This window comes from Sphingobium sp. B7D2B (assembly GCF_025961895.1).
Taxonomy (GTDB): Bacteria; Pseudomonadota; Alphaproteobacteria; order Sphingomonadales; family Sphingomonadaceae; genus Sphingobium.
Map to the genome: position 1 here is coordinate 804,941 of NZ_JAOQOM010000001.1, position 55,099 is coordinate 860,039.

The 55,099-nt window shown below is 65.2% G+C and carries 56 protein-coding genes and 1 riboswitch (1 of these 57 only partly in view); of the genes, 30 read left to right on the forward strand and 26 right to left on the reverse strand.

Translation table 11 applies throughout. The annotated features are described in order from the left end of the window. Window positions 1-156, reverse strand: partial view of a glutathione S-transferase family protein gene (locus tag M2341_RS03525; protein ID WP_264584246.1) — the beginning only. Its footprint begins 462 nt before the window's first position; only the first 156 of its 618 coding nucleotides appear in the window; the start codon lies at window positions 154-156; its stop codon lies off the left edge, out of view. 95 nt (window positions 157-251) lie between these two features. After that, the gene (gene purD, locus M2341_RS03530; protein WP_264584247.1) at window positions 252-1,535 is read right to left on the reverse strand and encodes a phosphoribosylamine--glycine ligase; all 1,284 of its coding nucleotides are present in this window, start codon (window positions 1,533-1,535) and stop codon (window positions 252-254) included. On the opposite strand from purD, the gene xseA reads away from it, so the two are divergent. The 3 genes from xseA to M2341_RS03545 all read left to right on the forward strand — a co-directional run bounded on the left by xseA (window position 1,534) and on the right by M2341_RS03545 (window position 7,569). Beyond that, window positions 1,534-3,045 (forward strand): exodeoxyribonuclease VII large subunit, encoded by a 1,512-nt coding sequence (gene xseA / locus M2341_RS03535; protein ID WP_264584248.1) that lies wholly within the window; start codon window positions 1,534-1,536, stop codon window positions 3,043-3,045. The genes purD and xseA overlap by 2 nt on opposite strands. A gap of 45 nt (window positions 3,046-3,090) precedes the next feature. Further along, complete coding sequence (locus M2341_RS03540; RefSeq protein WP_264584249.1) at window positions 3,091-4,002, forward strand: M23 family metallopeptidase; 912 nt, start codon at window positions 3,091-3,093, stop codon at window positions 4,000-4,002. Window positions 4,003-4,536: 534 nt separating this feature from the next. Beyond that, a complete protein-coding gene (locus tag M2341_RS03545) occupies window positions 4,537-7,569 on the forward strand; it encodes a TonB-dependent receptor plug domain-containing protein (RefSeq protein WP_264584250.1) in 3,033 nt (1,010 codons plus the stop codon). An 81-nt stretch (window positions 7,570-7,650) separates the two neighbouring features. Here the strand turns inward: M2341_RS03545 and clpB are convergent, their stop codons facing one another. Continuing rightward, window positions 7,651-10,230 (reverse strand): ATP-dependent chaperone ClpB, encoded by a 2,580-nt coding sequence (gene clpB / locus M2341_RS03550; RefSeq protein ID WP_264584251.1) that lies wholly within the window; start codon window positions 10,228-10,230, stop codon window positions 7,651-7,653. 276 nt (window positions 10,231-10,506) lie between these two features. Here clpB and M2341_RS03555 point away from each other — a divergent pair, with 276 nt between their 5' ends. Further along, window positions 10,507-13,380 (forward strand): M16 family metallopeptidase, encoded by a 2,874-nt coding sequence (locus tag M2341_RS03555; protein ID WP_264584252.1) that lies wholly within the window; start codon window positions 10,507-10,509, stop codon window positions 13,378-13,380. Between the two features lie 29 nt (window positions 13,381-13,409). Next, a complete protein-coding gene (locus M2341_RS03560; RefSeq protein ID WP_264584253.1) occupies window positions 13,410-13,712 on the forward strand; it encodes a hypothetical protein in 303 nt (100 codons plus the stop codon). Window positions 13,713-13,811: 99 nt separating this feature from the next. On the opposite strand, the gene pal is transcribed toward M2341_RS03560, so the two are convergent. The 8 genes from pal to ruvA all read right to left on the reverse strand — a co-directional run bounded on the left by pal (window position 13,812) and on the right by ruvA (window position 20,099). Next, complete coding sequence (gene pal / locus M2341_RS03565) at window positions 13,812-14,327, reverse strand: peptidoglycan-associated lipoprotein Pal (RefSeq protein ID WP_264584254.1); 516 nt, start codon at window positions 14,325-14,327, stop codon at window positions 13,812-13,814. 111 nt (window positions 14,328-14,438) lie between these two features. Then, entirely contained in the window at window positions 14,439-15,782 is a 1,344-nt protein-coding gene (tolB, locus tag M2341_RS03570) for a Tol-Pal system beta propeller repeat protein TolB (RefSeq protein WP_264585980.1), read from the reverse strand. A gap of 5 nt (window positions 15,783-15,787) precedes the next feature. After that, window positions 15,788-16,648 carry a TonB C-terminal domain-containing protein gene (locus M2341_RS03575; protein WP_264584255.1) on the reverse strand — a complete coding sequence of 287 codons (861 nt, stop codon included), beginning with the start codon at window positions 16,646-16,648 and terminating at the stop codon, window positions 15,788-15,790. 9 nt (window positions 16,649-16,657) lie between these two features. Continuing rightward, a complete protein-coding gene (locus M2341_RS03580; RefSeq protein ID WP_181558685.1) occupies window positions 16,658-17,128 on the reverse strand; it encodes an ExbD/TolR family protein in 471 nt (156 codons plus the stop codon). Continuing rightward, window positions 17,128-17,832, reverse strand: a complete 705-nt coding sequence (gene tolQ, locus M2341_RS03585) for a protein TolQ (RefSeq protein ID WP_264584256.1) — start codon at window positions 17,830-17,832, stop codon at window positions 17,128-17,130. Before tolQ ends, M2341_RS03580 begins: the two co-directional genes overlap by 1 nt. 20 nt (window positions 17,833-17,852) lie before the next feature. Continuing rightward, a complete protein-coding gene (gene ybgC / locus M2341_RS03590; protein WP_264578146.1) occupies window positions 17,853-18,311 on the reverse strand; it encodes a tol-pal system-associated acyl-CoA thioesterase in 459 nt (152 codons plus the stop codon). A 116-nt stretch (window positions 18,312-18,427) separates the two neighbouring features. Beyond that, on the reverse strand, window positions 18,428-19,447 hold the full coding sequence (gene ruvB / locus M2341_RS03595) for a Holliday junction branch migration DNA helicase RuvB (protein WP_264572002.1): 1,020 nt from the start codon (window positions 19,445-19,447) through the stop codon (window positions 18,428-18,430). A gap of 34 nt (window positions 19,448-19,481) precedes the next feature. Then, a complete protein-coding gene (gene ruvA / locus M2341_RS03600) occupies window positions 19,482-20,099 on the reverse strand; it encodes a Holliday junction branch migration protein RuvA (RefSeq protein WP_264579981.1) in 618 nt (205 codons plus the stop codon). A gap of 263 nt (window positions 20,100-20,362) precedes the next feature. Here ruvA and rpmH point away from each other — a divergent pair, with 263 nt between their 5' ends. From rpmH to yihA, 6 genes are all read left to right on the forward strand, one after another. Beyond that, window positions 20,363-20,497, forward strand: coding sequence for a 50S ribosomal protein L34 (rpmH, locus tag M2341_RS03605; protein ID WP_014074358.1), 135 nt, complete (start codon window positions 20,363-20,365; stop codon window positions 20,495-20,497). A 44-nt stretch (window positions 20,498-20,541) separates the two neighbouring features. Next, window positions 20,542-20,982, forward strand: coding sequence for a ribonuclease P protein component (gene rnpA, locus M2341_RS03610; protein ID WP_264577541.1), 441 nt, complete (start codon window positions 20,542-20,544; stop codon window positions 20,980-20,982). 169 nt (window positions 20,983-21,151) lie between these two features. After that, on the forward strand, window positions 21,152-21,364 hold the full coding sequence (gene yidD / locus M2341_RS03615) for a membrane protein insertion efficiency factor YidD (RefSeq protein ID WP_181558690.1): 213 nt from the start codon (window positions 21,152-21,154) through the stop codon (window positions 21,362-21,364). 49 nt (window positions 21,365-21,413) lie between these two features. Then, window positions 21,414-23,135, forward strand: a complete 1,722-nt coding sequence (gene yidC, locus M2341_RS03620; protein ID WP_264584257.1) for a membrane protein insertase YidC — start codon at window positions 21,414-21,416, stop codon at window positions 23,133-23,135. Window positions 23,136-23,189: 54 nt separating this feature from the next. Then, complete coding sequence (locus M2341_RS03625) at window positions 23,190-23,843, forward strand: TrmH family RNA methyltransferase (protein WP_264578151.1); 654 nt, start codon at window positions 23,190-23,192, stop codon at window positions 23,841-23,843. 67 nt (window positions 23,844-23,910) lie between these two features. Next, window positions 23,911-24,573 (forward strand): ribosome biogenesis GTP-binding protein YihA/YsxC, encoded by a 663-nt coding sequence (gene yihA / locus M2341_RS03630; RefSeq protein WP_264584258.1) that lies wholly within the window; start codon window positions 23,911-23,913, stop codon window positions 24,571-24,573. Window positions 24,574-24,878: 305 nt separating this feature from the next. Here the strand turns inward: yihA and M2341_RS03635 are convergent, their stop codons facing one another. From M2341_RS03635 to M2341_RS03645, 3 genes are all read right to left on the reverse strand, one after another. Beyond that, complete coding sequence (locus M2341_RS03635; protein ID WP_264572005.1) at window positions 24,879-25,535, reverse strand: flavin reductase family protein; 657 nt, start codon at window positions 25,533-25,535, stop codon at window positions 24,879-24,881. A 194-nt stretch (window positions 25,536-25,729) separates the two neighbouring features. Then, window positions 25,730-26,170 (reverse strand): group II truncated hemoglobin, encoded by a 441-nt coding sequence (locus M2341_RS03640; protein WP_264584259.1) that lies wholly within the window; start codon window positions 26,168-26,170, stop codon window positions 25,730-25,732. A gap of 78 nt (window positions 26,171-26,248) precedes the next feature. Then, window positions 26,249-26,707: a cupin domain-containing protein gene (locus tag M2341_RS03645; protein WP_264584260.1), complete on the reverse strand. Its 459-nt coding sequence runs from the start codon at window positions 26,705-26,707 to the stop codon at window positions 26,249-26,251. 81 nt (window positions 26,708-26,788) lie between these two features. Between M2341_RS03645 and M2341_RS03650 the strand changes: the two genes are divergently transcribed. The 4 genes from M2341_RS03650 to M2341_RS03665 all read left to right on the forward strand — a co-directional run bounded on the left by M2341_RS03650 (window position 26,789) and on the right by M2341_RS03665 (window position 32,657). After that, a complete protein-coding gene (locus M2341_RS03650) occupies window positions 26,789-27,394 on the forward strand; it encodes an SOS response-associated peptidase (protein ID WP_264584261.1) in 606 nt (201 codons plus the stop codon). A 176-nt stretch (window positions 27,395-27,570) separates the two neighbouring features. After that, entirely contained in the window at window positions 27,571-28,827 is a 1,257-nt protein-coding gene (locus M2341_RS03655) for a gallate dioxygenase (RefSeq protein WP_264584262.1), read from the forward strand. A gap of 199 nt (window positions 28,828-29,026) precedes the next feature. Further along, window positions 29,027-31,945: a TonB-dependent receptor domain-containing protein gene (locus tag M2341_RS03660; protein WP_264584263.1), complete on the forward strand. Its 2,919-nt coding sequence runs from the start codon at window positions 29,027-29,029 to the stop codon at window positions 31,943-31,945. Between the two features lie 130 nt (window positions 31,946-32,075). Continuing rightward, window positions 32,076-32,657: a MarR family winged helix-turn-helix transcriptional regulator gene (locus tag M2341_RS03665; RefSeq protein WP_264576568.1), complete on the forward strand. Its 582-nt coding sequence runs from the start codon at window positions 32,076-32,078 to the stop codon at window positions 32,655-32,657. A 19-nt stretch (window positions 32,658-32,676) separates the two neighbouring features. On the opposite strand, the gene M2341_RS03670 is transcribed toward M2341_RS03665, so the two are convergent. Next, entirely contained in the window at window positions 32,677-33,807 is a 1,131-nt protein-coding gene (locus tag M2341_RS03670) for a DUF1176 domain-containing protein (RefSeq protein WP_264584264.1), read from the reverse strand. Window positions 33,808-33,914: 107 nt separating this feature from the next. On the opposite strand from M2341_RS03670, the gene M2341_RS03675 reads away from it, so the two are divergent. Next, complete coding sequence (locus tag M2341_RS03675; protein WP_264584265.1) at window positions 33,915-34,784, forward strand: 3-hydroxybutyryl-CoA dehydrogenase; 870 nt, start codon at window positions 33,915-33,917, stop codon at window positions 34,782-34,784. A 90-nt stretch (window positions 34,785-34,874) separates the two neighbouring features. Here the strand turns inward: M2341_RS03675 and M2341_RS03680 are convergent, their stop codons facing one another. Continuing rightward, window positions 34,875-35,570, reverse strand: coding sequence for a PEPxxWA-CTERM sorting domain-containing protein (locus M2341_RS03680; RefSeq protein ID WP_264584266.1), 696 nt, complete (start codon window positions 35,568-35,570; stop codon window positions 34,875-34,877). Window positions 35,571-35,994: 424 nt separating this feature from the next. Then, a complete protein-coding gene (locus M2341_RS03685; protein WP_264584267.1) occupies window positions 35,995-37,572 on the reverse strand; it encodes a hypothetical protein in 1,578 nt (525 codons plus the stop codon). Between the two features lie 139 nt (window positions 37,573-37,711). On the opposite strand from M2341_RS03685, the gene M2341_RS03690 reads away from it, so the two are divergent. Beyond that, entirely contained in the window at window positions 37,712-38,494 is a 783-nt protein-coding gene (locus M2341_RS03690) for a transglutaminase-like domain-containing protein (RefSeq protein ID WP_264576563.1), read from the forward strand. 14 nt (window positions 38,495-38,508) lie between these two features. Here the strand turns inward: M2341_RS03690 and M2341_RS03695 are convergent, their stop codons facing one another. Then, window positions 38,509-38,964 (reverse strand): COG3650 family protein, encoded by a 456-nt coding sequence (locus M2341_RS03695; RefSeq protein WP_264584268.1) that lies wholly within the window; start codon window positions 38,962-38,964, stop codon window positions 38,509-38,511. Between the two features lie 160 nt (window positions 38,965-39,124). On the opposite strand from M2341_RS03695, the gene M2341_RS03700 reads away from it, so the two are divergent. The 4 genes from M2341_RS03700 to M2341_RS03715 all read left to right on the forward strand — a co-directional run bounded on the left by M2341_RS03700 (window position 39,125) and on the right by M2341_RS03715 (window position 40,933). Further along, complete coding sequence (locus M2341_RS03700) at window positions 39,125-39,913, forward strand: DUF2726 domain-containing protein (RefSeq protein ID WP_264584269.1); 789 nt, start codon at window positions 39,125-39,127, stop codon at window positions 39,911-39,913. A gap of 95 nt (window positions 39,914-40,008) precedes the next feature. Continuing rightward, window positions 40,009-40,263: a DUF2061 domain-containing protein gene (locus tag M2341_RS03705; protein ID WP_264584270.1), complete on the forward strand. Its 255-nt coding sequence runs from the start codon at window positions 40,009-40,011 to the stop codon at window positions 40,261-40,263. A 105-nt stretch (window positions 40,264-40,368) separates the two neighbouring features. After that, window positions 40,369-40,503 carry a hypothetical protein gene (locus tag M2341_RS03710; RefSeq protein ID WP_264572020.1) on the forward strand — a complete coding sequence of 45 codons (135 nt, stop codon included), beginning with the start codon at window positions 40,369-40,371 and terminating at the stop codon, window positions 40,501-40,503. A 13-nt stretch (window positions 40,504-40,516) separates the two neighbouring features. Further along, window positions 40,517-40,933, forward strand: coding sequence for a DoxX family protein (locus M2341_RS03715; RefSeq protein ID WP_181558707.1), 417 nt, complete (start codon window positions 40,517-40,519; stop codon window positions 40,931-40,933). On the opposite strand, the gene M2341_RS03720 is transcribed toward M2341_RS03715, so the two are convergent. Further along, a complete protein-coding gene (locus M2341_RS03720; protein WP_264584271.1) occupies window positions 40,930-41,157 on the reverse strand; it encodes a hypothetical protein in 228 nt (75 codons plus the stop codon). The two genes, M2341_RS03715 and M2341_RS03720, sit on opposite strands and share 4 nt — an antisense overlap. Window positions 41,158-41,257: 100 nt before the next feature. Next, entirely contained in the window at window positions 41,258-41,647 is a 390-nt protein-coding gene (locus M2341_RS03725; RefSeq protein WP_264585981.1) for a nuclear transport factor 2 family protein, read from the reverse strand. A 63-nt stretch (window positions 41,648-41,710) separates the two neighbouring features. Between M2341_RS03725 and M2341_RS03730 the strand changes: the two genes are divergently transcribed. Next, entirely contained in the window at window positions 41,711-41,971 is a 261-nt protein-coding gene (locus tag M2341_RS03730) for a type II toxin-antitoxin system Phd/YefM family antitoxin (RefSeq protein WP_264576557.1), read from the forward strand. After that, the gene (locus M2341_RS03735) at window positions 41,968-42,234 is read left to right on the forward strand and encodes a Txe/YoeB family addiction module toxin (protein WP_264574446.1); all 267 of its coding nucleotides are present in this window, start codon (window positions 41,968-41,970) and stop codon (window positions 42,232-42,234) included. The genes M2341_RS03730 and M2341_RS03735 overlap by 4 nt, the downstream gene beginning before the upstream one ends. Before the next feature lie 397 nt (window positions 42,235-42,631). On the opposite strand, the gene M2341_RS03740 is transcribed toward M2341_RS03735, so the two are convergent. From M2341_RS03740 to M2341_RS03765, 6 genes are all read right to left on the reverse strand, one after another. After that, window positions 42,632-43,150: a hypothetical protein gene (locus M2341_RS03740; protein ID WP_264584272.1), complete on the reverse strand. Its 519-nt coding sequence runs from the start codon at window positions 43,148-43,150 to the stop codon at window positions 42,632-42,634. A gap of 124 nt (window positions 43,151-43,274) precedes the next feature. Continuing rightward, window positions 43,275-45,170, reverse strand: a complete 1,896-nt coding sequence (gene thiC, locus M2341_RS03745; RefSeq protein WP_264584273.1) for a phosphomethylpyrimidine synthase ThiC — start codon at window positions 45,168-45,170, stop codon at window positions 43,275-43,277. Window positions 45,171-45,199: 29 nt separating this feature from the next. After that, on the reverse strand, window positions 45,200-45,610 hold the full coding sequence (locus tag M2341_RS03750) for a DUF2065 domain-containing protein (RefSeq protein WP_264584274.1): 411 nt from the start codon (window positions 45,608-45,610) through the stop codon (window positions 45,200-45,202). Window positions 45,611-45,668: 58 nt separating this feature from the next. After that, a riboswitch (TPP riboswitch) is annotated at window positions 45,669-45,779 on the reverse strand. Window positions 45,780-45,783: 4 nt separating this feature from the next. Further along, window positions 45,784-46,323, reverse strand: coding sequence for a hypothetical protein (locus tag M2341_RS03755; protein ID WP_264584275.1), 540 nt, complete (start codon window positions 46,321-46,323; stop codon window positions 45,784-45,786). Between the two features lie 33 nt (window positions 46,324-46,356). After that, on the reverse strand, window positions 46,357-47,187 hold the full coding sequence (locus M2341_RS03760; protein ID WP_264584276.1) for a MipA/OmpV family protein: 831 nt from the start codon (window positions 47,185-47,187) through the stop codon (window positions 46,357-46,359). Between the two features lie 199 nt (window positions 47,188-47,386). Next, the gene (locus M2341_RS03765; RefSeq protein ID WP_264572030.1) at window positions 47,387-47,779 is read right to left on the reverse strand and encodes a hypothetical protein; all 393 of its coding nucleotides are present in this window, start codon (window positions 47,777-47,779) and stop codon (window positions 47,387-47,389) included. A gap of 457 nt (window positions 47,780-48,236) precedes the next feature. Here M2341_RS03765 and tgt point away from each other — a divergent pair, with 457 nt between their 5' ends. From tgt to bcp, 7 genes are all read left to right on the forward strand, one after another. Beyond that, window positions 48,237-49,424: a tRNA guanosine(34) transglycosylase Tgt gene (gene tgt, locus M2341_RS03770; protein ID WP_264584277.1), complete on the forward strand. Its 1,188-nt coding sequence runs from the start codon at window positions 48,237-48,239 to the stop codon at window positions 49,422-49,424. Between the two features lie 8 nt (window positions 49,425-49,432). Then, entirely contained in the window at window positions 49,433-50,575 is a 1,143-nt protein-coding gene (locus tag M2341_RS03775) for a cupin domain-containing protein (RefSeq protein ID WP_264585982.1), read from the forward strand. A gap of 7 nt (window positions 50,576-50,582) precedes the next feature. Beyond that, window positions 50,583-51,131 (forward strand): pseudouridine synthase, encoded by a 549-nt coding sequence (locus M2341_RS03780; protein ID WP_264584278.1) that lies wholly within the window; start codon window positions 50,583-50,585, stop codon window positions 51,129-51,131. A gap of 80 nt (window positions 51,132-51,211) precedes the next feature. Continuing rightward, the gene (locus M2341_RS03785) at window positions 51,212-51,481 is read left to right on the forward strand and encodes a type II toxin-antitoxin system ParD family antitoxin (protein ID WP_264584279.1); all 270 of its coding nucleotides are present in this window, start codon (window positions 51,212-51,214) and stop codon (window positions 51,479-51,481) included. A 4-nt stretch (window positions 51,482-51,485) separates the two neighbouring features. Beyond that, the gene (locus tag M2341_RS03790) at window positions 51,486-51,794 is read left to right on the forward strand and encodes a type II toxin-antitoxin system RelE/ParE family toxin (protein ID WP_264584280.1); all 309 of its coding nucleotides are present in this window, start codon (window positions 51,486-51,488) and stop codon (window positions 51,792-51,794) included. A gap of 63 nt (window positions 51,795-51,857) precedes the next feature. Continuing rightward, window positions 51,858-54,575 carry a bifunctional [glutamine synthetase] adenylyltransferase/[glutamine synthetase]-adenylyl-L-tyrosine phosphorylase gene (locus tag M2341_RS03795; RefSeq protein ID WP_264584281.1) on the forward strand — a complete coding sequence of 906 codons (2,718 nt, stop codon included), beginning with the start codon at window positions 51,858-51,860 and terminating at the stop codon, window positions 54,573-54,575. Continuing rightward, on the forward strand, window positions 54,575-55,039 hold the full coding sequence (gene bcp, locus M2341_RS03800; protein WP_264585983.1) for a thioredoxin-dependent thiol peroxidase: 465 nt from the start codon (window positions 54,575-54,577) through the stop codon (window positions 55,037-55,039). Before M2341_RS03795 ends, bcp begins: the two co-directional genes overlap by 1 nt. Window positions 55,040-55,099: the final 60 nt, after the last annotated feature.

Genomic DNA, 55,099 nt, shown 5'->3' on the forward strand with positions numbered 1-55,099 from the left:
CGACTTGCCGAGCGGGTGCACCGCTTTGAGCGCAGCGGGCGCGAACATCGTTTCGGGATCGCGCTCATAGCGGCGCAATTCATAGGGCAGGCCCAACTCCTCCAGCATCCACAGGATGCGCTGCGAGCGGGAATTGTTGAGATGGTGGACGATCATGGGCGTGCCCTTGCAATGATTGATCCCCCGCGCCCTTGTCCCTGATGGCAAGGGGCGGAGTCAAGGCAAGGGGCCGTGCTCTATGGGGCAGGCGATCAGTCCGCCGCGCTGCCGGCTTCCCGCGCGATTTCCCGCCAGCCGAGGTCGCGCCGGCAGAAGCCGCCAGGGAAATCGACCTGATCGACCAGCGCATAAGCGGCGTCGCGCGCCTGTGTGACCGTGGCCCCCCGCGCGGTGACGTTCAGCACCCGGCCACCACTGGCCACGAGCTGCCCATGTTTGAGCATCGTGCCGGCGTGGAAGATCTTGGCACCATCCGGCGCCACCGGAAGCGCGATGGGCGCGCCTTTCTCGGGCGTGCCGGGATAGCCCTTCGCGGCCAGCACCACGGTGAGTGCCGGGTCGGGCGCGAAGCTGGGGCCGCTGGCTTCGTCGAGCGTCCCTTGCGCGACGGAGAGCAGCAGTGCGACGAGATCGCTGGTCAGCCGCATCATCAGCACCTGGCATTCCGGGTCGCCAAAACGGCAATTATATTCGATGAGCTTGGGGCCGTCCGTGGTGAGCATCAGCCCCGCGAACAGCACACCGGAATAAGGCGTGCCGCGCGCGGCGAGCGTCGTTACCGTCGGACGGATGATCTGGTCCATCACGGCATCCTGCAGGGCAGGCGTGAGCACCGAGGCCGGGCTATAGGCGCCCATGCCGCCGGTATTGGGGCCAGTGTCGCCTTCCCCCACGCGCTTGTGATCCTGCGCCGAGCCGAAGGCGACGACGTTGGTGCCATCGGTGAGGGCGAAGAAGCTGGCTTCCTCGCCTTCCATAAATTCTTCCAGCACCACTTCCGCGCCCGATGCGCCGAAGCTGCCGCCGAACATGTCGCGGATCGCCTCTTCGGCCTCTTCGCGCGTCTGCGCGATGATGACGCCCTTGCCGGCGGCGAGCCCATCGGCCTTCACCACCACCGGCAGGCTGAAATCGCTCAGCGCCGCCAGCGCCACCTCAGCACTGGTGCAGCGGACATAGCCGGCCGTGGGAATGGCGGCATCGCGGCAGAGATCCTTGGTGAAGCCCTTGGAGCCTTCAAGCTGGGCGGCAGCGGCGCTCGGCCCGAACACCGGGATGTCCACGGCGCGCAGGCTGTCGGCAATCCCGTCCACCAGCGGCGCTTCCGGGCCGACGACCACCAGACCGACGTTGTTAGCGCGGCAAAAATCGATCACGGCGGCATGATCGGCAAGGTCGATATCGACCAGGCGCGCCGCCTCGGCTATGCCGGGATTGCCCGGTGCGGCGAACAGGCCGGTGCAGAGCGGCGATTGCGCCAGCTTCCAGGCGAGGGCATGTTCGCGCCCGCCACCGCCGAGCAAAAGGATATTCATGAGCGATTTTTCCGTCAGTGAGGATGCGTCCGGCCGCCTGTTAGCGCAGGAGCGCGCGGGGGACAATCTGACCGCGCTCAGCATTTCCGAACTGTCCGCCCAGCTCAAGCGCACGGTGGAGGACCGCTTCGGCTTCGTGCGCCTGCGCGGCGAAATTTCGGGCTTCAAGCGGGCCGCCTCCGGCCATGTCTATTGCTGCCTCAAGGACGATGCGGCGGTGATCGACGGGGTGATGTGGAAAGGTACGGCGGGCCGGCTCGCTTTCCGGCCCGAAGATGGACTGGACGTTATCGTCACCGGCAAGATCACGACCTACCCCGGGCGCTCCAAATATCAGATCGTCATCGAGAGCATGGAGCTGGCCGGCGAGGGCGCGCTGATGCAGCTCTTCGAGAAGCTCAAGGCGCGCTTGTCCGCCGAAGGGCTGTTCGATCCCGTCAAGCGCCGGCCGATCCCGATGCTGCCCGATGTGATCGGCGTGGTGACCTCGCCCACCGGCGCAGTGATTCGCGACATTCTCCACCGGCTTGCCGATCGCTTTCCGAGCCGCGTGCTGCTCTGGCCCGTGCTGGTGCAGGGTGAGGGCGCAGCGGCCCAGGTTGCGGCGGCGGTGCGCGGCTTCGGCGCGTTGCCGGCCGATGGCCCGATCCCGCGCCCCGACGTGCTGATCGTGGCGCGCGGTGGCGGCTCCATCGAGGATTTGTGGTCGTTCAATGAGGAAGTCGTGGTGCGGGCGGTGGCGGAGTCACCGATCCCCGTCATTTCCGCCGTGGGGCATGAGACGGACACGACCTTGTGCGATCTCGCTGCCGATCTCCGCGCGCCGACGCCCACGGCTGCTGCGGAAATGGCCGTGCCGGTGCGCGCCGACCTCGCGGTGCAGGTCGCTGAGCTGCGCGCACGGATGCAGCGCTGCGTGGCGCGCGGCTTGGACCGCAGCCGCGAGCGATTGGAAGCACAGCGGCGGCTCCTCCCGCGCCCGGACGTGCTGCTGGCGCAGGCCCGCCAGCGCGCGGATGACCTCGGCGACCGACTGCGGCGCGCCCTTTCCCACCGGGTGAGCCGGGCGCGGCACGAGCTGGCGGACGCATCCGGCGCATTGCGACCCGCATTGCTGCAGAGCCACCTCGCGCGGGAACGGCAGAAGCTTGCCAACATCCGGCTCTCCCCGCTGGTGCTCGAGCGCCGGCTGGGCGACGCGCGGCGGCAGCTGGATGGGCTGTGGCGGCTGGCGCAGTCGCTCAATCCCGATGCGCCGCTCAAGCGTGGCTTCGCCCGCGTGATGGCGCAAGGCCGGCTGGTGCGCTCTGCCGAGGAAGCGCGCGCGGCCGGGCGGGTAACGCTCAAGTTCGAGCATGATGAGGTGGCCGCACTGACGCAGCCCGATGCGGCGGGTGGCGACTCTCCGGCGGCCTTCACGTCCTCCGCGCCGCCACCGCCCGCGCCCCGGCCGGCGCGCAAGGCCGCCCCTTCCGCGACGCCAGCGCGGCAGACCGACCTGTTCGACTGACGGCGCGCCCTTGCATCGCGCCAGCCGCGCGGCCATGAGTGCGGCATGACAGGTTTCCGCTTCCGCTCTCGTTCTGTTCTGGCGGGAGGTCTGCTCGCCGCATTGGCCGGCTGTGCGACGGTCCCGGCACCGCCGCCGGAAGCCAGCGCGCTGCCAATCGAGGACGTGCCCGATCTCGCACTGCCCCAAGGGCCGGCGACGTTGCAGGTTCGCGGTACCCCCCGGCAAGGCGCGCTGCTGCGCGGTCTCGTCCCCGTCGGCACGCTGGGTCTTACGCTCGATGGCGTGCCGGTGGCCGTGGACGCCGAGGGCAACTTCATCATCGGGCTGGACCGCGATGCCCCGGCCACCATGACGCTGGAAGCGACCGGGCGTGATGGGCGCAAGCAGCGGCGCGTGCTGACCATCGCGCGGGGGGACTGGAAGATCCAGAACGTCAATGCCTCGATCACGGGCAGCGCTACCAGCGAGGAATTCCAGCAACGGCGGGCGGGCGAACTGGCGCGCATCGTTGCCGCGCGGGGAGATCCGCAACTGAGCAATGGCTGGCGGCAGACATTCATCTGGCCGGTGAAGGCGCGCATTTCCGGCGTGTTCGGCTCGCAGCGCATCTATCGGGGCACGCCGGGCAGCTACCATAGCGGGCTCGATCTCGCCGGGGGGCAGGGCACGGTCTATGTCGCGCCGGCGGACGGCGTTGTCGTGCTGGCCAGCGAAGACCCGTTCACGCTGGAAGGCAAGCTGCTCATCATCGATCATGGCATGGGCATCAACAGCGCCTTCCTGCACAGCGATCGGCTGCTGGTGAAGGAAGGCGATGTGGTGCGCCAGGGCCAGCCGCTTGGCGAGATCGGCGCGACGGGCCGCGTGACAGGTCCGCATCTGCACTGGAGCATGAAGTGGAACGATGCGCGGATTGATCCGTTACCGCTGGTTCAGGGCCAAGCGGCTCGCTGATCGACAATCAGGCTGGATGCCGTAGCGTCCGGCTGTCGGTCTCATTTGCTGCATTGCAGCACGATGTGCCAAGGCCACAGTGGCGGGTGCGGCGGTCTTAAAATGCCCCCTTTGAGCATCGGACGCTACGGAAAGCTACCCCGTGGGTCTCTCCGATTTCGCCACGATTTCCATGTTCATTCGAACTGCGGTGTGAGAAGATTAACAAATAGTTTCTAGGAAAACTGCGGTTCGGGACGATTTGTGTCGTGCTGTGTAGATCGCCGCTAATATTGTTACAGCGGACCGCAGGGCGCGGAGGCACCCGGATCGGCGATTTTGTTGCATGAATGTGACATGTACGGGAAAATAGCCCCTTCATGCTGCACCTGCGCTTTACACCTTTAACCAATCCGCACAGTTTCACGGCCATATAGCGCAGGGGCCACGCGTGTTGTCGTCGGGACACCGAGAGGGCGACGCACGATCCCCGCGTTTCGTGCGACCGGATATTCCCGGCCGCAGTTCGCAAATTCCAGAGCAAGGGACTGGATCGTGAAGAAAACAACATCGCAAACATTGCTGAAGCTGGCAGCTGCACCTGCCGTCCTCGGCCTCGCCATGCTGAGCTCCGCCGCACATGCGCAGGAGCCGCAGAACGCGGACGGCGCCGAGGATGGTGAGGTGATCATCGTTACCGGTTCGCGCATTGCGCGGCCTGAGTTCTCGTTTCCGAATCCGGTGCAGGCCGTAACGGCGGCTCAAATCGAACAGCGCGGTAACGTTAATCTGACGGACTTTCTTGTCACCTCCCCGGCATTGCTGGGTTCGCGGTCGAACATCGACGTCGCGGGTTCCAACCTGCCCAACGCAGGCTTGGTGGGCGTCAACAACCTCGATCTGCGCAATCTTGGCCCTAATCGTACCCTGGTCCTCGTGGACGGCCGCCGCCATGTCGCGGGGTATCCGGGCACGGCTGCTGTCGATATCAACACCATTCCCACCGATCTCGTTGAGTCGGTCGACGTGCTGACCGGCGGCGCCTCGGCAATTTATGGTGCCGACGGCGTTTCCGGTGTGGTCAACTTCATCATGAAGAAGGACTTCGACGGTCTTCGGCTTCGCGCGCAGTCGGGTATTTCTCAGCGCGGCGATGCGGGTGACCGGTTTGTTGCTGCCACATTCGGCAAGAACTTTGCTGATAGCCGCGGCAACATCACGCTGTCCTACGAGTTCAACGAGACGGACCGCTTCAGCCAGCGTCAGCGCCTCAACTATGGTAAGACCGGCCCGAGCTGGGCGTTGGTTCGTAACCCTGCCGATGGGACACCGGGCACCTCCGCCGACGATCCCAACGTGCCTGATCGTATTCTGCTGACCGACCTGCGCTGGGCGGACAGCTCGATCGGCGGTGCGGTCGACGTGAACGGTGACTTTACTCCGGACTTCACGGGTGAAGGCGGTGTGTATGATCTGGGTAGCTATGTACCGGGCACCAGCTTCACCGTCGGCGGATCGAGCACGCCGCGCGAGAGCTATTATGGCGACTTTACGCCTTATAACCGTCGTCACATCGCCAATGCGATGGCGCGTTTTGAGGTGAGCCCGGCCTTCGAGGTCTATCTGGAAGGCAAATATGTACGCTCCAAGGCGTACACGCTTTCGCAGCCGTCGTACGACTTCTACACAAAGCTTTACGAAGACAATCCGTACCTGCCAGCGGCGTGGGTGTCCGCGATCCAAGCTGCTAATGCGGCCGGCGATTGCGATGATGACGAAACGCCCGGTTTTGAAGAATGCAGCATCCGCATCAGCCGCGACAATTTCGACTTCGGTATTCGTCGTTACGAACTGGAGCGAGAGTTGTTCCGGACAGTGATTGGTGCCCGTGGCGATCTCGGGTCCAACCTGCGCTATGACATATCCTATGTGTTCGGTCAGTCGACCCAGACGGCGACAAACCGCAATGACCGCATTTCCGATCGCTATTACGCCGCGCTTGATGCGGTCTCGGACGGAAACGGCGGGGTCACCTGCCGTATCAACCTGCCGGGCCAGACCGAAATACAGTCCGACAGCTATAATAACACGGTTTATGCGGGTGTTCCGCTGACGTTCCAGCCCGGACAGTGCGTTCCGATTAATCTGCTGGGCTATGGAACGCCGTCGCAGCAAGCTCTGGACTTCGTGACTGTCGACCATTCCACATGGTCACGTCTCCGTCAGCACGTAGTCACTGCAGCGCTCTCGGGCGATACAGGGGGCTTCTTCGAGCTGCCGGGCGGCCCGGTTGGGTTCGCAGTAGGCGCCGAGTACCGCAAGGAATCGAGCGTATTCATCCCTTCCGATTATCAGCTTAACGGTTATTTGATCGATTCCGGGTTTGCGCGGATCGACCGGGGCAGCTTCGACGTCAAGGAAGTGTTTGGCGAGATCAACCTTCCGCTGCTGTCGCGAGTGCCGGGCGCCTATGAATTGTCGCTGGGCGGCGCCATTCGTTATTCGGATTACTCGACCATCGGCGGCACGACGACCTGGAACGTCAACGGCTCTTATTCGCCGGTTCGCGACGTCACCTTCCGTGGTACGTACTCGCAGGCTGTCCGCGCGCCTAACATCACCGAGCTGTTTGCTGGCGGAAGCGGTACGTACGAGTTCATCACGGACCCGTGCGGCATCGACCGGGTCGCCGAGGGCACTCAGTACCGCGCAGCGAACTGCGCCACCGCGCTTGCTGCGGTAGGGATCAATCCCTCCACGTTCAATCCCGCAGACGATGCAACCTCTCCTCAGAACAGCAGCATTCTGGGCTTCCAGGGTGGCAATCCGACCCTTCAGGAAGAAACGGCAAAGACCTGGACCGCAGGCGTCGTATTCCGCCCGACCTTCGTGCCGGGCCTGACGATCACCGCCGACTGGTATAGCATCCGTCTGAAGCAGGCGATCAACTATGCTACCGCTCAGGACGTAGTTGACCTGTGCTACGATCAGCCGGATCTGGACAACATCTATTGCGACGTCATCGCCCGCAAGGCGTCCGGCGCCGGGCAAGGCTATATCAGCACCTTCACGGTTATCCCTGAGAACGTCGCGTCGTATGAGACGTCCGGTCTGGACTTCGTTGTCGACTACCGGTTCGTTCCTGAAGGCGATGTTGGCACATTCAACTTCCGCGTTACCGGCAATGTTCTGAACAAGCTTCAGTTCGTGCCCAGCGCGGGCGCGGACCTGGAGAACGAGCTGCATAATTGGGAATATCCTGCTCCCAAGTATACCGCGAACTTCGATCTGACCTGGAACAAGGGCCCGTTCACGCTGAACTATGGTCTTGAGTGGTGGTCCAAGACGCGACGGGTGACGCTCAAGCAAGAGCAGGCCAATCCCGATTACGCACCTGCCGAGTACATCTGGTACAACCGCAAGTGGGAGCACAACATCTATGCCAGCTATAATGTCGACGATCGGTTCGACATTTATGGTGGCATCAACAATCTTGGCGATCGCAAGCCGGATGATGGTGGTGTTGCGTACCCGATCAGCGCCGTTGGCCGGTCGTTCTATGTCGGCGTGAAGGCGAAGCTTTTCTAAGCGACGCCGGAACCCAGAGAAAAAGGCCGGGAGGAGTGATCCTCCCGGCCTTTTCTTTTGCCTTTCAAGCTCGGCCTTGCCTCACCCCACCGTCAACACCAGTGCCCCATCGCCCTCATTGACGCGCACTGTCGCGCCGTCGGGCACTTCGCCGCGCAGGATGAGGTCGGCGAGCGGGTCTTGCAGATATTTCTGCACCGCGCGCTTCAAGGGGCGGGCGCCGTAGACCGGATCGTAGCCCACCCGGCCGAGCCAGGCGCGGGCGCCGTCGGTGAGGTCGAGCGTCACCTTGCGGTCTTTGAGCAGCTTGCCGACGCGGGCGACCTGAATGTCGACGATCGGCCCCATATGCTCCGCGCCCAGGCGGTGGAACAGGATGATCTCATCCAGCCGATTGAGGAATTCGGGGCGGAAGTGCGCACGCACCACGTCCATCACCTGGTCCTCCACCTTCTCCACCGGCTCATCGTCACCAAGGCTGGTGAGGAACTGGCTGCCGAGGTTGCTGGTCAGCACGATGATCGTGTTGGTGAAGTCCACGGTGCGGCCCTGCCCATCGGTCAGGCGGCCATCGTCGAGCACCTGGAGGAGCACGTTGAACACGTCGCCATGCGCCTTCTCCACCTCATCGAACAACACGACCTGATAGGGCCGGCGGCGGACGGCTTCGGTCAGCACGCCGCCTTCTTCATAGCCGACATAGCCCGGCGGTGCGCCGATCAGTCGCGCGACGCTGTGCTTCTCCATGAACTCGCTCATGTCGATGCGCACCATCGCATTGCTGTCGTCGAACAGAAATTCGGCAAGCGCCTTGGTCAGCTCCGTCTTGCCGACGCCCGTCGGGCCGAGGAACAGGAAGCTGCCGAGCGGCCGGTTGGGGTCCTGCAGACCGGCGCGTGAGCGGCGCACGGCGGTGGAGACGGCCTTCACCGCATCGGCCTGGCCGATCACCCGGCGACCCAGCTCCTCCTCCATGGCCAGCAGCTTCTCGCGCTCGCCTTCCAGCATCTTGTCGACCGGAATGCCGGTCCAGCGCGAGACGACGCTGGCGATGTCCTCACTGGTCACTTCCTCCCGCAGCATCGCGCCCTTGGAGGCGGACTGCGCCTCTTCGAGCTGCTTCTCCAGCGTGGGGATGGTGCCATATTGCAGCTCGCCCGCCTTGGCATATTCGCCGGTGCGCTGCGCCTGCTCCAGCTGGATGCGCGCGGCATCGAGCTGTTCCTTGAGCTTGGCCTCGCCTGCGATCTTGTCCTTCTCGGCCTGCCAGCGGCCGGTGAGTTCGGCCGATTGCTGTTCCAGATTGGCGAGGTCGCCTTCCAGCGCCGCCAGCCGGTCCTTGCTCGCCTGATCTGTCTCCTTCTTCAGCGCCTCGCGCTCGATCTGGAGCTGCATGATCCGCCGGTCGAGATTCTCGATCTCCTCGGGCTTGGATTCCACTTCCATGCGGATGCGGCTCGCGGCCTCGTCCATCAGGTCGATGGCTTTGTCCGGCAGGAAGCGGTCCGTGATGTAGCGGTTGGAGAGCGTCGCGGCGGAGACAATGGCGCCGTCCGCAATCCGCACGCCATGATGCGTCTCGTACTTGTCCTTGATGCCGCGCAGGATGGAGATGGTGTCCTCCACCGTCGGCTCGCCAACGAACACCGGCTGGAACCGCCGCTGGAGGGCGGGGTCCTTCTCGACATATTTGCGATACTCATCGAGCGTGGTCGCGCCGATGCAGTGCAACTCGCCGCGCGCCAAGGCCGGCTTCAAGAGGTTGGAGGCATCCATCGCGCCTTCGGATTTGCCCGCGCCGATCAGCGTGTGCATTTCATCGACGAAGAGGATGATCTGGCCGTCCGCGCCCTTCACCTCATCGAGCACGCCCTTGAGACGCTCCTCGAATTCGCCGCGATATTTCGCGCCGGCGATGAGGCTGCCCATGTCGAGCGCCATCAGCGTGCGGTCCTTGAGCGTGTCGGGCACGTCGCCATTGGCGATGCGCAGGGCGAGGCCCTCGGCGATCGCGGTCTTGCCGACGCCGGGTTCGCCGATCAGCACCGGATTGTTCTTGGTGCGCCGGGCGAGGATCTGGATGGTGCGGCGGATTTCCTCGTCGCGGCCGATGACCGGATCGAGCTTGCCCTCCCGCGCGGCCTCGGTGAGGTCGCGGGCGAACTTCTTGAGCGCGTCATAGCGGTCTTCGGCGGACGCGGTGTCCGCGGTCCGGCCACCCCGCAGGCTGTTGATCGCGCCATTGAGCGCCTCCGCCTTCACGCCCGCGGCGGCCAGCGCCTTGCCGGCGGCGGTCGTCGTGGCCAGTGCCAGGGCAAGCAGCAGCCGCTCGACGGTGACGTAGCTGTCGCCGGCTTTCTGCGCGACCTGCTCGGCGGAATCGAGCACGCGCACCGCGTCATTGTCGAGGCCCGGGGTCTGCTGCGCGCCCGATCCGCTGACGGCGGGCACCTTGGCAAGCGCCGCGTCGGTCTCGCGCAGCGCGGTCGCGGCATCGCCCCCCGCCGCCTTGATGAGGCCGCTGGCCATGCCCTGCTCATCCTCGAGCAGCGCCTTGAGCAGATGCTCCGGGCTGATGCGCTGATGGTTCATGCGGATCGCGACGGTCTGCGCGCTCTGCAGGAAACCCTTGGCCCGGTCTGTGAACTTTTCGAGATTCATACTATCTCCCTTCGCCCGCCACAGATGGTGTTGCCATTTCGCAACACAAGGGGCCGGTGCGTTTTTCTCCGGCGCGATCCGGGCAGCATGATCGACCGCTGCCAATATGCCATGCCAGCTTCCATGGGATCAACGCTCAAGCTCGCTGGCAGGTTCTCAATCCGGGGCCGGTTCGATCCGGCGCTAGGCTTGGCCGCCGCCTGCCGCTATGGTCCGGCCATGGTTCAGGCCGTCGCTGCTACGGGTGGCGACCTGTTGATATTCGTCGGAGATTCTATGCGTCTGACTGTTCGTCGTTCGACTGCCCTCATGTATCTGGGCGTTTGCAGCCTTGCCCTTACGGCATCCGTGCCGGCCTGGTCGCAAGCGCAGCCCGCCCCCAGTCCAGCAGCCACCGCGACGGCCAGCGCAGCCGTCAAGCCCGCGCCGCTCGCCGATCTCATCAAGCGAGTCGACATTCCCTACGAGACGTTCACGCTGCCCAATCGCCTGCGCGTGATCGTGCATACCGATCGCAAGGCGCCGGTCGTCGGCGTCACCGTCTACTACCGTATCGGCTCCAAGCATGAGCCGGAAGGCAAGACCGGCTTTGCGCATCTCTTCGAACATCTGATGTTCGGCGGGTCGGAGAATGTGCCCAATTTCGACGAGCCTTTGGTCTCGGCCGGCTCCACCCCGACCAATGGATCGACGTGGTTCGACCGCACCAATTATGTCGAGACGGTGCCGACGGGCACGCTCGATCGCGCGCTGTTCATGGAGGCGGATCGCATGGGCCGCCTGCTCGGCGCGGTGACGCAAGGCAAGCTCGACGCCCAGCGCGCCGTGGTGCAGAACGAGAAGCGGCAGGGTGACAATCAGCCCTATGGCCTGGTGGAATATGTGCAGCTTGAGACGCTGCTGCCCAAGGACCATCCCTATGGCCACTCGACCATCGGCTCGATGGCGGATTTGGACTCCGCCTCGCTGGAGGATGTGAAGGGCTGGTTCCGCGATCATTACGGGCCGAACAACGCGATCCTGGTGCTCGCCGGCGATATCGACGCCGCCACGGCCAAGGCGAAGGTCGAGAAATATTTCGGCGGCATCGCGGCGGGGCCGGCGGTCAAGCCGGTTGCCGCGCCCATCCCGACGCTGCCTGCACGCGTTGACAAGGTGATGAAGGACCGCGTGGCGACCACGCGCATCTATCGCATGTGGGTAACGCCGGGCCGCAATGACAAGGATGCGCCGTTGCTCTCCGTGGGCGGCGCGGTGCTCGGCGGCCTCGCCAGCTCGCGGCTGGACAATATCCTCGTCCGCGACGAACAGATCGCGGTGAGCGTGACGGCGGGCGTGCAGCAGTTCGAGCAGCTCGGTTTCTTCATGGCGACAGCCGATGTGAAGCCCGGCACCGATCCGGCGCTGGTCTCCCGCCGGCTCGATGAGATCATGGGCGATTTCATCAAGACTGGCCCGACCGCCGATGAAGTGACCCGCGTGGCAACGCGGCAGGTGGCCGGCGAGATTGCCGCGCTTGAAGTGGTCGGCGGATTCAGCGGCAAGGCGTCGACCTTGGCTGAGGGGCTGCTGTATTCGGACGATCCTGCCCAGTACAAGAAGGACCTGGCGGCCATCGCCGCCGCAACGCCCACGGCCGTGACGGCGGCGATGCAGCGCTGGCTCACCCGCCCCGTGTTTGCACTGACGGTCGAGCCCGGTGAGCGGGAAGCCTATGAGGATGCGAGCGTCGCAGCGCCGGGCGAGAATGCGCCGGCGGACGTCGCTGCGCCCAAGCCGACGCTGGCGATCCCGGACGTAACGCAGAACCCGGACCTCGATTTCCCCACGGTGGAGACGGCGACGCTCGGCAATGGCATCAAGCTGCATGTCGCGACCCGCTCGACCGTGCCGACGGTCAGCATCGCGGTCAATTTCGACGCTGGGCTTGCCAGTGACCGGCGGGACCGGATGGGGCTGGGCACGCTGATGCTCGACCTGCTGGAGGCCGGCACCACCAGCCGCTCGACCATCCAGATCGCCGAGGAGCAGGAGCGCCTCGGCGCCAGCATCTCGACCGGGCAGAGCATGGACCGCACGTCCATCTCCCTGTTCGCGCTCAAGCCCAATCTGGGGCCTTCGCTCGACCTGCTGCAGGATGTGATCCGCAATCCCGCCTTCGCCCCGAGCGAGATCGAGCGGCTGCGGACCATCCAGCTTGCCGGCATCGCGGCGGAAAAGACGCAGCCCAGCGGCCTTGCCAACCGGGCAATCTCGCCGCTGCTCTACGGCCCGCAGCATCCTTATGGCGTGGTCAGCGCGCGGGGCGAGGAGGCCACCGTGAAGGCGATCACGCGCGACGACCTCGTGCATTACCACGGCGGCTGGATCGTCCCGAGCAAGGCGGAGATCTTCGTCGCCGGCGACATCACCATGGCCGAGATCAAGCCCCTGCTGGAGGCCCGCTTTGGCAATTGGCCGCAGAACCGCATGGCCTCTCCGGTCAAGGATTTCTCGGTGGCGGTGCCGACGCCTAAGCCGGGCATTTACCTGATCGACCGGCCGCAGTCGCCGCAGTCCGTCATTCTGGGCGGGGTGGTCACCAAGGCGACCGGGCGCGATGACCTGGTCGCGTTCAACATGGCGAACACCGTGCTGGGCGATGATTTCCTCTCACGGCTGAACGCGGACATTCGTGAGGCCAAGGGCTGGTCCTATGGCGTGCGCGGTGCGCTCAGCCGGCGGCTGGAGCGCAGCCCCTATCTGGTCAGCGCGCCGGTGCAGGCGGACAAGACCGGCCCGGCCATCGCGGCGATGCGGGATCAGATCGTCAGCTTCCTTGGGCCAAAGGGCGTGACGCCGCAGGAATTCGGGCGCGTCGTCAATGGCGAAATCGCCGGCTTGCCGGGCAAGTTTGAGACCACCGGCGCCGTGCTCGGTCAGATGCAGGCGGATGCGCTGTTCGGCCGGCCGTTCGATTATGTCGAGACGCTGCGGACGCGCTATCAGGCGCTCACCCCGGCCCAGCTCGACGCGGCGGCGAAGCAGCTGATCGATCCCGCACAGCTGAGCTGGGTAGTGGTTGGCGACAAGAGCCAGATTGCGGATCAGCTCAAGCCGCTGGGGCTGCCCGTGACGGAGATCACCCCCGATGCGGCCCCCGCTCGCTGAATAACGTTCATTCCGGAAGGAGAGATGAAATGGCCAAAGTTGACGGCGCTTATGATTGCACCACCAAAACCCCGATGGGGGATCAGGCGAGCGTGTTCACCGTCGTGACGGACGGAGACACGTTCAACGGCACCAACGCGGGGCCGCTCGGCTCGCTCGATGTGAAGAACGGCAAGGTGGATGGCAACCGGCTGACCTGGATCATGGAGATGACCATGCCCATGCCGATGACGCTCACCTGCGAGGCAATCGTGACCGACGGCAAGATCAGCGGCACCATCGATGCCGGCGCTTTCGGCACCATGGCGATGACGGGCACGCGCCGGGGCTGAGCGCGGCGCTGCAGAGACGTTCGCCGGCAGCGGCGAACATAGAAAAGGGCAGCCTCCCGGTTGGAAGGCTGCCCTTTCTGTTTGGCGTTCTGGCGCGTGTCAGTCGACCGTAACGGTGACTGCGCGACGGTTCTGGGCCCAGCTGGCTTCATCCGAGCCGAGCGCGACCGGGCGCTCCTTGCCGTAGCTGATCGTGTTGATGCGGCCGGCATCGATGCCGAGCGAGGCCAGATAGTTCTTGGCGGCATTGGCGCGACGCTCACCGAGCGCGAGGTTGTATTCGCGGGTGCCGCGTTCGTCGGCATGGCCTTCGACGGTCACGCGCTTCTGCGGGTAGCGCATCAGCCATTCGGCTTGGCTGCGCAGCACGTTGCGATCCTCATCGTCGATGTCGCTCTCATCCGTATTGAAGAAGATACGGTCCGAGGTCACGCTTGCGACGAAGTCGGCCTGGCTGCCCGGGGTCGGGCCGCTCGGCGTGGGCGTGGGTGTCGCGGCCGGCGGCGGTGCCGTGTCAGCCGGTGCGGGGGGAAGAGTCTCCGGCGCCTTCTTGGCACAGGCCGAAAGGGCGAGCGCGGCACTGGAAACCAGCAGCAACAGGGGTGTGGTACGCATGGGGGCTTCTCCTACTGTCCTGAACACAAACCGGTTCGTCGTATGGTTGGGGCGTTTTGCCGACAAGTCAACCTGAAGATATGAAAACAAAGATGAATTATTGGTTCCCCGTCACTGAAGCAGCGGCCCCCAGGCGGGGTCCGAGCCGTCCACCGGCGTTACGATCTTGCGCTCGTTCACGCCGGTCAGATCGACCTGCCAGATGGAGGAATTACCGGAGCGACCGGCTGCGGTGCGGAAGAATTGCAGCACACGGCCATTGGGCGACCAGGTCGGCGCTTCATCCTGCCAGCCATTGGTCAGCAGACGCTCGTTGCTGCCGTTCACATCCATCACACCGACCCGGAAGTTGCCGGCGATTTTGGTGAAGGCGATGAGGTCGCCGCGCGGGCTCCACTCGGGCGTGGCGTAACGACCACCGCCGAAGCTGATGCGGCGCTGGCCCGAGCCATCCGCATTCATCACATAAATCTGCTGCCCGCCCGAGCGATCGCTCTCGAACACGACGCGCGTGCCGTCCGGCGAGAAGGAGCCGCCGACATTGATGCCCGGCGTGTTGGTCAGCCGTGTCGGGCGACCACCGGCGACGGGAATCTTGTAGATGTCCGTGTTGGCGCCGCTCGCCATCGAATAGAGCAAAGTGCGGCCATCGGGTGACCAGCGCGGGGCGAAGATGGCGCCGCTGCCTTCCAGCAGCACGCGTTGGCGGCCCTGATCGACATCATAGATGTAGATGCGCACGTTGCGGCCGACATAGCTCACATAGGCGATGGAGCGATAATCGGGCGACCAGCGGGGCGTGAGCGCCAGGCTCTGGCCATTGGTGATGAAGCGATGGTTGGCGCCGTCGCTATCCATGATGGCGAGACGCTTGACGCGATTGTCCTTGGGGCCGGTCTCGGCGATGTAGGCGATGCGGCTATCGAAGAACGGGCTCTCGCCAGTCAGGCGCGAATAGACAAGGTCGGCGCAGCGGTGCGCAGCCCGGCGCCAGTCGCGTGGTGCGACGACATAGCCCTGCCGGGCCAGCTCTGTGCCGAGCGACACGTCATAGAGATAGCAGCCGACCGTGATCTGCGAATCGCCGCCCGCCGAGCGGACGAAGCCCTGCACCAGCGCCTCGGCATTCATCGCGGACCAGCGCGCGAAGACGGGGCTGGTGACTTCCGCCATGGAGGGCGGCTGCACGCCATTGGGGCCGAGCGGGGTGAACAGCCCGGAGCCGCGCAGATCGTTGGCGATTACCTCGGCGATGCGCTGGCCGAGGGACTGGGTGGAGCCCGCCGGCGTTTCGACATTTTGCTGGGTCGGCATAGCCGGAACGGCGATCCGCAGATCGCTCTCGACCGGATTGGTGACGTCCACGCTGAGCTGCGCCGTGGCGGGCATCGCGATGAGCAGGGCCAGCAGGGCGCTGGCACCGCGCAGGGTTTTGCGTCGAAGGCTGAGCATCATCATGGTCACAGACTCGCATAAATGCGGAGCGGCCGGAGCCACTTCCACTGTTCATAAAATTCGGCGGGCAGGTTCTTGAACGGCGCGGCGCGCATCACGGCCTGCACGGCCCGCTCGGCATGGAGATCGGCCTGGGCGCGATTGCTGGCCGTCACGCCCTCCTGCCCGACGACCTCGACCCGGCCATCGATGCGCCCATCCGGTGTCAGGTGGACACTGAGCAGCGTCACCAGCTTTTCGGCATCGGCGCCGGAGGGCGGGCGCCAGTGCGGCTTGATCTGGCGCGTGATCTCGGCGTTCAGTGCGCGGGCCGCGACCGGGCTGAGCTTGGCGTTGGAGCCGCTGGTGTTGGGCGTCGCGCGGCTGGAGGCCGTTTCGGCATTGATGCCCTTGAGGAAATCGTCACCCAGTCGCGAGGCGCGCTGACGCGGCGCTTCCTCACGCGCTGGGCGGGAGGGCGCTGGCTTGGCGGCCGGCGTCTCGCGCGTGCTGGCCCGCTGTTCGCGCGGCTTGGGCGCGGGCGGCGGTGGGGGAGCCGGTTTGGGCGTCGGTGCCTGCGCGCGGGGCGGGGGTGGCGGGGCAACCGGATCGGGCTGCGCTGGCGTGGGCGCTGCGGCGGCGGGCGGCGGCGGCGCAGCATCGGGCTCGACCTCGCCAATTTCCGGCGCGGTGGCGGTCTGCGGCACGTCCGGCGCATGCTCGCGGGTCAGGCTTTCGAGCGCGACAGCATCCGCAAAGGTCACGTCGATCGTCGACGGCGGTTTTAAATCGGCGCTCTTCTGAAACAGGCCAAGCGACAGCGCGCCGAGCAGAAGCACATGGCCCGCCGTGGAAATTCCCAGTCCTAGACGCTCGCGCTGGTCCATTCCCCGCCCTTATTCGCCCGTCACTGAACGCACGGTGGACGGATCCGATCCGCCCATGCCAATGCCGGTCGTTACCAGCGCCACCCGGTCCAGCCCGGCGCGATTGAGCTCGCCCATCACGCGCATGACGCGGCCATAATCGAGCGCGGCGTCGGCGCGCAGGAACACCTGCTCGTCCGGGCCAAGGCCGGCGCGCAAGGCATTGAGCCGGTCGGGCAGGGCATCGTCGCTCACCGGATCGTCGTTGATGAAGACCGCGCCCTCCGGATCGACCGAGACGATGGCGGGCTTCTTGTCCTGGTCCAGCGCGCTGGCCCGGCTTTCCGGCAGGCGCACGGGCACACCGGTCACCAGCAAGGGGGCGGTCACCATGAAGATGATGAGCAGCACCAGCATCACGTCGACCAGCGGCGTAACGTTGATGTCCGCCATCGGCGCGCGTCGCCCGCCCCGCCGGTTGGAAGGCAGGTTCATACCCATCAGGATTCAAGCTCGCGGCTGAAGGTGGTGTAGAGCCCGTCCGAGAAGCGCTGGACCCGCGCTTCCAGCCGGTTCACGCCATGGCTCAGGCGATTGTAGCCGATCACCGCCGGAATAGCCGCGAATAGGCCGATGGCGGTCGCGAACAAAGCCTCGGCAATGCCGGGCGCCACGACCGCGAGGCTGGTGTTCTGCTCGCCGGCAATGGCGATGAAGGCGCGCATGATGCCCCACACCGTGCCGAACAGGCCGACGAACGGCGCCACCGATCCCACGGTCGCGAGGATGTTCAGCCGGTCGGAAATCTTGTCGATGGTGCCAGCCAGAGCAGAGCCCATGGCCGTGGCGAGCCGGTCGCGCGTGCCATCCGGATTCATGCCGCGCTGGGCGGTGGAGCGGCGCCATTCGGCGATGCCGGCATTGAGCACCTGCGCGCTCGGCAGGTCTTCGCGGCCGCGCTCCTTGGCGAAGGCGTCCATGTCCTTGGCCTGCCAGAAGGCGCGCTCGAACTCGTCGCATCCCTTGCGCATCCGCCGGAGCCGGCCGGCGAAGCTGAAGATGATGCCCCAGGTCCAGACGCTGGCCAGCAGCAGGCCGACCATCACCGCCTTCACGACGAGATCCGCCTGTAGGAACATGTCCACCGGCGACAAAGTGAGCGCATTGTCCGGCGCTGCGGCAGCAAGCATGAGGGTGAAAGTCATGGGCGGGGGTGTTTCTCCGGTCAGGAAGGAAGCGGCGCGAGCCGGCTGAAGCGATCGATCCAGTCAGCCGGCTGGCGGCGCGGGCGACCGGTGCTGTCGAGGAAGGCCACGGTGACGCTGCCCCGGGTCAGTTCCGTGTCCTCGCGCCAGACCGACTGGGCTATAACGCAGCGCGCCGCGCCGAGTTGCGTCAGCTGGCTGCGCACGGTGAGATCATCGTCCAGACGGGCCGGCGCGCGGTAGCGCAGCGCAATGTCCGTCACAGCATACACGCCCTCGCCGGATTCCTGCGCCGCGCGCTGATCGATACCGAGCTGGCGCAGCATGTCCGAGCGGGCGCGCTCCATATAGCGCAGATAATTGGCGTGATAGACGACGCCGGAAAGGTCTGTGTCCTCGAAATAGACGCGCACGGGGAAGCGATGTTCTCCGTTCTCAAACTGTCCCGAAGCGGGATGAAGGGCACTTTGCGAAGGCATGGGCGACCAGTCCTAACCGACGCGACTCGCGGCGGAAAGCCTTTTCAAGCGTCAGAACGCAGCAGATCTTCGTTCTATCGCACGGGGCCGGGCAGGATCGCTTTCCGCTTGTCGCCTCAGTCGAACAAACCGTCCTGGCTGCCCTCTGGCGGATTGAGGCCGAGATGCTTCCAGCCCGGCGCATTCAGGATGCGGCCACGGGCGGTTCGCGCGATGATCCCCAGCTGAAGCAGATAGGGCTCGATGACATCCTCGATGGTGTCGCGCGGCTCGGAGAGGCCAGCGGCCAGCGTTTCGGCACCGACCGGGCCGCCTTTATAGATGTCGGCGATCATCCGCAGGTAGCGGCGATCCATCAGGTCGAGGCCGAGCTGGTCGACCTCCAGCCGGGTCAGCGCGGCATCGGCGGCGGCGGCATCGACGACATCATGGCCGGCGGCGTGAGCGAAATCGCGCACCCGCCGCAACAGCCGTCCGGCAATGCGCGGCGTACCACGGGCGCGGCGGGCGATTTCGCTCGCGCCATCGGGGGCGATCGGCAGGTCGAGCAGCCGCGCCGCGCGGGTGATGACATGCTCCAGCTCATCGACGGTATAGAAGTTGAGCCGCACGGGGATGCCGAACCGGTCGCGCAGCGGCGTGGCCAGCATGCCCTGCCGCGTCGTCGCGCCGACCAGCGTGAAAGACGGTAGATCGATCCGCACCGAGCGGGCAGAGGGGCCTTCCCCGATCATGATGTCGAGCGCGCGGTCCTCCATCGCCGGGTAGAGAATTTCCTCCACCGCCGGATTGAGCCGGTGAATTTCGTCGATGAACAGCACGTCGCCTTCATCGAGATTGGTAAGCAGCGCGGCGAGATCGCCCGCCTTGGCGATGACCGGACCGGACGTGGCACGGAACCCCACGCCCATCTCCCGCGCGACGATCTGCGCCAGCGTCGTCTTGCCCAGGCCCGGCGGGCCGAAGAACAGCACATGATCGAGCGCTTCGCCGCGTGCGCGGGCGGCATTGATGAAGATCCGCAGATTCTCGCGCGCGCCCTTCTGCCCGACGAAATCGTCCAGCGTCTTGGGGCGCAGCGCGGCATCCATATCTTCAGGCGTGCGGCCGGCGGTGAGGAGGGGGGAGCTTGCCATCAGCCCGGCACCCTAGCGCGCGTTGACCAGCCCGTCACTTGGCAGCCTTTCGCAGCGCGAGGCGGACCAGAGCATCCAGAGAGGCGCTTTCGCCCAGCTCGTCCAGCGCGGCGCTGACAGCGATGCTCGCTTCGCCCGGCTTGAAGCCCAGCGAGGCGAGGGCGGAGAGAGCATCGGCCTGCACGCCCGTCGCGGCCGGGATCGCCGCGCCGCTTGCATCCAGCCCGATGGCGAAGGACCCGGTGGCGATGGCGCCCACCTTATCTTTCAGTTCGCGCACGATCCGTTCGGCAAGCTTGGGGCCGACGCCGTTAGCGCGGGCGACCATCGCCTTGTCCTGCGCGGCGATGGCGCGGTGCAGGTCGCTCGGCTCCAGCGCGGAGAGAATGGCCAGCGCCACGCGCGCCCCCACGCCCTGCACGCCGGTGAGCAGGCGGAACCAGTCGCGCTCCGCCTCGCTCGCGAAGCCGACCAGCCGGATGAACTCCTCGCCCACCAGCATCTCGGTATGCACGGTGACGGCCCCGCCGACGCTGCCGAGCGCGGACAGGCTGCGTGAGGACATACCGACGAGATAGCCCACGCCACCAACATCAATGACGGCACTATCCAGTCCGGTGGAGACGAGCAGGCCTTTCAAATGCGCGATCATAAGGCCGGTGTAGCGATGTTCCTGCTTCGTTTCCACCGTTTCTGAATGAGGCGCGCGTGGCTATTCATTCCCTTGCAGGTCGGAGCGCGGCCCGCTTAAGAGAGCAGCGCAGGGCGGCGTCCTTTTCCGTCCCGCTGATTGACAAATAAGCCCGCTTTGCCTATCCGCGCGCCTTCGGACAGACGGCCGCTCCTCCCGGATCGGGGCGAGGCGGCCATTTTTGTCGAGTCTGCAGAACCTGATTCGATTTTGAGGAATGAACGATGAAGCGCACCTTTCAGCCGAGCAACCTTGTTCGCAAGCGCCGCCACGGTTTCCGCCTGCGCATGGCGACGGCAGCCGGCCGCAAGCTGCTGAACGCGCGCCGCGCCCGCGGCCGCAAGAAGCTGACCGCCTGATCGAGCCCGGCGCGGACGGCGCGCTGCGGCGCGTCGTGGGTCGCATAACCCGCCGCGCCGACTATCTGGCCGCCAATCGCGGCCAGCGCGCACCCATGCCAGGCTTCGTGCTGCTGGTGCGCGATCGGGGCGATGGCGATCCCACGGCCCGCCTCGGCATTACCGTCACCAAGAAAATCGGCGGCGCTGTCATCCGGAACCGGATGAAGCGCCGTTTTCGTGCGCTTGCGCGCGAGATCCTCCCCGTTCACGCCATTGCCGGCGCCGATCATGTGCTGATCGGCCGCGAGGGCGGGGTCGAGCGGGATTATGCCTCGCTGGCCGCCGAGCTTGAGAAAGCGCTGCGGCGCGTCGCCAGCGGCAAGGGTGCCCCGCCGCGCGAAGGCGGACGGGGTCGGGGTGGTCGCGGCTCCGGTGGGAGCAAGAGGGTGACGCCCCCGGCGCCGCACAATGACCCTGCCCCGCGCAACGAGCCGCCCGCATGATGTCGATGAGGGATTGTCGCTCTGGCCCCGCACAACCCGTGCTCCTGCGCAGGCAGGAGGCTAGGACGGCAAGAGCAGTCGGTCGGGCCTTGGGCTCCTGTCTTCGCAGGAGCACGGTGATCGAGGCTGGAAGACCATGGCGTCGCCGCATACTCGACCACTCCGCCCCGTGATTGCGCGCCTTCTCATCCTCGTCGCGCGCTTCTGGCAGATCGGGCCGAGCCGGATTCTGCCGCCCTCCTGCCGCTATTCGCCGAGCTGCTCCCAATATGCCATCGAGGCCCTGCGGAAATATGGGGCGATAAGGGGTGGCTGGCTGGCGTTGAAGCGGCTATTGCGCTGCCACCCATGGGGCGGCTGCGGCCATGATCCGGTGCCCTGACGCCGAATCCCCTGACATGAGCTGACAAAGAGACGGAAGCCAAAGAGACGTGGACGACAAGCGCAACATCCTTCTCGCCGTGGTGCTGACCATTGCTATTCTCTTTGGCTGGCCGGTCATCAGCAATTATTTCTTCCCGCCATCGGCCCAGCCGATCGAGCGAGCCGAGCAGCAGGCGAAGCAGAAGGGCGCAGCGCCCAATGTGCGCGGCGGACCGCTGGCCGAAGGCGCGCAGGCGATTCGCCCGATCGAGGCCGTGCTGGGCGAAAGCCAGCGCGTCGCCATCGAGACGCCCAAGCTGCGCGGCTCCATCAATCTGCGCGGCGCCCGCATCGATGATGTCGTGCTGCCGACGCACCGCCAGACGGTGGATGAAAAATCGCCCCCGGTCCGCCTGCTCGCGCCGAGCGGCACGGCGGACGCCTATTTCGCGAGCTTCGGCTGGAGCGGCGAAGGCGTGCGCGTGCCGGATGCGAACACCGTGTGGACAGCCGACGGCACCAAGCTGACCCCGCAGACGCCGGTGACGCTGCGCTGGAGCAACGGCGCGGGGCAGACCTTCCTCATCCGCCTGTCGATCGACGAGGATTATCTGCTCACTGTCGCGCAGACGGTCGAGAATGCGGGCGGCAATGCCATCGCCGTCCGCAACTATGGCCTGCTCTCGCGCACCGGCCACAGCAAGGACAAGTCGACCTGGACGATCCACACCGGCCCGATGGGCGTGTTCAACGGATCGGCCAATTATGACATCGGCTTCGACAAGTTGGACAAGGATGGCGACAAGCGCTTCTCCACCACCGGCGGCTGGCTGGGCTTTACCGATCTCTATTGGCATGCCGCGCTCATCCCGGCGCAGACGCTGCCGGTCGATGCGCAGTTCCGCAAGGGCGCGAGCGACCGCTATCAGGCCGACCTGACCTATGCGCCCGCCGTCGTCCAGCCCGGCACTTCGCTCAGCACGACGAGCCGGCTGTTCGTCGGCGCCAAGGAAACCCCGGTGCTCGACCGCTATATGGACCAGCAGGGCATCGCGCTGTTCGACCGCGCGATCGACTGGGGCTGGTTCCGCTGGTTCGAGAAACCGATCTTCTATCTGCTCGACTGGCTGTTCCGCCACATCGGCAATTTCGGCGTGGCGATCATCTGCCTCACCTTCATCGTGCGTGGCCTGATGTTCCCGGTCGCCCAGCGGCAGTTCGCCAGCATGGCGGCGATGCGCGCCATCCAGCCGAAGATGAAGGCGCTGCAGGAGCGCTACAAGAACGATAAGCCGAAGATGCAGCAGGAGATCATGGCGCTGTACAAGACGGAGAAGGTCAATCCGCTCGCGGGCTGCCTGCCGATCTTCCTGCAGATCCCCATCTTCTTCGCGCTCTACAAGGTGCTGATGCTGACGGTGGATATGCGCCACCAGCCCTTCTACCTGTGGATCAAGGATCTGTCCGCGCCCGATCCGGCGCACATCCTCAACCTGTTCGGCCTGCTGCCGTTCACGCCGCCCTCGTTCCTCGGCATCGGCGTGCTGGCGGTGATCCTCGGCATCACCATGTGGCTGCAGTTCAAGCTGAACCCGGCACCGATGGACGATGTGCAGAAGCAGATCTTCTCGCTGATGCCCTGGATGATGATGTTCATCATGGCGCCGTTCGCGGCAGGCCTGCTGATCTACTGGTGCACCTCCAACATCCTCACCATCGCGCAGCAGTGGTGGCTGTATCGCCAGCATCCCGTGCTGGGGCAGCCGGCAGCAGATACGGCGAAGGGTTGAGGCGAGGGCAAACTTTGTTTGTGCGTGGCGGGCAGCTTGGTCGCTGGAGGGTTCATGGAAGAAAAACGCCCGTCGAAGCCAAATCTCCGTAAACGTGCGGATGAAATCAGATCGTTTCGCTGCAAGAACCTCATTGCGGTGATCGAGAACCCAAGTGATGTGAAGAACATCGGCACGGTCATTCGAAATGCGAATGGTCTGGGGGTCGAGAAGGTCTATGTGGTCGATCCTCGGCGCGCATTGCCTGACGACTGGCAAAACCTCCGAGAGAATAAGGCAATCTCTAAAACCTCGGTATCTGCCGTCAAATGGACGTTTGTGAAGCGCTTTGACAGTACGGCAGAATGTTTTGATCATCTTGAAGCAAACGGCTTCAAGTCAATCGTGACCTCGCCGCACGTGAAGGGCAAAACCTCGATTTTCCTCGATGAAGGCGATTACACGCTCCATCACAAGCTCGCTGTGTGGTTTGGGAGCGAAACGCTGGGAATCAGTGAGTTGGCTGTCGAGCGGAGCGAGATGTGTGTGAGCATTCCGATGTTCGGTATTATTGAAAGCCTGAACCTGGGGACCAGTTCGGGCATCGTTTTGTACGAAGTGGCGAAGCAGAGACGCGAATATCAGAGTCGCTTCAGGCTCCGGAAGCGGAGAGGCGAACGCTCCGAGCCGCTCCCCACTGTTATTGCGCCGCAGCGCGACCCAATGTGATCGAGTTATCGATCAGCTTTTCCGCCTTTCAGGTGACGCTTGCAGGTTAAGGCGCTAGGGGAGCGGCATGGATCACAACCCGCACAGCGATATTGACGACGACACCGCCGCCCGCATCGAGGAGGCCCGCCGGATCTTTTCCGGGCCGATCAGCTTCCTCAAATCCGCGCCGGGGCTGAACTTCCTGCCGCCAGCAGATGTGCCGGAGGTCGCCTTTGCCGGGCGCTCCAATGTCGGCAAGTCCTCGCTCATCAATGCGCTGGCCAACCGCAATGGTCTTGCGCGCACATCCAACACGCCGGGACGCACGCAGGAATTGAACTTCTTCGACGTGGGCGAGCCGCTGCGCTTCCGCCTCGTGGACATGCCCGGCTATGGCTATGCCAAGGCGCCCAAGGATGTGGTCAAGCAGTGGCGCTTCCTCGTGAACGATTTCCTGCGCGGGCGTGCCGTCCTCAAGCGCGCGCTGGTGCTGGTCGATGCCCGCCACGGCCTCAAGGATGTCGATCGCACGCTGCTCGACATGCTGGATGAAGCAGCGGTGAGCTACCGCATGGTGCTGACCAAGGCCGATAAGGTTAAGGCGACCGACCTTGCTATCGTCACCGAGCAAACCGCTGCAGAAGTGCGCAAGCGCCCAGCGGCCCATCCGCAGATCATCCCGACATCGAGCGAGAAGGGCATGGGCCTGCCGGAGTTGCGCGCGGCGGTGATTGAGGCGCTCGACTGAGGGCTGGTGGCGGGGGCGGGGCGCGGCATCTCAGGGATGCCGCTCGCGCTATTGGCCCCTCCTGCCGCAATATGGCTTATGTCGGGCGTCTCCATCGCGCCGAGCGCGTTCGAGCATTGCAGGCGATAGTGCAGGCAGCTCTCAGCCCAATACCAGCCTATCGCCCTGCAAATCCAAAAGACCTGGCCGCTGACGGTCAAAGCCGACAGTCCCGCCGTTTCACCTCTGGCTGCCGCTTCAAATGTCGTCGCCCATATCGTCCGTGTCGAGACTCGGGGGCGGGTCAGACATTTTGAGCCGTCAGATCACTTGGAAAACTCTCGCTTGCGGTCGACGGGCGTGACCGGGCCGCGCCGCCATTTTTGGACCAGGGCATCGGCACGCGTCTCATAATAATCGGCCGGCCCGCCCCCGCGTGACACCGGCACGGCATGGGTGGTCTGATAGATGCCGTCAAGGATACAATCCTGATTGATGTGCACATGCACGACCTGGCCGAACACCACCCGGAAGTCGCTGGGGACGCCATCCAGATCCTTGAGGTGGACGATTTCCGTCACCTTGCATTCGAACTGGGCAGGACTCGCCGCCACGCGCGGCGGCGCGACATCGATCGAGGCGATCTTCTCGATCCCCGCCATCTCGAACTCGTCGACCTCCGGGCCCACCTCGTCCCCCGTGAGGATCATCACGTCGGTGACATCGCGGCCAACCAAGTTCCACACGAATTCACCGGTTTCCCGCGCATTGCGGACGCTGTCCTTCTCCCCGCCGGACGAGAAGCCGATGATCAGCGGGCGATAGCTGGCGATGTTGAACAGGCTGAACGGAGCGAGATTCGCGACCCCCTCGGCGCTGACCGTACTGATCCAACCGATCGGGCGGGGCGCGACGATCGCGTTGGCCGGCTGGTGCTTCAGACGATGGCCCTCGGCCGGGCGATAGGAGTGAAATTCTCTCATGATGGCGCAGGTCCCTTGGCAAGCTTCATTATGCCGGAATTATTTCCGGTTTCTGACTCGCTAGGCCTATAAGACGTGTCTGCGCTTCCGTCTAAGATATTTTGGGGGGTGTGATTGAAGACCGCATTCACGACAGTTCGGCCGCCACGCGGTTTTGCGAGGCGGGCCGATAGCGGCAACGATGCAGAAAGGCCCTAAGCCAATCGGTCTAATCGCTCTGCACCGCTCTGCATCGCTCGGCCCATGCGGGCGAAGGCGGCGTTCATTTTCTCGGCCAGCGCTTCCTCTACGCCGGTGTCGATTAGCGCCTGTCCCATCGCTTGCGTCCATTGCCGGGTTTCCACATCGCCAAAGCCGATCTGGCGATGCGCGGACATGATGCAGGCGCCGGGCTTTTGCGTGAACCAGTCGCGTGGGCCGCCGAGCCAGGCGGTAAGGAATCCGGTCAGAGACTCCCGCATCGGGGCCAGATCGGGCGCATGTATCGCCCGCAATTCGGCAAAGCGCGGGTCCTGCTCCATGAGATCGTAGAAGCGCTCGACCAGCGCGCGCACGGCCGGCGTGCCGCCGATCTCGTCAAAGGGCAGCGGCGCGGGATCGGGTGGGGACACTTCGGCAGTGGTGGATTGGGTCATTGGGCGTGGCTCATGGCGCAGGGCTCCTCATCATGAGGTTTGCATGTCAGGGCCGGCGCCTCGTCGCCTTGCGCTGGATCAAGTCGGGGAGGGATCGCCTGGTGCGCAACCCGGTGCCCAGTCGAGCGGCGCGAGCGTGAACCCGGCAAAATCAAAACCCGGCGTGACGATGCAGGAGACAAGTGCCCAGCCTCGATCGGCCTCGGCGGCCTGCCAGTGGTGCGGGGAGATGACATGCTGCGGGATCTCGCCCGCCAGCACATCGCCGCCTAGGCGCAGGGCTGTGACCGGGCCTTCGTCGCCCGGCGCGATGGAGAGGCTGAGCGCGTGGCCGGCGTGCCAGAGCCAGGTCTCGCTCGCATCCACCTTGTGCCAATGGGAACGCTGCCCGGCCTCGAGCAGGAAATAGATCGCCGTCGCCCCGGCGCGCTCGCCGGGCATGGCCTCAGCCCGCCAGGTCTCGCGATACCAACCGCCCTCGGGATGCGGCCGGAGAGCGAGGCGGTCGATGAGGGCGCGGGCGGTGGGATCGGGCATGCGAGCCTTGTCGCCTGATTGCGATGCACCGCGCAAGAGCTTGACCGCGCGGTCCCGTGGCGGGAAGGGTGGGGCGCGACCATGACGTCCCTCTATCGCCTCGATGCCAGTGCCGCGCAGATCGGCGGGGCGCTCCATGCGGATGCCGGTGAGGACCCGTGGCCGGGAGGCTATATGACGCCGGGGCGCTATGGGCCGGTGATCGTGCGTGGGCGCGATGGCGTGCGCCGGCTGGTGCCGCGGCTATGGGGCGTGCCGCCGCCGCCGGCCGCGGCTCTGACGGGCGGCGCGCCGGTCGCGCATGTGCGCAATGTCGAGAGTCCGTTCTGGATCGGTACACTGCGGCATAACGAGTTCCGCTGCCTGGTGCCGGTTACCAGCTTTCAGCTCTGGTCGCAGGCGCCTGATCCACGCACCGGCAAGCGCGTCGCGCATCGTTTCTCGCTGCCGGATGCGGCGATCTTCGCGTTCGCGGGCATCTGGCGGGACAGCGAGGTGGCGAGTTTTGCGCTGCTGACCTGCGAGCCGAACCGGCTCGTCGCCTCGGTCAACCCGCGCACCATGCCGGTCATCCTGCATGCCGAAGACCATGGCCGCTGGCTGCGCGCGGACTGGAAGGAGGCGCAGCGGCTGGTTGCGCCTTACCCGTCGCAGGCGATGACGATGGATGATGCGGGGCCACGCTAAACAATCCCCTTCATCGTTCCCGCGTTCGCGGGAATAACGAGATAAGGAGGTCGGGCGCTCGCCAATGCCGCCCTTCGGCCACTTCGTTTGTGTTGCGTACAAATAGGGTGCAACCTACACTCCGCGCCACCGGCGACGAGTCCGTGCTTGCGCCGCAGAGACAAGAGGAGAGGCCCATGGCCAGGATCATCGGCGGTTTCGCCGTTTCGCACACGCCGACCATCGCGTTCGCCAAGGATGCGAACAAGCAGACCGATCCCGTCTGGGCGCCGATCTTCGAGGGGTTCGAGCCGGTCAAGCAATGGCTGGCGGACGAGAAGCCCGATGTGATCCTGTATGTCTACAACGACCACATGACCTCCTTCTTCACCCATTACTCGCATTTCGCGCTGGGCATTGGCGAAGAGTATGAGCCGGCGGACGAAGGCGGCGGCAAGCGCGACCTGCCCGCAATCAAGGGCGATCCCGCGCTCGCCAAGCACATCGCCGAGTGCATGGTCGCCGACGAGTTCGATCTGGCCTATTGGCAGGGCATGGGGCTGGACCATGGCGCCTTCTCGCCACTCTCCGTGCTGCTGCCGCATGAGCAGGGCTGGCCGTGTCGGCTGGTCCCTCTCCAATGTGGCGTGCTTCAGCATCCGATCCCCAAGGCGCGCCGCTTCTGGAAGTTCGGCCGCTCGCTGCGCCGCGCGATCCAGAGCTATCCCAAGGACATCAAGGTCGCGATCGCGGGCACGGGCGGGCTTTCCCATCAGGTCCATGGCGAGCGCTGCGGGTTCAACAACACCGCCTGGGACATGGAGTTCATGGAGAAGCTCACCAATGATCCGGAATCACTGCTCGACGCGACGGTGACGGATCTCGCCAAGCTCGGCGGCTGGGAAGGGGCCGAGGTGGTGATGTGGCTGCTGATGCGCGGCGCGCTCTCCGAACAGGTCGAGAAGCTGCACCAGAGCTACTTCCTGCCGTCGATGACGGCCATCGCCACGATGCTCTTCAAGGATCTGGGCGATCCGGTGCCGCCGGCCGAGACCGACGAGCAACTGCGTGCCCGCGCGTCCCGCGAGCTGGCGGGCGTCGAGGCGATCGAGGGCACCTATCCCTTCACCATCGACCGCGCGGTCAAGGGCTTCCGCATCAACCACTTCCTCCACCGCCTGATCGAGCCGGATTTCCGCAAGCGGTTTGTCGAGGATCAGGAAGCGCTGTTCGCCGAGTCGGACCTGACCGACGAAGAGAAGGACTTGATCCGTAGCCGCAACTGGATCGGCATGATCCACTATGGCGTCATCTTCTTCATGCTGGAGAAGATGGCCGCGGTGCTCGGCATCGGCAATATCGACGTTTATGCCGCCTTCAAGGGCCTGAGCGTTCCCGATTTCCAGAAGACCCGCAATGCCGCGATCACCTATTCGGTGGCCGGCAAGCAATAAGGGGCGCGGCTCGGATGCTCTGAGGGGGGCGGCAGACCTTGGTTTGCCGGCCTTTCTCATAGGGGCATCTGACAGCCTGCCGCATTTGCGCCACACCATACCGACCTTCGCCCGGACGGCGACAAAGTAGATTGCAAACTAACAGAATCTGATGAATAGATAGCTCCCTAACAACGATAATTGTCTGGGAGACTTTGCAATGAAGAGACCTGCGCGCGTGCTGCGTCAGCACGCCTGTTTCGCGGCCCTCGCCACCGTCCTCGCTTTCCCTGCTTTCGCGCAGGACAGCGCCCCCCAAAGCGATAGAGCAGATGCAAGCGACGAGGCCATCGTGGTCACCGGATCGCGCATCGCCTCCGGTTTCGACCGGCCGACCCCCGTGGCGGTTCTGGGTGCTGAGCGACTGGAAACACGCGGCATCACCAATCTCGGCGATGCGCTGAATGAGCTGCCTGCCTTCCGCGCGACCAACTCACCGGCCTCGACCGGTCTGGGCGCGGCCGGTGGCTATGTCGGCGGTCGCATCCTCGATCTTCGTGGTCTGGGCGCGGTGCGCACGCTGACCCTCGTCGACGGCAAGCGCTTCGTGCCGTCCACCACGCAGGCGACGGTCGATACCAACATGATCCCCTCGATCATGCTCCAGCGTGCCGAAGTCGTCACGGGCGGCGCCTCGGCCGTCTATGGTTCGGACGCCGTGTCGGGCGTCGTCAACCTGCTCATCGACAAGGCGTTCACGGGCTACAAGGCCAATGCCCAGGTCGGTTTCTCGCAATATGGCGATAATTTCACCACCCAGTTCGGTGCGGCCGGTGGCTGGCAGATCGGCGAGACACTGCATCTGCTCGTGGGCGGCGAGTATGAAAAGGCGGAGGGCGTGGAAAGCTGCCCGTCACGTGACTGGTGCGCCAACGGCTTCATCAACATCAGCCGCAATCCCGGCGTGACAAGCCTGCCCGCCAACAACATCCTGGCGGGCGTCTACCCCTGGACGGCGCCCTATAACGGCATCACCACGCCGCCGAGCTCGGCTTATGCCGGCCGTCTCGTCCCGGCTCTCCGCGCGATCGACGGCATCGGCTTCCGCGCCGACGGCACGCCGTTCCGCACCACACAGGGCACGCTGGCCAACAACCTCTACCAACTCGGCGGCACCAATGATGGGCCGGGCGAGAACATCTATTTCGATTTCCCGATCGTCTCCCCCACCAAGCGCTACAACGCCATGGCGTTCGCCACGTGGGAAGCCACGCCGGCCCTGACGATGGAGTTCGGCTTCAACTACGGCCATGGCGAAGGTCGCCACCGCGCGGTGCCATATCGCAATACGGCCATCACCATCCAGCGCGACAACCCGTTCATTCCCACCTCCAGCAATCCCGCGCTGGACCTGCGCACCATCATGGACGCCAATGGCCTCACCAGCTTCACGCTGGGCAAGGGCTTCAAGGATGTTGGACCGGGCCAGCTGGTCGTGAAGAACGATGTCTATCGCGCCGTCGCGTCCGCCAAATATGAGATTTCGCCCAACTGGTCGGCGGACATCTATTATCAGTTCGGCCGCAACGAGTTCCGCAGCGACATCACGGGTGGCACGATCACCTCGCGCATCCTCAAGGCGCTCGACGCGGTGGCCGGGCCCGGCGGTGCGCCGGTGTGCCGGGTGAATGCCGATGCCAGCACAACCAATAACGACCCTGCGTGCGTGGCCCTCAATCCCTTCGGCTCCGGCCAAGGCGCCACCTTCGCGGCGGCCAAGGCCTATGTCACGGCCGATGCCTTCCAGACCAACATCACCACCCAGCATGTCGTCGCCGCCAACGTCACCGGCTCGCTGTTCGATCTGCCCGCCGGGCCGCTCGGCGTGGCTGTTGGCGCGGAATATCGCAGCGACAGCGTCAGTGGCGATGCCGATGCCAATTCCAAGGCGCTGGCCTTCTTTACCGGCAACGGATCGGTTATCTCGGGCAAGATTCAGGTGGTCGAGGCTTATGGTGAGGCCGAAGTGCCGATCCTGCGCGACACGACGTTCTTCCGCGAACTGAGCCTGAACGGCGCCGTCCGCCGGACCCACTACAAGCGGTCCAGCGACTTCTTCCCGAGCAGCACGGTCAATGTGACCACATGGAAGGTTGGCGGCGTCTGGGCGCCGGTCGATGCGGTCCGCTTCCGCGTGACCAAGTCGCGCGACATCCGCGCGCCCAACGTCTCGGAACTGTTCGGCCCGATCACCAGCGCATCCGGCATTCTCAACGATCCGGCGCGTGGCGGTCAGCAGACGGTCGTGCCGATCACGCTGGGCTCCAACCCCAATCTGCGGCCGGAAAAAGCGGACACGTTTACCGCCGGCATCGTCTTGCAGCCAAGCGGTGGGATGCTCGGGCGTTTCCGGGCGTCGGTCGATTATTATGACATCAAGATCAAGGATGCGATCAGCACGCTCGGCCAGCAGAACATCGTGACGCGCTGCTCGCAGGGCGATACGCTGAGCTGCTCGCTGGTCACGCGCGATGGTGGTGCGGCCAACGGCGTCATCACCAATGTTCGTGACGTTGTGCAGAATGTGAACCAGCTCAACGCCCGCGGCATCGACATGGAGCTGAACTATCGGCAGCCCGTCGGCGCGGCCAGCGCGGTGAACCTGTCCGTCATGGCCAGCCATGTCATCGATCTGGTGACCGTGGACGCGGTTGGTCCGGTCGAACGGGCCGGCCAGACGGGTCTGCGCGGCGGTACGCCTCCGGGCATCCCCGACTGGACGGTTGACGCGACCGTGGGCCTCGACCTGGGTGAACTGTTCTCGCTCTCCACCCATGTTCGCTGGATCAACAAGGGCTTCTACAACGCGGCGTTCATCGGCGCCGAGCAGCCCGGCTATGTGATCACGGCCTCCAGCAGTTCCAGCACCAACGCCATGCCATCGCGCACCTATGTCGACATGATGGGCACGGTGAAGGTGCCGGTCGGCGGCGATAACAAGTTGAGCGTCTATTTCGGCGTGGACAATGTGTTCAATGTCGATCCGCCGAACTTCCCCGGTGCGAACGGCAGCGGTAACAACGTGCTCTTCAACCCGGTTGGGCGCATGTACAAGGCCGGCATCCGCACGTCCTTCTGATCCCCCTGCCGTGCCGGGCGCGTTTCGTCCGGCACGGCACCCTTTGGCGCACAGGCCGGCCGACGGATCGCTCTTGACGGAGCGGGTGCAGGTGCGGGAGGTCTGCTGGAACGGCACGTAAGGGAGAATGATGGTCGACAAGGCTCCGTCCGCACAGGGTTCCACCAGCGAAGAGGACGCAGCGACATCGCGCAGCCTTCCGCGATTTGGCGGTTTTCCCATTGAGGATGCCACGCGACATCTCTCCAATTTCTACGCCGGGGCCAAGCCCGACGAGCGGACCGTCACCTTTTTCCGGACCACGCGCGCGCTGGTCGTGGCGGCACGGCGCTGGCGCAAGCTTGCCAATGACAAGGTCCGCAGTGTCGGGCAGAGCATGGCGCGGTGGGAGACAATGTATCTGCTCGCCTGCGCCCGCGATGACCTCTCCCAGCGCGAACTGGCCCAACTGATCGGCGTTGAAGGGCCGACCATGGCCCATATGCTCAACACGCTGGAACGCGACGGCCTGATCGAACGTGCGCAGAGCCAGGTCGACCGGCGGGTCGTCCACAACCGGATCACCGAGAAAGGGCTGGCCGCCACGCGGGATATCATGGCGATCACCAATGATCTGCGCGCGGACATCCTGCGAGACATTCCACCTGAGAAGCTGGCCATTGCGCTTGAGGTGCTGGAACAGGTCCACGCCCGGCTGGACGATTACTGCTGAGGCGCGGCGATGCGGCCGGTTACGGCCGTCCCGTTGCGGTCTCTTCCTTCAGCGAGAACAGCACCGGCCATTCCCAGGCGCCCCGGCAGACCGGCATGGAGCGGGCTTCCGTCAGCCGAAAGCGGGTGCCATCCCAGCGGTAGGTCTCCGCCGTGCCGCAGTCGCCAAGGCCCCGGCCCTTGGCGAAGCTGGAAAGCTCACCGCGTGAAGGATTCCAGCGGGCGTTCATGATCAGCGGCGGGGCGCTGGCATCGCCGGTGAAGCCGGGGAGATGATCAAACGGGGCGAAGGCGATTGTCCGGTTGCCGGGCTCGCCGCTTGCGATCAGCGGGACGGCGCTCACATTATATGCGCCCGCATCGCAGGGCAGCAGCAGCAGGACATGCCCCGCATCGAGCGTATGGAGATCGGGCTGGCGACTGCTCTCCAGCCCGCTCTCGCACTGCGCCAGGCGCTGGGCCGTGGCTTGATCTTGCGGCGTGAGCGCAGGCGTCGCCACATCGGCGAGGAGCGGGATCGTCTTGGGCAGCACGGGGTCGGCCGGCAGCGGCCGCGCCATGTCGGCCGGGCCATCACCGATGGCGGCAAGCGCGCCACGGCTGCCGATGCGGCCCTGCTGCTCATCCATATAGCGCAGTGCCGCCGCGACGCCCTGCAGCGACGGGGCGCCGATGACCGTCCGGTTGCGATCGTATAGCTCGAACACATAGCTGGAGCCCATGGACCGCACGACCTCCAGCGCGGTCTGGCCATCCAGCGCAATCGTGTCGCCATCGACCTTCTGCCGCACACGGCGCGTGCCATCGATCATGAAATCGACCCGGTCGCGCAGCCGGTCGGCCAGCAGCACGCGCAGGCTGGTGGCGCCCGCAGGGCCGCCATCGCGGTGAATGAGGATCAGCAGCCGGTTGGGCGTATCCACCCCTTCCGGATTCAGCGATACCGCACTGCAGGACAGGCGATTGTCGCAGCCCACGGCCCAGTTATCGAAAACACGCAGACGACCCAGCACCGGTTCTGCCACAACGGGCGCGGTCGAGAGGACAGACCCCGACGTCTGCTCGCCGCGCGGCGGGGCAGCGGGCGCGACCGTGGCCAGGCCCGTGAGAGCCAGCGCGCCCATGCGCAGAAGCCGTGAAATCCTTGTCATTCCGCGAGTCATAATGCAGTTGAAGCCAATGGTGTAGCGCCAAGCTGCATGTGTTGCGACAGCCCGTGGTCAGCAAGCCGGGCCAAGTGGATCGAAAGGACACAGATATGCGCAGAATCGCTGTGATCGGCGCCGGCCAGATGGGCGCGGGCATTGCGCAGGTGAGCGCTCAGGCCGGCATGGATGTGCTGCTGCGTGATATCGATCTCGCGCGTGCGGACAAGGGCAAGGCCGGGATCGAGAAGCGACTCGCGCGCGCCGTGGAGAATGGCAAGCTGGAGCAGGCGGATGCGCAGGCGGCGCTGGCACGGATCACGCCCGTGGTGGCGCTCGATGAGGTCGCCCGGTGCGATCTGGTGATCGAGGCCGCGACCGAGCGGGAGGACATCAAGCGCGCCATCTTCGCGGAGGTGGGCGCGGTCCTGGCGCCGGATGCGATCCTTGCAACCAACACCTCGTCCATTCCGATCACGCGGCTCGCGCAGGCGGCGCCCGACCCGGCGCGGTTCATCGGCGTGCATTTCTTCAATCCCGTGCCGGTGATGGCGCTGGTGGAGGTCATTCGCGGCCTCGCCACCTCGCCGGAGACGGTGCAGGCGGTGGAGGTCTATGCGCAGGCGCTGGGCAAGGAGGTCGTCCATGCGTTCGACGCGCCGGGGTTCATCGTCAACCGCATCCTGCTGCCGATGCTGAACGAGGCGATCTTCGCGCTCGGCGAGGGCGTGGCCAGCTTGAGGGACATCGATAGCGCGATCAAACTGGGCCTTAACCACCCCATGGGTCCACTGACCCTGGCTGATTTCGTGGGCCTCGATACCTGTCTGGAGATCTGCAAGGTGCTGCAGGAGACGACGGGCGATCCCAAATTCCGGCCGGCGCCGCTGCTCGTCAAATATGTCGAAGCCGGCTGGCTGGGGCGCAAGACGGGCAGGGGCTTCTACGATTACGCCGGCGACGAGCCCGTGCCGACGCGGTGAAAGGCCTTTCGGCGCGCGCGCTGGCCGCACAGCAAGGAGCCCCGTGTCCGCAGACACGAGGCTCCCGCTCCCACATCGTAAAGGCTGTGCTTAGCTGAAGCTGATCGCCATGTTGGGGCGGCGTGCGCGCAGCGTGCGGCCGATCGCAGCGAAACCGATGATCATCATCGCCCAGGTGGCCGGCTCCGGCACGGCGGGCTTGACGGTGTAGAACAGCAGGTCCTGCTTGCTGCTGTTGGTCGCGACCCAGAAATCCAGATTGCTGTTAATCGTGCCCTTGTTGGCAAGGTAGGAATTGGCGGTGTTGATCAGCGCGGACTCGCCTTGGCTCGCCCATTCGAGCTCGAAGTAACCGGCGCCCAGGTTCTTCGAGTTGCTCGTTTCGTAGCGAGTCTCCCAAAGCGCCAGTTGCAGGGCAGCGGACTGAGTCTTGTCGCCACCGGCATAATTGCTCACCAGCGCGGCGACGTCGTTATAAAGAGAGCCGCCCAGATAATCGCTCAGCGACACGACATTGAACGTGCCGGTGCTCGAGTCCTGGGTGACTTCGAGACAGTAAGCCAGGAAGCTGACCGCCTTGCCGTCCCACGTGCCGGAGATATTCTGGGGCGAGAACGAGCCGCTGTAGGAGGTGGTGTTCCACCACGACGAACCAATGCTCACCTCGCCGCTCGGGCTGCTATACTGCGTCGAGAGGTTGTTGATGACGAAGGTGCTCGCGTTCGCGGCAGTTGCGGAGGCGATAGCGGCTGCACCGGCAGCGAGAGCGATAAGCGTTTTCTTCACGGCGATGTTCCCTTCAAAAGTCCTGAAGCCGGTGTGAAGGAATACATCTCGATACAAAATGGTATTAACTACGATTGGACGCTCGTTAACTTCGATTATCGCAAAATAATCAGGAAATTCTGAGAGGAAGTTTTAAGAGATTTAGTTAATGATCCAAATGGGGTCATTAACTATGATGAGCGTTTATAAGACGCTACATTTGCGAGTGGCGTGAGGCTGCGAATCGGGAAACAATGAAGGGGCGGCGGCGCCGCTGCCGCATTTCACGATTGTCGCCCCGGGCTTGACCCGGGGTCCAGTTGGCCTTCTTGCGAAGAAGGCGTGCCGCTTGAAACGTCCGAACACGGAAAGCCGCAATGTATTTGGCGATGCGCGCGAAAGAAAAGCTGGACCCCGGGTTAAGCCCGGGGTGACGGTGGGGGGCTCAATTTCCCCTGATATTCTCGCCGCCCTCATCTCCGGCATCGTCGGCCTGCGCCGCTGCGAGGTCCTGCAGCAAGGCGTCCACATCGAGCGGCTGGCTGCGGTCATGCGCCTCGATGCGATCGCGCAGGCTCTGTGCCCACGTCGCGCTGGGGCCGCCGTGCGGATCGAACGCCAGCGGGCCAAGGTTGATCAGCGCGTCATTATAGCGCTGATCCCGCAGCAGCTGCATCACCAGCATCGTGCGGAGATTTTGGTCGAACGGCGCCAGCACCACAGCGCGCTCCAGCCCGGCCACCGCATTCTCCGTCGGGCGCCGGCCCTGCTCAAGGAAGCTGCGGTAGAAATATTGCAGGGGCAGCGGATGATTGTTCTCGAACCTGTTGAGCTCGATGAACGGGCGTCGCGCTTCGGCATAGGCCGCGCTGGCGTCCGGGGCGGATTCCGCCTTGCGGAACAGCGCCCTTCCTTTCGCCAGATAGGCGCTCACCTGCCGGTCATCGAGCTCGAGGGCGGTGTTGGCAGCGGCGAGGGCGGCATCCTCATGACCCGCTTCCAGCTCGGCTTCGGCCAGCGTGGCGTGCAGCGCGGCATCGTTCGGATAGCGCGGCGCGAGAGCACGCAAGTCCGCCACCAGCGTCTCCAGCTCCTCGGGCGAGGGACGGTTCTTGAGCTCGATCCGCAGCGGCATGGCCGCCGCTTCGCCCTCACTCAGCGCGCGGACCGAGACAGGGCCGGGCTTGAGTGTGGCGGCAGGGAGCTCCAGATAGGTCATCCGGCTCTGCCCCAGATATTTGTCCAGATCCCGCTGCAGGGCATTGAGATCGCCAAAGGCGCCTGTCGCCGCGTCCGTGAGGCTTTTGCCACTGCGCAGCAGGCGCAGATAGATCGCCAGTTGCCCGGGACGCTCCTTGCTGAACGTGAGGTAATGATAAAGCAGCCAGCTCCGCCCATAGAAGGCAGCGCCCTGGGAGGCGGATTTCGGATAATGGCCCGAATTGAGGATTTGCGCGACGGGGATGACATCGCCGTACATCAGGTCGCCGGCGCGGTGCCTGGCGGGCATCCCCAAGCCGACATTGCCGTTCTTGCGGAATTGGGCAGAGGCGAAGAACTCGGCGGCGCCTTCCGAAAACCAGAGCGGCATGCCGTAGCTGCTGGTCGAGATCAGATAATGGTGCGCATATTCGTGCAGCAGCGCGAGCATCGGCATATCGAGCGTGGTGTTGCTGGTCTTCACCCGGGGAACGATGGCGAAGGCATCCCCCGCGCGCGGCACGTAGAACGCGTAGGTATATTTGCTGTCGCCGCCCTGCAGCCTGCGCACGTCCTTGTCGCTGCGCACGACATAGACGGTCACGCGGTTGGACGGGCTGGGCGGCTCCATCTCAACCGAGAGCACATAGCCCATGGCGTGGTGGAAGCGTTCGAGCTGGTCGGAGAATTGTTTGATCTCCTCCGGCTTCTGGTCGGCATAGATGACGAAATTCTCGCTGGAGGCTTCCAGCCAGGCCGCCTGCGCAGGCGGTGCCATGGTCGCAAAGAACAGTGCGGCCCATGCTAACAGTTTGATCGGCATTGCTATTCATCTCCCCCACGATCGGACGCTAGGCAGGCGCGCGAGGGACGACAAGGGTGAAATGCGGCTGTCCGCGATGCACGATGTCTTTTTTAGAGCGCCCCCCGCCACCAATATGCCGCCCGCACGTTGCGCGGGGATGAAACTGCGTATCCATGCCGCGATCGATTATGCGCTGCCCCAGCCGACCGATCTCATCCTCCATATCGAAGCGGCGCATCTGCCCGAGCAGACGGTGTCCGATGCCCGGCTGGACCTGAGCGTGCTCGATCATTTCGCCCGTGTCGCCGCGCACGATCATATCGGCGAGCGCGTGCTGATGCGCGCGCAGGGGCAGTTGAAGGCCGATTATCATGCGACGGTGGAGATCCACCGCCTGCTGGCCGATGTGAGCGGGCTGGAAGCGCTGCCGCCGCACATGCTGCCGGGCGAGGCCGTGCAGTATCTGCTCGATTCTCATTATTGCCCGGGCAGCCAGTTCATCAGCTTCGTCGGCGAGACGTTCGGCGATCTGCAGGGCGGGCAGCGCATCGCCGCGATCCGGGATTATGTCAGCGGACATTTCCATTACCTGCCCGGCGTGAGCACGCCCGAAACGACGGCGCTGCAGACCTTCGTGCGCCGGCAGGGCGTGTGCCGCGATTTCGCCCATATGGTGATCGCGCTCGCCCGCGCCTCCTGCATCCCCGCCCGCTTCGCCAGCGTTTATGCGCCCAATGTCACCCCGCAGGATTTCCACGCCGTTGCCGAGGTCTTCCTGGATGGCAGCTGGCATCTGGTCGATGCGACCGGCATGGCCACGGAAGGGGAGATGGCCAAGATCGGCATCGGCCGGGATGCGGCGGACGTGGCCTTCCTGACTTCCTTCGGCCCGGTCATCATGAACAGTCAGACGGTCGAGGTTGAGGTGGTTGAGCAATAAAGCCGGCGTCCGGCTCAGGGCGCCGCATCGCCCTTGAAGGGATGGGCATCGGACCAGGCGCAGCCCGAGCGCAGCGCATCGCCGATCTGGAGCGTGGCCACGAACGGATAAGTGCGGTCGGACATGCCGTCCGAACAATCGCCCGGCGTCAACGTCATCGTGAAGGGCGCCGCGTTCAGCGTGCCGCTCCATGAGAGGCCGCCGCGCCCATCGAACCGCTCCACCGCGACCCGCTCGCCCTTGGGCGTCTCGGGCGTTTCATAGACCAGCGTCTTGCCGACGACCTGACCACCCCAGAACGGCTCAGTGCCGGTGAAGCGCACGGTCTCGTTCGCCGCAATCTCCGAATAAGGGCGGTTGTCGTCGCGATTCCCCGGCACATTGGGCTCATCGCCATGCGACTGGCAACCGGCGAGCAGCAGCGCGAGGGGCAGCGCCCGAACGATGTTGAGAGTGGCGGCGTCGATCATGCCTCCCCTCTGCGCCCGCTATGCTTTGCGGGCAAGCGCTTTGCGATGCGAGCGGCAGGTGGGAGCGTCGCCCACGTTCAAACACCCATTAACTTCATGCTGTTAGTGACAGGTCGAGTCGGAAGCGACTTGCGCTGACCGCACTTGCCGGGTGATGCTGATGCCACAGGAAATTCTCGCACTGATCGACAAGCCGTGGCTGCTCTTCATGCTGCTGCTTGCCGGCGCGCTGTTCGGCATGGTGATCGAGCGGTCTCTCGAGAAAGCGAGCCGTGCCAAGCGTCGCGCATGGTGGGAAAAGCGCAATGCGCGGCGGGCCTATCATGCCGGCATGGGGGTGCAGGATAGTCCCCGGGCGGGCCTGCGTGATGGACCGGACGCGGCCGACCAGCTCCGCACGGTGATGAACGCATCCTTCTTCCCCCGCGCCCTCCTCAACAAGCCGGAGCGACGGCTGCTCGCCCATATCGACCGGGCGCTGGCCGAGGATGCGCCGGGCTGGCGGGCGATGGGGCAAGTGTCGCTCGGCGAGATTCTGGGCAGCCGGGATCATGAGGCGTTCCGCGCCATCAATGCCAAGCGGGTCGATCTGCTGATTGTCGACCGGGATTGCCGGCCGCTTCACGCGGTGGAATTTCAGGGCACGGGCCACCATCAGGGCGCGGCTGCCGCGCGCGACGCGGTGAAAAAGGAAGCCCTGCGCCGCGCGGGCATCGGTTATGTGGAGGTGACGAGCGGGGACAGTCCTGCCGATGTGCGGGCGATCATCCGCAAGCTCTATGCGCGGGACGGTCAAAAGCCGCGGAAGGCCGCGGTGCCTGCGAATGGCCCGCGGCCCGATTCCGGTAGGACGTCGCCCGCCGTCACCGCTCAGACCCAGGAAGCCGATACGGTGCGGGTGATATTCGGGAGGAAAGGGGTGGAGCACACGCCCGATCCATCACTGTAAGCGGATCAATCGATTGGAATTTGCGAGCGGTTCTCAATAAATGATCAGCCACCCCGCTGCCGTGCCCGGCGCGCGGAATGAGATTGAGGACTGCCATGCCCCGTGACCTGACCAAGACGCTGACCTATCTGGCCGTTCACCTGACCGTCGGGTTCACGGTGGCATATCTGCTCACCGGATCGCTGGCACTGGCTGGCGGCATCGCGCTCATCGAGCCAGCGGTGAACGCGGTGGCGTTCTTCTTCCATGAGAAGGCGTGGAAGGCGGCCGATGCCCGTGCGGCGGCGGCTCCAATAGCAGTACCGGGCGCGGCGTTCGATACGCGCATGGCGGCGGTGCGCTGGGGGTGATCGTCCGACGGACAGGCGATCCGCGAATAAACGCGCTTTTGCAGGGCGACAGGCGTAGGATGCGCGCTGCGGGCTGATGCGCTCGCGACCCCGAGAGGAACGCCAATGGCCAAGGGCCAGAAAAAGTCGAACAAGGAAGTCCGCAAGCCGAAGGCGGAAAAGCCGCCCAAGCAGAATGCGTCCCAGCCCAGCCAGAAGACCGGCGTGGTCAAGGGGCTGGAGAATATGCGGAACAGCTAAGGTCAGGCGCGCGATGCCCACCTCCTGGCGACGACGCGCGGCACGGTGGGTGCTGGCGGCGGCGTATCTGGTCGCCGGCACTGCGCATCTGCGCACGCCGGCCGGCTTCATCGCCATCACGCCGGACTGGGTGCCCTGGCCGGCGCAGGTGGTGATGCTGACGGGCCTCGCCGAGATCGCCGGGGCGCTCGGCCTGATGATCCCGCCGCTGCGCCGCGCGGCGGGCATCGGCCTCGCGCTCTATGCGCTGTGCGTCTGGCCGGCGAACCTCAACCATGCGCTGGGTGACATCGCCATCGGCGGCACGCATCTGGGCTGGTGGTATCATGCGCCCCGGCTGGCGCTGCAACCGGTGATCATCTGGTGGGCGTTGTGGGCGAGCGGCGTGACCGACTGGCCCTGGCGGACCGGCGCCGCGCGCAAGCCCTAGCGCGCGCTGCCCACGCCGCCCTTCTTCGCGCCGGCAGATTTGGCGGGGGCCTTGGCACCGGCTGGCTTCCCGCCCGCCTGCTTGGCCTTGTGCGCGGCAATGTCCGCATCGATCGCCGCGATCCGCTCCCGCTCGGGCGTGTCGCGCGGCAGGCCTTTCAAGCGGCAGGTCGCCCACAGGGCCTTGCGCTCGGATTCCAGCGCCTTGAGATACAGATCGGCCATGCCGGCTCCTACGGGTTGCGGGGAAGGGGAGCCATCCCCTAGCGCATGGCGGGCGCGGAGGACAGAGCCGTGCGCGGCGCACGGGCGGCGCACGCCCGGCTCAGGCCAGCGTGACGAAAATCTCCGCCTCGATCACCCACTGCCCGGCGACCTCGCGCCACTTGGCGGTGTAAATGCCCGAGGCCGCCAGCGCGCCACTCTCCCGCGCCACACCCCGCCATTCCCCCTGCTCCAGCGCGATCGGCTCGACCGGCGAGACGGTGATGGCGGCGGGGATGCGCTCATAGACGAGCCGGCTGGGCGAGGCGAACTCGCGCTGCCACACCTTCAGTTGAGCGGCCCGCCCGGCGATGACGGCGCTATCCGTGCCGGTGATCATCACGCAGTCCTTGCCCAGGATCGCGCCGATGGCCTGCGCGTCGCCATCGGCAATGGCGCGATTGAAGGCGGCGCGGCGGGCGCGGATGGGGAGATCGATGGGGGTGGTCATACGGTCCGTGCCGGGAATGGTGACGCAATTGACATTGTACAAAGCTCTGTCCATATTCAGGATATGCAGGCTGTATCCTATTCCGAAGCGCGCGAGAATTTGAAGTCGATGATCGACAAGGTCGTTGCGGATCGCGCACCGCTGGCCATCACGCGTCAGCGTGGTGAAGGAGCGGTGCTGATCTCCGCGAGCGAATGGGCGTCGATCGAGGAAACACTGTACCTGCTGAGTTCGCCCAAAAATGCCGAGCGCTTGCTGGAAGCCGTGCGGGGCTTCGAGGCGGGCGGTGCCGGTGTTGATAACGAGGGCGTGCCACTCCCGTGAACGTGACGTTCTGGCCGACGGCGTGGGAAGATTATCGCCATTGGCAGGACCATGACCCCAAAATGTCCGAGAAGCTCAACGGGCTGATCGAGGAATGCCGGCGACATCCCTTCAAAGGCACCGGCAAGCCTGAGCCGTTGGGTGGCAATTTGTCAGGCTGGTGGTCGCGGCGGCTCAACCATGAGCATCGGCTGGTGTATCGGGTGGCGGGGAGCGGGAAGGACCAGACGCTACAAGTGGCGCAGTGCCGGTATCATTATTGAGGGATGCGACGTAACACGCCGCATCCCCCTGAATTATGTCGAGAGGGTAAATTTTACAGGCGCTTGCAGTGCTCACAAAGTGGATGCCCGCCAGTGCCGTTACGGCGGTTATAGCTCTCAATGTTATTCCCCTCGGTGCATTTGTTGTCGTTGTGATGCACTCGAGTGCCAATCTTCGCTGAATAAAATGCCGATACCTTGGCCATGTTCGTGGCCCTTTCTATCTTGCTTTTGATAAGATAACGAAGGGCCGCACCGTGTGGCACGGCCCGGTCTTAACCAACCGTTATGATCCGGGCCATATTCCACATGACGCACCTCCTTTCCTTCGGGAAGGCGGCACGCAAACCTTTTCGACGGGGCGTTGCATGTCGCTGGGAGTTAGGGCGGCGGCCGGTCATTGACTGGTCGCCGTTTTTCTTGAAGCAGGTGATTTTGTTTCGACATCTCGATTACGGGCGGTCGATAGAGACCACTTTTGATCGATCAGAATAATTTTTCCGTCGAGTTTGAGGCGGGAAAGTTGTGGGCTGAGACTTGTGCGAACGATCTCATGGCGACCATAGGCATCCGCAAAAAACTCTAGTAGCTCGCCGGCCGTGGCACCGCGCTCAAACTGCTCCGAAAGAGCTTTTAGGACCAGTTGTTTGATCGTGAGCCTGTCATAAGGCGATCGACGAGGACTGAAGTCGGGCCTTGTCGTCTCCAGCCGTTGCTCAACCTCTTTGTCGCTATTGGCGCCAAAGGTAAGTTGGGGCTGCTCGGGTCCATAGTCGATTAAGGACACCGCACTCCGTGCCCGTCTCACCTCTGCTAGTTCTCTTTCGAGAGGAATAATTTCCGCGCGCAGACTTGCCAGCCGCGCAATCAAATCGGCTTCATGCTTTTCAAGGAGATCACGCACAGTTCGTGCCATGCGCACCTGATAGCGCGCACGACTCGGATTTGCAAGCGGTTGGTTGTCAAAAACTCATCTAGCGACAACGCAAACGCAACGTCAAGAATCTAGAGGGGAGTCTGTTAAGACTGGAAAGGCAGCTTCAATCCCGCTCCCGTCCGCCAGCGCCCATATACAGCTCGCTCCCCGTCTCGCGGAACACCTTGCTCATCTCTTCCATCCCCTTGAGCGCCGCGGCCTTGCTCGCAGCCGCCGTCTCCGCGCCGCTCGGCCCGGTGGCGATGAAGCCTTCCACGCCCTGATTCTGCTTGCCGGCGAAGTCGCGCACTTCCTGCGTGATCTTCATCGAGCAGAATTTCGGGCCGCACATGGAGCAGAAGTGCGCGGTCTTGGCGCCTTCTGCGGGCAGGGTCTGGTCGTGATATTGTTCGGCGGTTTCGGGATCGAGGCTGAGGTTGAACTGGTCGCGCCAGCGGAACTCGAAGCGGGCGCGGCTCAGCGCATCGTCGCGGACCTTGGCGGCCGGGTGGCCCTTAGCGAGATCGGCGGCGTGGGCGGCGAGCTTGTAGGTCACCACGCCCACCTTCACATCGTCGCGGTCGGGCAGGCCGAGATGCTCCTTGGGCGTGACGTAGCAGAGCATCGCCGTGCCATACCAGCCGATCTGCGCGGCGCCGATGCCGCTGGTGATGTGGTCATAGCCCGGCGCAATGTCCGTGGTGAGGGGGCCGAGGGTATAGAAGGGCGCCTCGCCGCAGACCTGCAGCTGCTTTTCCATATTCTCCTTGATCTTGTGCATGGGCACATGGCCCGGCCCTTCGATCATCACCTGCACATCCTGCTTCCAGGCGCGGTGGGTCAGCTCGCCCAGCGTGTAGAGCTCGGAGAACTGCGCTTCGTCATTGGCATCGGCGATGGAGCCGGGGCGCAGGCCATCGCCAAGGCTGTAGGCGATGTCATAGGCCTTCATGATCTCCGTAATCTCGTCGAAATGCTCGTAGAGGAAGCTCTCCTTGTGGTGCGCGAGGCACCATTTCGCCATGATCGATCCGCCGCGCGAGACGATGCCGGTAACGCGCTTGGCGGTCATCGGAATATAGGCCAGGCGCACACCGGCATGGATGGTGAAATAATCCACGCCCTGCTCGGCCTGTTCGATGAGCGTATCGCGGAAGATCTCCCAGGTCAGGTCCTCGGCGATGCCACCGACCTTCTCCAGCGCCTGATAGATGGGCACGGTGCCGATGGGGACGGGCGAATTGCGGATGATCCACTCGCGCGTGTCGTGGATGTTGCGGCCGGTGGAGAGGTCCATCACCGTGTCCGCGCCCCAGCGGATCGACCAGACCATCTTGTCGACCTCGCTCGCCACGTCGCTGGCGACGGCGCTGTTGCCGATGTTCGCGTTGATCTTCACCAGGAAGTTGCGACCGATCGCCATCGGCTCGCTCTCGGGGTGGTTGATGTTGTTGGGGATGATGGCGCGGCCGCGCGCCACCTCATCGCGCACGAACTCGGGCGTCACATAATCGGGGATGCTGGCGCCGAAGCTCTCGCCATCGCGGACATATTCGGCGAGGCGGGCGCGGCCGAGATTTTCGCGCTCGGCAACATATTCCATCTCGGGCGTGATGATTCCGCGCCGGGCATAATGCATCTGGGAGACATTGGCGCCAGCCTTGGCGCGCAGCGGTCGCTTGACGACATTGGGGAAGGGGCGGACACCGCCGGAGCGATCCGGGCCGAGCTGGCCGTTGTCTTCCGGCTTCACCGCGCGGCCATCATAGGCCTCGACATCGCCGCGCCCGAGAATCCAGTCGCGGCGCAGGGCGGGAAGGCCGGCCATGATGTCGATCCGCGCGTCCGGGTCCGTATAGGGGCCGGAGGTGTCATACACGCGCACCGGCGGCTCGCCGGAGCTGGGCTCGAGGTGAATCTCGCGCATCGCCACGCGGTGCGGGCCGACATGGATCTTGCGGCTGCCACGAATGGGTCCGGTGGTCACGCCGATCTCGGCCTTTGCGGGGATGTCAGCCATGGGGATAAGCCTTTCTGTGAACGGAGGAATCAGAGGAAACCGGCACGGCCGGTGAGCCCGGCGATGCCGAGCAGGAGACCAAGGACGATCCCGGCGATCGCCCAGATGCGGGTCGCGGTCGCGGAGGAGACCGCGCGGCCGATGCGCAGCACTGGCCCCGGCACGGCGATCAGCAGCGCGCCCTTGATGAGCGCACCCCAGCCAAACAGCGTGACGAGGGTCGCGAGCGGATCGGTCAGACTGCTGTGGGCGAGCACGAGGGCCGCCCCGATGGCGAAGGTCACCGCACCGGCGAGCAGCACCAGCCCGGGCGCGCGGTCGAAATCATCCAGCAGCGCCCGCCAGCGTTGCGGCGCGGAGAGGCCGGCAAGGCCGATGAGAATGAGATAAAGCCCCAGCACCTGCGCCAGTTGCAGGGTGAGCACGCTGCCCGTCATCATCGCCGCCACCCTCCTCTCAAGGGCCGGCCCGCCTGTGGCTAAGGGAATGAGGGTGGCAAGACTGGCCACGCTCCGCTCCCTCCGCCGGTACGAGCCGGTTCAGGTTCAACGGGTCGGATGGCGCTACCCATCCCTCTCAGCCAGTCAGCAGGCTCCCCGGGGAAGGGCTATCCTTACCCTGCTTTGTCGACGGGGCCAAGCTGTAAACCGGGCTCGCCGAAGAGCAGTCGCGTCAGAGATTGCGCGTCCGGGGCCGGTTGGAAGCGGGAAACTGGCAGCAGATGCAAGCCCGGGCGTCGGGCTTTGTTCCCTTTTGCATCTGCCTTGCTGTGCTTGACGATCTTTCCATCCAAGCTAGGCATTTTTTCGCCGGGCATGCCTCCGTAGAAGCCATATCCAGTGATCATCAGCGTTCTGAGATCATGACGCATAAGAACGACGCAACCTGAAGGTTTATCCTCCAGGCGCTTTTGAACAGGAAAATGGCGAGCACGCCCGGCCGCATGGAGCGCCTTGAGCTGAATGTGCCTCACTACCCCGCGCGCTTCGATGATCACGTCATGCCCGGCATTGTCGACCTCGCTATGCGAGACAGCGAGGTCGAATTCGCCTTCCTCCCAAAGCTGACTCCCTATTGCCGCAAGAAAACGGTGTTCGAGAATAGCCTCTCGGGTCGATGAGTGCGTGAAAAGCGCTTGGGTCCAACGTTCCATGGCGCACCGGCGTACCGGCGCGCCGCCATTTCGTCAAAATGTGTAGGCCAGTCCCGCGCCGAACATCCACTGGTTGCGCGATCCGGCGAGGCGGACCACAGGGCTGTCGGCGATGTCGCCGAGCAGGCGGGTATAGGCGACGCCACCGACCAGCGAGAGGCCGCCCGAGAGGTCTCCTGTCAGGGCGATGTTGCCGGCAGCTGCGAGAGTCCAGTCCTTCCAGCCGCTGCCGGCGTTGTAAACGGGCAGGGTGCTGGCAGCGCTCTGTGCGGGGGTGATCGAGAAATAGGTGCCGGCATAATCGCCATCGACATGATTGGCGCTGAAGGACACGACCGCGAGGCTCTTGGTGCTCAGCGGTGTCATGTAGCTGACCGAGGGGGTGATGATCGTGCCGCCATGGGCGCCCGCGACGTCCTTGCGCGCGGTGACCGTCGCGGAGAGGCGGTCATAATTGCTGGTAATGAGGCCCCAGCGGGCAATGCCGGCATAGCCGCCGAGCTCGACCGAGGTGCCGACCTTGCCGAGCGCGCGGATGCGCTCGTCGTCGATCTTGTCGACATTGGTGCGGTTGAGGCCGATGGTGGCGACCGGACCGAGCTGGAAATCCCAGCGCGAGCCGCCATCGTTGATCAGATCGATGCTGGCGCGATTGCCGACATACAGGAAGTTGAGACCGCCCAGCTTGCCGACCGCACCGGGCACCGGCGTGATGCTGGTGCCGTTGGCGCCCTCATATTCCGGGATCACTGCGGCGCCCAGGCCGATGGTCAGCCGGTCCCCCGCGCGGGCGCGTGCGGCTTCACGCTGCTCGGCAGCTTCGCTTGCCGCCGTTGTGGTCTGGCCGAGGGCGGGTGCCGACAAAGCGGGTGCGACGGCCAGAATGGCGAGAAGACAAGGGGATAGGGAGGGGAAAGGGCGCAAGTTGAAACTCCGACAAGAGGCTGATCCGTGCAACGCCGCAGGAGGCAGAAGGCTCCCGCCGCGCCGATCACGCCCGTCTCTGCGTCGACAATCCTGTCCGCCTGCGTCCTTCCGGCATCATGCAGCATGCCGTGCGCGGTCAGTTGAGCCGCATCAGTCCCGCCACGGTGAGGGCCAGCCCGCAGACCAGCGTCAGCGCCACCCAGATACGCTGCATGTTTGCCAAATTGCGCAGCCAGAAGTGGAAGTAGAGGTCCGAGAAGGCGAGCACGACCAGCGCCTCGATCATCATGATGCCGCCAATGGCCTTCATGATGCAGGTGAGGATATCCGCCGGAATCCAGGGATTGGCGAGATAGACCGCTGCCCCGAGGATCAGCTCCACCAGCCCGCAAAGCAGTTGCAGGGCAGGCGACTGCTCGATCTCCTTGACCATCGTCTGCCACAGGCCGGGCTTGCGCAGCGCGCCGATGGCGGCAGCCAGCGTAAAGGCCCCGAGCAGCATGGCCGCCCAGGCCGTTGCATCAATCATGTCGAACTCTGCCACTGATCTCTCCCGATGATGCCCCCCCCGGGCAGCATGGGGCAGGCGATTGGTCCGGGGCCTTGTGGGCTCCTCGGCTGGCGCGGACTTTAGCGCGGGTGCGCGGGCGGTCCAGATGGAATTTTTGCGGGATTATCTGACGGCGGTGAAGGAAGGTTGCCGGTGGGTTTCATGCCCTCTCCCCTTGAGGGAGAGGGATGCGCAGACTTGGCAGCCTGCTGCCTTAGTCGAAGCTGGGAGAGGGGTGAGCGATCCCCAGGATCGCGCGGATCAGAGATCCGCCACCCCTCATCCAACTCCGCCTAGCCGCCAGAAGGCGGCAAGGCTGCGTATCCTTCTCCCTCAAGGGGAGAAGGGTGAAGGGTGTTCGCTATATCCTCTTGGCTTGACACACGTCGCCCGCCGGGGGGGTGTCAATGCGGCCGTGGCGCGCTATGGCGCGGGCATGAGCGACAGCGCCCCGCATACTCCCCCGCCCTTCCGCGTGCCCGCCGATCCGCAGTCGGCGCGGTTCGCCTTCAACGTTCAGGCCACGCAGGGCAAGGCCCGCACCGGCGAGATCGTCATGAAGCGCGGCGTGATCCGCACGCCGGCCTTCATGCCGGTCGGCACGGCGGCGACCGTCAAGGCGATGCGTCCGGCGGAAGTGCGCGCGGCGGGTGCGGATATCATACTCGGCAATACCTATCACCTGATGCTGCGACCCGGTGCGGAGCGGGTGGCGGCGCTGGGCGGGCTGCATGCGCTCTCCGGCTGGGAGCGGCCGATCCTCACCGATAGCGGCGGCTATCAGGTGATGAGCCTGTCTGCGCTCACCAAGGTCACCGAGCAGGGCGTCGCCTTTGCCAGCCATATCGATGGCTCGCGCCATATGCTCAGCCCCGAGCGATCGATGGAAATCCAGCGGCTGCTCGGCAGCGATATCGTGATGTGCTTTGACGAGTTGGTGCCGACGACCACCAGCCGCGATGCGCAGGCACAGGCCATGGAGCGCTCGATGCGCTGGGCGGCGCGCTCGCGTGCGGGCTTCGATGCGGGCGGAGACCATGCCGCGCGGGCGGCGCTGTTCGGCATCCAGCAGGGCGCGCTCGATGAGGAACTGCGCAAGCAGTCCGCGCAGGCGCTCGTGGAGATCGGCTTCGATGGCTATGCGGTCGGCGGCCTCGCGGTGGGCGAGGGGCAGGAGGCGATGTTCGCCTGCCTCGACCATTGCGTGGGCCATCTGCCGGTCGAGAAGCCGCGCTATCTGATGGGCGTCGGCAAGCCGGACGATATTGTCGGTGCGGTCGAGCGCGGCATCGACATGTTCGATTGCGTGCTGCCGACCCGCTCCGGGCGCAACGGGCAGGCCTTCACTTGGGCCGGGCCGCTCAACATCCGCAATGCGCGCTTTGCCGAGGATCCGACACCGCTCGATGCGCGCTGCACCTGCCCGGTCTGCGGCAGCGTCAGCCGCGCCTATCTGCATCATCTGGTCAAGGCCGGCGAGATGCTGGGCGCGATGCTGATGACGCAGCACAATCTCCATTTCTATCAGGCGCTGATGGCGGGGCTGAGGGATGCGATCGCCGCCGGGCGGCTCACCGAGTTCGCGAGCCGCTTCCGCGCCGATTATGCGAGCAAGGCGTTTTGAGCGCGCCCTTGCAGCTCGCCGATTTCGACATCGACCTGTTCCTGCGGGAGTATTGGCAGCGCAAGCCGCTGCTCATCCGCAATCCGTGGAGCCAGTGGATCAACCCGCTGGAGCCGGACGATCTCGCCGGCCTCGCCTGCGAAGATGAGGTGGAATCGCGGCTGATCACCCAGGCCGGCACCGACTGGGCCGTCGAGCACGGACCGCTGGACGAGGCGCGCTTTGGCGCGCTCGGCGATGCGCCATGGACGCTGCTGGTGCAGGCGGTCGATCATTACGTCGAAGAGGTGGCCGCGCTGATGGCGCCCTTCCGCTTCATCCCCAATTGGCGGATGGACGATGTGATGGTGAGCTACGCCACGGACGGCGGGGGCGTCGGGCCGCATTTCGACCAATATGACGTGTTTCTGATTCAGGGCGCGGGCAAAAGGCGCTGGCAGATCGGCGGGCTGTGCGACGAGTCGACCCCACTGCGCCCCCATGACGACCTGCGGTTGCTTGCGGACTTTGTGCCGACGCAGGAATGGCTGCTGGAGCCGGGCGACATCCTGTATCTGCCGCCGGGTGTCTCTCATGATGGCGTGGCGGTCGGGCCGGATTGCATGACCTATTCCATCGGTTTTCGCGCACCCTCCCAGCGCGACCTGATCGAGGACTGGAGCGCGCATGTCGCCGAGGGGCTGGCCGAGGATGACCGTTATGCCGACCCCGGCCTGCCGCCACAGGCCAATCCTGGCGAGATCACGCCCGAGGCGCTAGCCCGGCTGCACGATCTGGCGACGCAGGCGCTGGCGGATCGGGTCGGCTTCGCACGCTGGTTCGGGCAGGCGAGCAGCACGCCCAAATATCCGCAGGCAGACTGGCGCCCCGAGGCGCCGGTGCTGGTGGAGGATGTGCAGGAGGCGTTGAACGACGGCTTGCCGGTGCGACGCAATCCGGCCAGCCGGTTCGTGTTTGTCCGTGACGGGGCGGATGCCTTGACGCTGTTCGTGGACGGCGAGGCGTTTGCCTGCGCGGGGGAGGCGGCGCGCTTCGCCGAGCAGCTCTGCGCAGGGGATGACGTGCCGGTGAAGACCCCGGATGCGGCGGTGCTGGCGCTGATCGCAGCGCTGGCCAGTCAGGGCAGCGTCACCCTCGATCCGGAGGATTAAGCGGACGATGGCGCGGCTCCTCCTCTTCAATAAGCCCTATGGGGTACTGCCGCAGTTCACCGATGCGCGCTCGCCGTCGCCACGACCGACTCTCTCGGCCTATATCGACGTGCCAGGCGTTTATCCCGCCGGGCGGCTGGACCGTGACAGCGAGGGACTGCTGCTGCTCACCGATGATGGCCGCTTGCAGGCGCGCATCTCCGACCCCCGCTACAAGACGCCCAAATCCTATCTGGTGCAGGTGGAAGGCGAGCCGGACGAGCCGGCGCTCGAGCGCTTGCGGCGCGGCGTCATGCTCAACGACGGCATGACCCGCCCCGCGCAGGCCGACTGCATCGCCCCGCCGGACCTCTGGGAGCGCGATCCGCCGATCCGCGTGCGCAAGAGCGTGCCCGATTGCTGGCTGCGCCTCACCATCAGCGAAGGCCGTAACCGCCAGGTTCGCCGGATGACCGCAGCGGTCGGCCACCCCACCTTGCGGCTGGTGCGCTGGCAAGTGGGGGACTGGACGCTGGACGGACTGGCACCGGGAGAATGGCGCGAGGTGGCGGTTTAGCCCTCCCAATCCTCACCGCGGGATTGAAATGCGCATATGATAGGATTAAATCCTACTGGTTCGTCCCGCAGGAGCTTACCATGCGATCTACGCAGCAACTGAGCGTGACATTGCCCATCGATATGGCGGCGCAGGTCAAGGCGCGGGTCGCGTCGGGTGAATATGCCAGCGAAAGTGAAGTGATCCGGGATGGGCTGCGAGCTCTTCAGGCGCGAGAGCAGGCTGTGGAGGCCTGGCTGCGTGAAGACGTCGCGCGGACCTATGATGCGATGCAGGCTGACCCGCGCCGCGCGCGGTCTCCGGCGGACGTGAAGGCCGCGCTGGCCGCAGAACGCGCCGCCACGTCCTGATCGAATGCAAAGCGTGGTCAGTTTTGCGCCGGAAGCCGAAGCGCAACTGATCTCCTTGTTCCGCTATATTGCTCGCGAAGCGTCCGCCGATATCGCCAGTCGCTACGTCGGAGCCATTGTCGAGCATTGCGAGAAGCTCGCCGATTTCCCCCACCGCGGGACACCGCGCGACGACCTTCGCCCTGGTCTGCGCACGATCGCTTTCCGGAGGCGGGTGACGATTGCTTATTCGGCCATCGGCGTGAGCGTCACCGTTCTCGGTATTTTCTATGGCGGGCAGGATTTCGCGACCTTGCTTGCCGATGACGCTTGAGGTGTGCTCGCGTCACGCCCACCCACTCTTCCCGCCCAACCCTCCTGCCGCTAAGAGGCGGCAATGGAGAGCCTGACCACCACCCCTATTACCGATGCCCTCGCCCGCGCGCGGGCGCATTCGCCGTTTCTGGCGCGGCAGATCGATGTCTATCCCGAGCTGGTTGCACTGCTGCTTCAGGGGGATGCGGAGGCTGCATGGGCGGCCGGGCGGGCGTTGGAGCCCGATGCGGCGGTGGATCGGCGTCTGCGGGTGCGGCGCAGCGCGCTCGCGCTGGTGGCAGCGATTGCCGATCTGGCCGGACTCTGGGATCTGGATATCGTCACCCGGCGGCTCTCCGACTTTGCCGACGAAGCCATCGAAACGGCGCTGAACGCGGCCTTTGCCGAGCGCTACCCGGATGAGGCGCCGCGCGGCATCGCGGTGATCGCGCTGGGCAAGCATGGCAGCCGGGAGCTGAATTACAGTTCGGACATCGACCCGATCCTGATCTTCGACCCTGAAACGATCCCGACGCGCGGTAAGGAAGAGCCGCAGGAAGCAGCGCTGCGGCTGGCGCGGCGGATGGTGGCGCTGCTTACCGAGCGGACCGGGGACGGCTATGTCTTCCGGGTCGACCTGCGGCTGCGCCCGTCGCCCGAGGTTTCGCCGATCATCCTGCCGGTCGAAGCGGCGATCAGCTATTATGAGAGCGCGGCGGTCGGCTGGGAGCAAGCGGCGTTCGTGCGCGCCCGCGCGGCGGCCGGCGACATCGCGCTGGGCGAGGAATTCCTCAGCACGATCCGGCCGTTCGTCTGGCGGCGCAGTCTGGATTTCGGTGCGATCCGGGCGATCAGCGATGTTTCGCGGCGTATCCGCGCGCACTACGCCAGTGGTCAGCGCTTCGGCCCCGGCTTCGACTTGAAGCGCGGGCGCGGCGGCATCCGCGAGGTGGAGTTCTTCGCGCAGGCGCACCAGCTCATTCAGGGCGGGCGCAATCCCGCGCTGCGGGCACCGGCCACGCGCGCGGCGCTGCGCGTGCTGGGCGAGGCGGGGTTGATCAAGCCTGACGAGCGCGCGCGGCTCGATGCGGCCTATGTGATGCTCCGCACGATCGAGCATCGCCTGCAGATGGTCGATGACCGGCAGACGCACATGCTCCCGGAAAGCCCGGCTGCGCTCGAGAATGTCGCGCAGCTGGCCGGCTATGCCGACGGCGCGGCGCTGCTCGCGGCATTGCGGCCGCATGTCGAGGCGACCGGCCTCACTTTCGATGGGCTGGTCGGCGAGGATGAGGAAGGCGATGATCGCCTGCCCGATGAGCCGCGCGCACTGGCGCAGCGTCTGGAGGACATCGGCATCGAGGAGACCGAGCCCTTCGTCGCGCGCATCACCCGCTGGCGGGACGGCAGCCTGCGCCCGCTGCGCAGCGCCCCGGCGCGCGAGGCACTGGAGGAGTTGCTGCCCGGCCTGATGCGCCAGATCGCCCGTGCGCCGGCGCCGCTGACTGCGCTCAACAAGCTGGATCAGGTGATCGAAGGCCTGCCCACGGCGGTCAATCTGCTGCGCCTGCTGGTCGCGCGCCCGGCACTGGCCGAGACGCTGGTGACGATCCTCTCGCACGCGCCCACGCTGGCCGATGCGCTGGGGCGGCGCGCGGCACTGTTCGACGGGCTGATCGACCAGAGCGCGCTCGATCTGCCGCCGGATGTGCCGACGCTCATCGAGACGATGCGCACGCATGATGCGGGCGACGACTTCCAGCACCGGCTCGATCATGTCCGCCATGTGGTGGGCGAGCGGCGCTTTGCGCTGGGCGTGCAGATCGTCAGTCGTGAAGTCGATCCGCTCGAGGTTGGGCGGGGCTATGCGCGGGTGGCGGAGGCGGCGGTGGACGTGCTCGCCGCAGCCGCCGTGGCGGAGTTCGAGCAAACCCATGGCCGCGTGCCGGGCAGCGAGCTGGCCATCCTGGCGCTCGGGCGCTTCGGTGGCGGATTGCTCACCCATGCCTCCGACCTCGATCTGATCTTCCTGTTCAGCGGCGATTTCAACGCGGAATCGGATGGGCGCCGGCCTTTGGGTGCGACGCTTTATTATAACCGCCTGTCCCAGCGGGTGATCAACGCGCTCTCCGTGCCGACGGCCGCCGGCGCGCTCTATGAGGTCGACACGCGGCTGCGCCCCTCGGGCAATCAGGGGCCGCTGGCGGTCAGCTTCGAGAGTTTCGCGCGCTATCAGGCCGAGGCGGCGTGGACCTGGGAGCATCTGGCGCTCACCCGAGCCCGCCCGGTGTTCGGATCGCCCAGCGCCCGTGCCGCGCTGGACGAGATCGTCCGGCAGACGCTGATGGTCGAACGCGACCCCGCGCAATTGCTCGCACAGGCCGTGAAGATGCGGCGCGACATCGCCACTCACAAGCCGCCGGCCGGGCCGCTCGACGTGAAGCTGATGCCGGGCGGGCTCGTCGATCTGGAATTCCTCATCCATGTGACGCAGCTCACCCATCGCACCGGCTTCTCGCCCAGTCTCAACGTCGCGCTGGAGAGGCTGGTCGCCGCCGGGCTGCTGGATGGCGCGTTGCGCGAAGCGGCGGACCTGCTGACTCGCTATCTGGTCGTCGCTCGCCTCGTCGCGCCGCAATCGAGCGAGCCTGTGGAGGAGAGCCGCTGGCTGGTCGCACGGGCCTGCGGGGCCCGCGACTGGGGCGAGCTGCTTGCCCGAATCGATGCCGCGCGGCAGATCATCGCCACGAGCTGGAACGCGCTGGCCGGCCAGGCGGCGCCATCGGAAGGAACGACATGATGCTGAGCCAAGGCGATACCCTGCCCGACGTCACTCTCACCGGTGCGGACGAGGCGCCGATCCGGCTCGCGGATTTTCGTGGCAAGCCGCTGGTCGTCTATTTCTACCCCAAGGCCGATACGCCGGGTTGCACCACCGAAGCGATCGACTTCACCGGGCTGATCGGTGATTTCGGCGCGCTGGGCGTGCCGGTGATCGCGGTCTCCAAGGATGCGCCGGCCAAGCTCAAGCGCTTCGCCGACAAGCACAGCCTCGCCGTCACGCTGGCGTCCGATGGCGATGGCAGCGTGTGCGAGGCCTTCGGCACCTGGGTCGAGAAGAGCCTTTATGGCCGCAAATATATGGGCATCGAGCGCGCGACCTTCCTGGCCGATGCGGACGGCAAGATCGTGCGCGTGTGGCCCAAGGTGAAGGTGAAGGGCCATGCCGCCGAGGTGCTGGAGGCGGTGAAGGGGCTGGGGTGAGGACCGCGCCGACCCTGAGATGTGTATGGCACGGGGCCATCAATAGGCGATGACAAGCCG

What these genes read in the sequence shown, in the direction of transcription:
- M2341_RS03700 (WP_264584269.1), top strand. Translation starts at nt 39,125, where the DNA reads ATGCCACAGGAAATTCTCGCACTGATCGACAAGCCGTGGCTGCTCTTC.
- M2341_RS03785 (WP_264584279.1), top strand. Translation starts at nt 51,212, where the DNA reads ATGCGATCTACGCAGCAACTGAGCGTGACATTGCCCATCGATATGGCG.
- M2341_RS03650 (WP_264584261.1), top strand. Translation starts at nt 26,789, where the DNA reads ATGACGTCCCTCTATCGCCTCGATGCCAGTGCCGCGCAGATCGGCGGG.
- ruvA (WP_264579981.1), bottom strand. Translation starts at nt 20,099, where the DNA reads ATGATCGCGCATTTGAAAGGCCTGCTCGTCTCCACCGGACTGGATAGT.
- M2341_RS03715 (WP_181558707.1), top strand. Translation starts at nt 40,517, where the DNA reads ATGCCCACCTCCTGGCGACGACGCGCGGCACGGTGGGTGCTGGCGGCG.
- M2341_RS03790 (WP_264584280.1), top strand. Translation starts at nt 51,486, where the DNA reads ATGCAAAGCGTGGTCAGTTTTGCGCCGGAAGCCGAAGCGCAACTGATC.
- rpmH (WP_014074358.1), top strand. Translation starts at nt 20,363, where the DNA reads ATGAAGCGCACCTTTCAGCCGAGCAACCTTGTTCGCAAGCGCCGCCAC.
- M2341_RS03665 (WP_264576568.1), top strand. Translation starts at nt 32,076, where the DNA reads ATGGTCGACAAGGCTCCGTCCGCACAGGGTTCCACCAGCGAAGAGGAC.
- M2341_RS03655 (WP_264584262.1), top strand. Translation starts at nt 27,571, where the DNA reads ATGGCCAGGATCATCGGCGGTTTCGCCGTTTCGCACACGCCGACCATC.
- M2341_RS03695 (WP_264584268.1), bottom strand. Translation starts at nt 38,964, where the DNA reads ATGATCGACGCCGCCACTCTCAACATCGTTCGGGCGCTGCCCCTCGCG.
- M2341_RS03540 (WP_264584249.1), top strand. Translation starts at nt 3,091, where the DNA reads ATGACAGGTTTCCGCTTCCGCTCTCGTTCTGTTCTGGCGGGAGGTCTG.
- M2341_RS03750 (WP_264584274.1), bottom strand. Translation starts at nt 45,610, where the DNA reads ATGATGACGGGCAGCGTGCTCACCCTGCAACTGGCGCAGGTGCTGGGG.
- M2341_RS03780 (WP_264584278.1), top strand. Translation starts at nt 50,583, where the DNA reads ATGGCGCGGCTCCTCCTCTTCAATAAGCCCTATGGGGTACTGCCGCAG.
- M2341_RS03725 (WP_264585981.1), bottom strand. Translation starts at nt 41,647, where the DNA reads ATGACCACCCCCATCGATCTCCCCATCCGCGCCCGCCGCGCCGCCTTC.
- tolQ (WP_264584256.1), bottom strand. Translation starts at nt 17,832, where the DNA reads ATGACTTTCACCCTCATGCTTGCTGCCGCAGCGCCGGACAATGCGCTC.
- M2341_RS03710 (WP_264572020.1), top strand. Translation starts at nt 40,369, where the DNA reads ATGGCCAAGGGCCAGAAAAAGTCGAACAAGGAAGTCCGCAAGCCGAAG.
- M2341_RS03755 (WP_264584275.1), bottom strand. Translation starts at nt 46,323, where the DNA reads ATGGAACGTTGGACCCAAGCGCTTTTCACGCACTCATCGACCCGAGAG.
- M2341_RS03675 (WP_264584265.1), top strand. Translation starts at nt 33,915, where the DNA reads ATGCGCAGAATCGCTGTGATCGGCGCCGGCCAGATGGGCGCGGGCATT.
- M2341_RS03690 (WP_264576563.1), top strand. Translation starts at nt 37,712, where the DNA reads ATGAAACTGCGTATCCATGCCGCGATCGATTATGCGCTGCCCCAGCCG.
- ruvB (WP_264572002.1), bottom strand. Translation starts at nt 19,447, where the DNA reads ATGGCAAGCTCCCCCCTCCTCACCGCCGGCCGCACGCCTGAAGATATG.
- M2341_RS03640 (WP_264584259.1), bottom strand. Translation starts at nt 26,170, where the DNA reads ATGACCCAATCCACCACTGCCGAAGTGTCCCCACCCGATCCCGCGCCG.
- M2341_RS03740 (WP_264584272.1), bottom strand. Translation starts at nt 43,150, where the DNA reads ATGGCACGAACTGTGCGTGATCTCCTTGAAAAGCATGAAGCCGATTTG.
- M2341_RS03625 (WP_264578151.1), top strand. Translation starts at nt 23,190, where the DNA reads ATGGAAGAAAAACGCCCGTCGAAGCCAAATCTCCGTAAACGTGCGGAT.
- M2341_RS03560 (WP_264584253.1), top strand. Translation starts at nt 13,410, where the DNA reads ATGGCCAAAGTTGACGGCGCTTATGATTGCACCACCAAAACCCCGATG.
- clpB (WP_264584251.1), bottom strand. Translation starts at nt 10,230, where the DNA reads ATGAATCTCGAAAAGTTCACAGACCGGGCCAAGGGTTTCCTGCAGAGC.
- purD (WP_264584247.1), bottom strand. Translation starts at nt 1,535, where the DNA reads ATGAATATCCTTTTGCTCGGCGGTGGCGGGCGCGAACATGCCCTCGCC.
- thiC (WP_264584273.1), bottom strand. Translation starts at nt 45,170, where the DNA reads ATGGCTGACATCCCCGCAAAGGCCGAGATCGGCGTGACCACCGGACCC.
- M2341_RS03635 (WP_264572005.1), bottom strand. Translation starts at nt 25,535, where the DNA reads ATGAGAGAATTTCACTCCTATCGCCCGGCCGAGGGCCATCGTCTGAAG.
- M2341_RS03765 (WP_264572030.1), bottom strand. Translation starts at nt 47,779, where the DNA reads ATGATTGATGCAACGGCCTGGGCGGCCATGCTGCTCGGGGCCTTTACG.
- M2341_RS03645 (WP_264584260.1), bottom strand. Translation starts at nt 26,707, where the DNA reads ATGCCCGATCCCACCGCCCGCGCCCTCATCGACCGCCTCGCTCTCCGG.
- M2341_RS03720 (WP_264584271.1), bottom strand. Translation starts at nt 41,157, where the DNA reads ATGGCCGATCTGTATCTCAAGGCGCTGGAATCCGAGCGCAAGGCCCTG.
- ybgC (WP_264578146.1), bottom strand. Translation starts at nt 18,311, where the DNA reads ATGCCTTCGCAAAGTGCCCTTCATCCCGCTTCGGGACAGTTTGAGAAC.
- tolB (WP_264585980.1), bottom strand. Translation starts at nt 15,782, where the DNA reads ATGATGCTCAGCCTTCGACGCAAAACCCTGCGCGGTGCCAGCGCCCTG.
- M2341_RS03670 (WP_264584264.1), bottom strand. Translation starts at nt 33,807, where the DNA reads ATGACAAGGATTTCACGGCTTCTGCGCATGGGCGCGCTGGCTCTCACG.
- pal (WP_264584254.1), bottom strand. Translation starts at nt 14,327, where the DNA reads ATGCGTACCACACCCCTGTTGCTGCTGGTTTCCAGTGCCGCGCTCGCC.
- xseA (WP_264584248.1), top strand. Translation starts at nt 1,534, where the DNA reads ATGAGCGATTTTTCCGTCAGTGAGGATGCGTCCGGCCGCCTGTTAGCG.
- tgt (WP_264584277.1), top strand. Translation starts at nt 48,237, where the DNA reads ATGAGCGACAGCGCCCCGCATACTCCCCCGCCCTTCCGCGTGCCCGCC.
- bcp (WP_264585983.1), top strand. Translation starts at nt 54,575, where the DNA reads ATGCTGAGCCAAGGCGATACCCTGCCCGACGTCACTCTCACCGGTGCG.
- M2341_RS03555 (WP_264584252.1), top strand. Translation starts at nt 10,507, where the DNA reads ATGCGTCTGACTGTTCGTCGTTCGACTGCCCTCATGTATCTGGGCGTT.
- M2341_RS03575 (WP_264584255.1), bottom strand. Translation starts at nt 16,648, where the DNA reads ATGGACCAGCGCGAGCGTCTAGGACTGGGAATTTCCACGGCGGGCCAT.
- M2341_RS03795 (WP_264584281.1), top strand. Translation starts at nt 51,858, where the DNA reads ATGGAGAGCCTGACCACCACCCCTATTACCGATGCCCTCGCCCGCGCG.
- yihA (WP_264584258.1), top strand. Translation starts at nt 23,911, where the DNA reads ATGGATCACAACCCGCACAGCGATATTGACGACGACACCGCCGCCCGC.
- M2341_RS03730 (WP_264576557.1), top strand. Translation starts at nt 41,711, where the DNA reads ATGCAGGCTGTATCCTATTCCGAAGCGCGCGAGAATTTGAAGTCGATG.
- M2341_RS03685 (WP_264584267.1), bottom strand. Translation starts at nt 37,572, where the DNA reads ATGCCGATCAAACTGTTAGCATGGGCCGCACTGTTCTTTGCGACCATG.
- M2341_RS03660 (WP_264584263.1), top strand. Translation starts at nt 29,027, where the DNA reads ATGAAGAGACCTGCGCGCGTGCTGCGTCAGCACGCCTGTTTCGCGGCC.
- M2341_RS03705 (WP_264584270.1), top strand. Translation starts at nt 40,009, where the DNA reads ATGCCCCGTGACCTGACCAAGACGCTGACCTATCTGGCCGTTCACCTG.
- M2341_RS03580 (WP_181558685.1), bottom strand. Translation starts at nt 17,128, where the DNA reads ATGGGTATGAACCTGCCTTCCAACCGGCGGGGCGGGCGACGCGCGCCG.